We start from the raw sequence: 46603 nt of genomic DNA on the forward strand, positions 1-46603 counted from the left end.
GGATTACGGGGCGTTTGTCGCGGGGTAGGGCTTCGATCATCTCCCGAGGCAGGTTGAGGGTGTCCGCGATGACCTGGGGTGGCGTGTTCGCCATCCACTGGGTCAGGGAGATGTCCTCGAACCGGGGCTTGCGGAACATCTCCAGGAAGACCAGCGGCTCATCGCCGAGGTTCTCGATGTAGTGGCCGTAGGCGAACGGCACGTACCCGACGTCACCGGAGCGCATGTCGAAGGTGCCCGCCACACCACTGCTGGCGAACACGCCCATCCGGCCGTGCCCGGAGAGGTAGTACTGCCACTCGTCGTCGGTGGGATGCCAGTGCAGCTCCCGCATCCCACCCGGGTCGACCTCCACCAGCGCGGCGCAGATGGTGGTGGCCGCGGCGAACTGGGACACGTCGGCGATGCGCACCTGGCCGCCCGGGAACCGCTGCGGCTGCTGCGCGAGCAGACGATGGCTCAGCGTGCGGGGCACGTCCCCGGTCGGGCTCACCACCCGGTCCCGGTCCAGCGGCGGCGGCACCTCCCCGGCGAAGATGTACTTCTCCCGCTCCGGGATCGAGTCGAGCTGCTCGGGCCGCCAGCCGAAGTTCTTCGCCAGCACGTCCTTCGGGGTGTGCGCGAAGAAGTCGCTGATCAGGAACGTGCCGTTCTCGGTGAACGCCCCGTCGTCGAAGACCAGCAGGAACTCGACCCCCTCGTCGAGGGCCTGGATGTGGTGCGGCACCCCCTGAGGGAAGAACCACAGGTCGCCGGCGCGTACGTCGTCGAGGAAGTTGCGACCCTCCTGGTCGACCGCGCTGATCCGCGCGCTGCCGCGCGACACGTACGCCCACTCGGACTGCTTGTGCCAGTGCAACTCCCGGTACGCGCCCGGTTCCAACGCCATGTCCACGCCGCACAGCTCGGTGGCGACCGGCAGCTCCCGCACGGTGACCTCGCGGGTCCAGCCGCCCCGCTGGATCCGGGTGTGCGCGTCGGAGAAGGAGAACCGCAGATTGGGCAGCGTGCCCGCGTCCGTGCTCGGCGGCGTCAACAGATCCGGGTTCTGCCGGTCCCGGACCACGTCACGCGGCCCGGGATCCTGCCACCCGGCCTGTCCCCTCTGCGGCTGTGGCGTCGACCTGTCCCCGCCCGTCATCGCTCGCTCCCCCTCCGTCGGACCTGCCCGAGGCCGCCGGGCTGCGCCGCTGCGGGCCTCCGGTGGCCGGCGACGGTTACCCGGCCCGCTGGCCCCGTCGGGCCAGCGCTGACCTGACCGGGCCAGCAGGAATCAAGCCGGGACGGCGGTGACTTGGCCGGGTCGGCAGGGATCGGGGCTGGGATCAGGCCGGGACGGCCGGGATCAGGCGAGGAAGATGAGGGCGAGCCAACCGCCCACGATGAGCGCCAGCGTCAGGGCCAGCACCCAGGTCGGCACGGTGTACTCGCCGCGGCGGTTGCGGTCGATCTCGGCGCGGATCTTGTCCCGCCGGCGTTCGACCCAGTTCTGCCGCTCGGTGCCGCGCTCGGGGCGGTCGGAAGGTCCAGAAGTCGTCATGGCGCGCCCAGCCTACCGGGCCGGCCGGCCCCGACGGCGGACACCACCGTCGGGGCCGGCACACCGGTCACATGCTGGCGATCAACCGCTCCACCCGCTCGTCGTACGCCCGGAACGGGTCCTTGCAGAGCACGGTGCGCTGCGCCTGGTCGTTGAGCTTCAGGTGCACCCAGTCGACGGTGAAGTCCCGCCGCTTCTCCTGGGCGTGCCGGATGAACTCGCCGCGCAGCCGGGCCCGGGTGGTCTGCGGCGGGGTCTCCTTGGCCTCGAAGATCTCCGGGTCGGTGGCGACCCGGTCGACCTCGCCGCGGCGCTCCAGCAGCCCGTAGAGGCCACGCCCGCGGCGCACGTCGTGGTACGCCAGGTCCATCTGCGCCACCCGGGGGTGGGACAGCGGCAGGTCGTGCTTGCGCTGGTAGCGCTCGATCAGCCGCAGCTTGCTGACCCAGTCGATCTCCCGCGAGACCGGCTCCAGGTCACCGGTCTCGACCGCGTGCAGCACCCGGCCCCACAGCTCGACGACCCGCTTGGCCGCCTGGTCGCCACCGCGGCGCTCCACGAACTCGGTGGCCTTGGCCAGGTACTCCTGCTGGATGTCCAGCGCGCTGACCTCCTTGCCGGAGGCCAGCCGCACCTTGCGCCGGCCGGTGATGTCGTGCGACACCTCCCGGATGGCCCGGATCGGGTTCTCCAGCGACAGGTCGCGCATCACCACCCCGGCCTCGATCATCCGCAGCACGATGTCGGCCGTACCGACCTTGAGCAGCGTGGTGACCTCGTTCATGTTGGAGTCGCCGACGATGACGTGCAGCCGTCGGTAGCGCTCGGCGTCGGCGTGCGGCTCGTCCCGGGTGTTGATGATCGGACGGCTGCGGGTGGTCGCCGAGGAGACGCCCTCCCAGATGTGCTCGGCCCGCTGCGACAGGCAGTAGACCGCTCCGCGTGGGGTCTGCAGGACCTTGCCGGCCCCGCAGATCAACTGCCGGGTGACCAGGAAGGGGATGAGCACGTCGGCGAGTCGGCCGAACTCGCCGTGCCGGGAGACCAGGTAGTTCTCGTGGCAGCCGTAGGAGTTGCCGGCCGAGTCGGTGTTGTTCTTGAACAGGTAGATCTCACCCGCGATGCCCTCGTCGTGCAGCCGCTTCTCCGCGTCGACGAGCAGGCCCTCCAGGATCCGCTCGCCGGCCCGGTCGTGGGCGACCAGGTCGGTCACCGAGTCGCACTCCGGTGTGGCGTACTCCGGGTGCGACCCGACGTCCAGGTAGAGCCGGGCCCCGTTACGCAGGAACACGTTGCTCGACCGACCCCAGGACACGACGCGACGGAACAGATACCGCGCGACCTCGTCCGGGGACAGCCGCCGCTGCCCGCGATAGGTGCAGGTGACGCCGTACTCGGTCTCGAGGCCGAAGATTCGCCGCTCCATGGTGTGACATTAGCCGCCCGGAGGGCCCGTTCGTCACTGTCGGACCACAGGACGTGCCCGAGGGGCGGTCACATACCGGCTGAGTGCGACATTCCGTCCGGCCGCAGACGGGCCGGCCGAGCCGGTGACCGGGTACGACAGGCAGGCCCAGCGGGATGCCGGCTCGCGTAGAGTGCTGAACCCGTGAGAGTCCTCGTCACCGGCGGAGCGGGTTTTGTCGGGTCGGAGTATGTGCGCATGCTGCTGGGCGCGCCGGGGGGCGACGCGGCGCCGTCCGTGAGCGAGCCGGACGTGGTGACCGTGCTGGACAGCTTGGCCTATTCGGGCAACCTCGCCAACCTCGCCCCGGTGCGCGACGACGCCCGGCTCCGCTTCGTGCACGGTGACATCCGCGACCCCGCTGTGGTCGACGAGGTCGTCCCCGGGCACGACGTGATCGTGCACATCGCCGCCGAGTCCCACGTCGACCGCTCGATCGCCAGCGCCGCACCGTTCGTCACCACCAACGTGCTCGGCACCCAGACGCTGCTCGACGCCGCGCTGCGGCACGGCACCGGCCGATTCGTGCACGTCTCCACCGACGAGGTCTACGGCTCGATCGAGTCCGGGTCCTGGACGGAGACCTGCCCGGTGGCGCCCAACTCGCCCTACTCGGCCTCGAAGGCGGGCTCCGACCTGCTGGCGCTGGCCTACCACCGCACCCACGGCATGGATGTCGTGGTCACCCGCTGCTCCAACAACTACGGGCCCTACCAGTTCCCCGAGAAGCTCATCCCGCTGTTCGTCACCAACCTGCTCGACGGCGACACCGTCCCGCTCTACGGCGACGGCGGCAACGTCCGCGACTGGCTGCACGTGCACGACCACTGCCGAGGCATCGCCCTCGTACAGCAGCAGGGCCGCGCCGGCGAGGTCTACCACATCGGCGGCGGCACCGAACTGACCAACAAGCAGCTCACCGCCCGGCTGCTGGAGGCCTGCGACGCCGGCTGGGACCGGGTCGTGCCGGTCGCCGACCGCAAGGGCCACGACCGCCGCTACTCGCTCGACACCACCAAAATCTCCACCGAGCTGGGGTACGCCCCAAGCATCGACCTGGAACGGGGACTGGCCGCGACGGTGCAGTGGTACCGGGACAACCGGGCCTGGTGGGAGCCTCTGCGGCAGACGCGAGCCAGCTGAGCCGTCCGTGCACGCCGACGGCGTGGACGCGGCGGCAGCCACGCCCCCGGCGCTGTCGGCCGCGACGGATCTACTCGGCCCCCTGCGTGCCCGACTTGTCCTCGAGATCGGCCGACCCGGCGGACGACGTGGGCTTGTGCGCCTCCTCGGTCGGCGACGTCGGCGTCTCGGCACGATCCCCGGCCGGCGGCACCTCGGCGCCCCCGTCCAGCAGCGACGTCAACGCCGCGCCGGTGATCCGGCGGAAGGTCCGCCCGACGCGCCGGCGGTCCAGCACCGCAACCTCAAGCTGGTTCGCGGCGATCGTGCGGGCCGCGCCGCCCTCCCCGCCGACGGTGCTCAACGCCTGCACCGCCACCTTGACCGCCTCGCCGAGCGACATGTCCGGTCGGTGGTTGGACTTCAGCACGCCGGTGATCGCCTCGGCCTGCCCGCCCATCGCCATCCGCCCCGGCTCGTCGTTCACCGAACCGTCGTAGGTCAGCCGGTACAGCTCGTCGTCGTCCGCGCTGGCCCCGACCTGCGCCACGCAGATCTCCACCTCGAACGGCTTCGACTGCTCGGTGAAGATCGCGCCCAACGTCTGCGCGAACGCGTTGGCCAGGGCCCGGCCGGTGACGTCCCGCCGGTCGTAGCTGAGCCCGTTCAGATCGGCCATCCGCACGCCGGCCCGCCGCAGGTTCTCGAACTCGTTGTACCGGCCGACGGCCGCGAAGCCGATCCGGTCGTAGATCTCGCTGACCTTGTGCAGGGCGCTGGAGAGGTTCTCCGCGACGAAGAGCACCCCGCCGGCGTAGCTGAGGACCACCGCGCTGCGACCCCGGGCGATGCCCTTGCGGGCCAACTCGGAGCGGTCGCGCATGATCTGTTCGGGCGAGGCGTAGAACTGCATGGCCACGGTGGCGGTTCTCCTTACGGCGCTGTGCTGACGACTGCTGACTGGTGGGGGTGGGCGGGGTCAGCCGCCCGGGTTCTCCATCCGGCCGGAGACCACGCCCTCGGCGATCGCCGCCGTCTCGGCGTCGGTCAGCCGACGGGTGCCCTCGGCGGTCGCGGTCATCACCACGGGGTAGATCCGTCGGGTCAGGTCCGGGCCGCCGGTCGCGGTGTCGTCGTCCGCGGCGTCGTAGAGCGCCTCGACCGCCAGCCGGGTCGCGTCGTCGACGGACAGGCCGGCCCGGAAGCGCTTCTTCAACGCGGACTTGGCGAAGAGCGAGCCGGAGCCGATCGCGTCGTAGCCGGTCTCCTCGTACGGGCCGCCGGTCACGTCGAAGCTGAAGATCCGGCCGGCCCGCGCCGGGTCGGCGCAGGCGAGGTCGAAGCCGGCGAAGAGTGGCACGACCGCCAGCCCCTGCATGGCGGCGCCCAGGTTGCCCCGGATCATCGACGCCAGGCGGTTGGCCTTGCCGTCCAGCGAGAGCATGGCGCCCTCGATCTTCTCGTAGTGCTCCAGCTCCACCTGGAACAGTCGCATCAGCTCGATGCCGATGCCCGCGGTGCCCGCGATGCCGACCAGCGAGTACGCGTCGGCCGGGTGCACCTTCTCGATGTCGCGCTGGGCGATCAGGTTGCCCATGGTGGCCCGTCGGTCGCCGGCCATCACCACACCGCCGTCGGCCGCGATGGCCACGATGGTGGTCGCGTGCGGCGCCAGGTCGGCGGCCATGCCCGGCGGCAGCGGCCGTCGACCGGGCAGCATCTCGGGCGCCACCCGGCTCAGGAACGTGGTGAAGGAGGACGTCCCCGCGTTGGTGAACACATCTGGTAGACGCCCGGATGGATCAAAGCCCGCTGCCACGTGGTTCCTCTCAGGTACGTGATCGCCCTGGCCAGCCTCATGGGACTGTCACGGAACTGGCCAAGACCACCGTTGCAGTTGAAGCAGAGTATCCCGCGCACCCATCCGGTGCGATGATCGTGGTCCAGATGTTCCGGATCGGGGCGCTCACAGATGGCGCACACCCCGCCCTGCTCGGCGAGGAGCTCATCGAACTCCTTCTGCCCCACGCCGTAGCGCCGCCGCAGGTGGTACTCGCGGCTACCGCCGTGCAGACGGAGCTTGCTCTCCTTGCCCTTCTCGTTGTGGCAAGGCTTGCAGTATCGGCCGTAGCCCCCACGGCCGGAGCGGTTCCTCGGAAAGTCGGCGAGAGGCTTGACGACGCCGCAGTCCGGGCATCGGCGGTGCCCCTCCGGCACTACCAGCAGCTGGCGCACATCCCTGCCCTGCTGCTCCTTCAGACGTTTGGCATAGCTGGCCTTCGAGCGGACGTTGAAGCACGGCTTGCAGTAGCTGCCGCGACCTTCCGGCCGCCTGCTGTTGGCACAGAATTGATCGAGCGGCAGCCACTCGCCACAGTCTCGGCAGCGGCGGCGGCCGTCCCGGTCATCCGAGGGACGAGGCATGTCCGAATTGTGCTGCTATGCCCTACTCGCCCCCTTTTTGGACATAGCCCCTCACAAATTCCTCTGCATTCTCCTCAAGGACGGAGTCGATTTCGTCGAGGAGGTCGTCGACGTCCTCGGTGATCTCGGCGTGCCGCTCGGCCACCTCGGGGTTGGCCTCGGTGGTGACGTCCTCGATCTCCTCGCCCTGCCGGGACTTGCCGGACTGCGACTGACCGCCGCTGTCACGAGTGGCCATAGCTGCCTCCTCTAGATCGCCTGGCATGAAATCTACCCCGTGGAAGCGACAGAAAGCCCCCGCGTCAGCCGTGTTCGGGTGGCACCGATCGCCGATCCCCAGCGGGCGCGGCGCCGCTCACCGGCCGGTCAGCGTCTCCAGCAGGTCCTTGGCGCTGGCGCAGCGGTCGAACAACGCCCCCACGTGCGCGCGGGTGCCCCGTTCCGGCTCCATCATCGGCACCCGGACCAGCGACTCCCGGCCCACGTCGAAGATCACCGAATCCCAGCTGGCGGCGACCACCTCGGAGGCGTACTGCGCCAGGCAGCGACCGCGGAAGTAGGCCCGGGTGTCCTCGGGCGGCTCGGTCATCGCGGTGCGCGTCTCCTCGTCGGTGAGCAGCGTCTTCATCGCGCCCCGGGAGACCAACCGGTGGTAGAGGCCCTTCTCCGGCCGGACGTCGGAGTATTGCAGGTCGACGAGCTGGAGCTTGTGCGCGCCCCAGCCCAGCTTCTCGCGCTCCCGGTAACCCTCCAGCAGCCGCAGCTTCGCCACCCAGTCCAGCTCGTCGGCGCAGAGCATCGGATCGCGGCCCAGCCGGTCCAGCACGCTCTCCCAGCGGTCGAGGACGTCGGTGGTCTGCTCGTCCACGTCCGTGCCGTAGCGGTCGTCGACAAAGGACCGGGCGCGCTCCAGGTAGGCCCACTGCAGGTCCAGCGCGGTGAGCCGGCGGCCGTCGCGCAGCCGCATCCGGTGGGTCAGGGACGGGTCGTGGCTGACCGCACGCAGCTCACTGACCGGGTCGGCGATGCCGAGGTCCGAGCCGAGTGCCTTCTCCTCGATCATGCTGAGGATCAGCGCGGTGGTGCCGACCTTGAGGTACGTGGAGATCTCCGAGAGGTTGGCGTCGCCGATGATGACGTGCAGCCGGCGGTACTTGTCGGCGTCGGCGTGCGGCTCGTCCCGGGTGTTGATGATGGGGCGCTTGAGTGTGGTCTCCAGACCCACCTCGACCTCGAAGAAGTCGGCGCGCTGGGAGATCTGGAAACCGCTCTGGCCGCCGTCCTGGCCGATGCCGACGCGGCCGGCGCCGCAGACGATCTGCCGGGTGACGAAGAACGGCGTCAGGTACGCCACGATGTCGGCGAACGGGGTCTGCCGGCGCATCAGGTAGTTCTCGTGCGCGCCGTAGCTGGCGCCCTTGTTGTCGGTGTTGTTCTTGTAGAGGTGGATCGGCTGGCTGCCGGGGATGGTGGCGGCCCGGCGGGACGCCTCGGCCATCACCCGCTCGCCGGCCTTGTCCCAGCGCACCACGTCGCGCGGGTTGGTCACCTCGGGAGTGGAGTATTCCGGGTGGGCGTGGTCGACGTAGAGCCGGGCGCCGTTGGTGAGTATCACGTTGGCCAGGCCGAGATCCTCGTCGGCGAGGGCTTCGGCGGGGTCGTAGGCGGCCCCGGAGTAGGTGAAGCCGCGGGCGTCGCGCAGCGGCGACTCCTCCTCGTAGTCCCACCGGGCCCGCCCGCCCCGGTTGAGCTCGGGGCGTGCTCCGTACGCGTTGACCACCTGGGATGAGGTGACCATCGGGTTGGCTCCGGCCTGGCCGGGCACGGAGATGCCGTACTCGATCTCGGTGCCCATGATCCGTCTTACGCTCATCGACCTACCCGCTTCGCTCGCCCGACCCGGTCCACCGTCATGGTCGAGCGTAGTCCGACAGTTCGGGGACGGGGGCACGCCGCTGCAGCCGTGTCACCGGTGTCGTCGCCGCGCCCGCGTCCACAGGAAACGGCCGGGGCCCGGAACGCGTCGCGTTCCGGGCCCTGGTCGTTGCTACCGGTGGCTCAGAGGTACTGGCCGGTGTTGCTGGCGGTCTCGATGGACCGCCCGGCCTCGGCGCCCTTGCCGCCGGAGACGAGCGTGCGGATGTAGACGATCCGCTCGCCCTTCTTGCCGGAGATGCGGGCCCAGTCGTCGGGGTTGGTGGTGTTGGGCAGGTCCTCGTTCTCCCGGAACTCGTCGACGCAGGCGTCGAGCAGGTGCTGCAGGCGCAGCCCCTTGCGGCCGGAGGTGAGGAACTCCTTGATGGCCATCTTCTTGCTCCGGTCGACGATGTTCTGGATCATCGCGCCGGAGTTGAAGTCCTTGAAGTAGAGGACTTCCTTGTCGCCGTTGGCGTAGGTGACCTCGAGGAAGCGGTTCTCCTCGGTCTCCGAGTACATCCGCAGCACCACGGCGTCGATCATCGCCGCGACGGTGGCCTGGGGGTCTGCGCCGTGCTCGGCCAGGTCGTCCGGGTGCAGGGGCAGCCCGGAGAGGATGTACTTGGAGAAGATGTCCTTCGCCGCTTCGGCGTCCGGCCGCTCGATCTTGATCTTCACGTCGAGCCGTCCGGGGCGCAGGATAGCCGGGTCGATCATGTCTTCCCGGTTGGAGGCGCCGATGACGATGACGTTCTCCAGCCCCTCCACGCCGTCGATCTCGCTGAGCAGCTGCGGAACGATCGTGTTCTCCACGTCGGAGGAGACACCGGAGCCACGGGTCCGGAAGATCGAGTCCATCTCGTCGAAGAACACGATCACCGGGGTGCCCTCGCCGGCCTTCTCCCGGGCTCGCTGGAAGATCAGCCGGATGTGCCGCTCGGTCTCACCGACGTACTTGTTGAGCAGCTCAGGGCCCTTGATGTTGAGGAAGAAGCTGGTGTGCTTCTCCTTGCCCTGCCGCTCGGCGATCTTCTTGGCCAACGAGTTGGCCACCGCCTTGGCGATCAGCGTCTTGCCGCAGCCGGGCGGGCCGTAGAGCAGGATGCCCTTGGGCGGACGGAGCTGGTGCTCACGGAACAGGTCCGCGTGCAGGAAGGGCAGCTCCACCGCGTCGCGGATCTGCTCGATCTGCGACTGGAGGCCACCGATGTCGGTGTAGCCGACGTCGGGCACCTCCTCCAGGACCAGCTCCTCGACCTCGCTCTTCGGGATCCGCTCGTACGCGTACGCCGAGCGGGGCTCGATCATGAGCGAGTCGCCGGCCCGGATCGCCGAGCCGATGAGCGTCTCGGCGAGGTGCACGATGCGCTCCTCGTCGGAGTGGGAGACCACCAGCGCCCGGTCACCCGGCCCGCCGCCCGGCCCCTCCAGGATCTCCTTGAGCATCACCACCTCGCCGACCCGCTCGTAACCGAACGCGTCGACGATGTTGAGCGCGTCGTTGAGCAGGACCTCCTGGCCACGGCGCAGCTCGGCCACGTCGAGCGAGGGCGAGACGGCGACCCGGAGCTTGCGGCCACCGGTGAACACGTCCACCGTGCCGTCGTCGTGTTTGGCCAGGAAGACGCCGTAGCCACTCGGCGGTTGTGCGAGGCGGTCGATCTCCTCCTTGAGCGTCACAATCTGCGTGCGAGCCTCCTTGAGGGTGCTCACCAGCCGGTCGTTGTTCTCGGTCAGCCGCGCCAACTGTGCCTGGGTGGCCGCCAGCCGCTCTTCGAGCTGCCGGACGTGTCGGGGGCTTTCGGTCAACTTGCGCCGCACCAGGGCGAGTTCCTCTTGAAGAAACGCGACCTGCGTGGAGAGATCGTGGGCTTCCTTCTCCCACCGTGCGGCGCGCGAGTCCGCGTCGTCGCTGCGTGCCACGTCCCACCTCCCCGGGGGGCTTGAACGTTCTGCCCTAACACTAGCCGCTATGAGGCCGATTCGGTCCCACGCAACACCCTCGTCACCGAACCTTGATCGCCAAGGGTGGCCTGGCGGGCCGGTACCGGCGTTCGGGTACCGTCGGACCGTACGACGGGAGAACATGGGGGGTGCTCCGGTGGCCGAGGTCGCGACCGACCAGTTGCAGGTCTGGGTGGACCAGGATCTCTGCACGGGCGATGGGCTCTGCGTCCAGTACGCGCCAGAGGTGTTCGAGTTCGACATCGACGGCCTGGCGTACGTCAAGGGCGCCGACGGTGAGCTGCGGATGGCGCCGGGCAGCCGGGTCGACGTGCCCGAGCACCTGCGGCTCGAGGTGATCGACTCCGCGAAGGAGTGCCCGGGCGACTGCATCCACGTCGTGCGCGGCGACGGTGTCGAGGTCGCCGGCCCCGACGCCGAGGACTGAGCCACCCGCCGGGTGCCGGCCGCCGGCGCGGCCCCGGGGGTGACGCTCAGAGCATCGGTCGGCCGACCACCGAGGCGACCAGCCGGGCGAACTCTTCCAACCGGGCGATCTGCCCGGCCCCGCCGTCGTCGAGGGTCTTGCCGAAACGCAGCGCGTCGTGCCGCGGCGCGCCGACGATCTCCTCGCTCGGCGGCGCCTCGTCCAACGAGGTGAGCAGCAGGTACACGTCGATGCTGTCGACCCGGATCTCGCCGCTGTCGGTGCGGTTGAGCCGGCGACGACAGCCGACCTCGGTGACGGTGGAGACCGGCACCACCCGCAGCGACGACGTCATCGACCCCGGTGGGCCCTCCGTGGGCGGCACGTCCTCGCCGTGCCAGAGGATCAGCCTGCTGCCGTCGCAGACCACGACCTCCTGCCACACGCCGTTGACCTCGTTGACGAAGCGTTCCAGGGTGAAGCCGAGCACCGACGCGCCGCGCAGCACCCCGCCGAGCGCCTCCAGGGCCACGTCCGGGTCGCGCAGGTAGGCGCGCGCCGCCGACTCCAGGTCCTGGTAGGGCGACCAGTCCGGAAACACCGCGGGCAGATCGCCGCCGCCGTAGCCCGGTCGGCTCATGCCGCCGCCTCCCCCCGCTCGGCGACGCCGACGCCCGGGCGCGGGCCACGCCGGTCGACCAGCGCACCCACACCGACCAGCGCACCCACACCGACCCGCCCGCGTACACCGGCCCGGGCGCGCACACCCGTACGCGCGCTCACGCCGGCCCGCCCAGCTCGATGGTCACGGCCTGTCCTTCTCCCCCGTCGCGTCGGGCTCCACACCTGCCGCCTGCGCGGCGGCCGCCTGCCGGGCCGCCTGCGCCTCGCGCAGGTCCTGCCGCCGCTGCACGTACGCCTCGGTGCCCTTGCTGGGCTTGCGGCGGCGCGGCGGCGCGGTGACCCCGGGGGCCAGCTTGCGCGCGGAGACCAGGAACGCGGTGTGCGCGATCATCCGGTGGTCCGGTCGGACGGCGAGGCCCTCGGCGTGCCAGTCACGCACCAGCGACTCCCAGGCCCGGGGCTCGGTCCAGCCACCGCGCTCGCGCAGCGCCTCCACCAGCTCGGAGAGCTGGGGGGTGGTGGCCACGTAGCCGATGAAGACGCCGCCGGGCACCAGCGCCCGCTCGACCATGTCGAGGGTCTCCCACGGGGTGAGCATGTCCAGGATGATCCGGTCGAAGCCGGTCTCCTGGCACTGCGCGACGTCGCCGACGTGCAGGTTCCAGGCCGGGTGCGGCCCGTTGAAGAACGCCTCGACGTTGCGGCGGGCGATCTGGGCGAAGTCGTCACGCAGCTCGAACGAGTGCAGCTCGCCGTCGGTGCCGACCGCGCGCAGCAGCGAGCAGCTGAGCGCGCCGGAGCCGGCGCCGGCCTCCAGGACCTTCGCGCCGGGGAAGATGTCCCCCATCGCGACGATCTGGGCCGAGTCCTTCGGGTAGATCACCTGGGCGCCGCGCGGCATGGACAGCACGTAGTCCGACAGCAGCGGCCGCAGCGCCAGGAACGCCGTACCGCCGCCGGAGGTGGTCACCACGCTGCCGTCGGGCAGCCCGATCAGCGCGTCGTGCGCCAGGATGCCGCGGTGGGTGTGGAACTCCTTGCCGGGCTCCAGCGTCACGGTGTGCATCCGCCCCTTCGGGTCGGTCAGCTGCACCCGGTCGCCGGGCCGGAACGGCCCGCGGTGCACGGGTGTCAGCGCCGGGGAGGCGGCGTCGGCCGGGACGGTGGAGGGAGTTGCGGTCACGATGTCATCTTCCGGTTGGGTTCGAGGAGCTGCGCGAGGTCCGCGATGTGCAGAACGCCGACGACATCTTCGCCTGCCGTCACCACGTACTGCGCGCCCGGGTGGCTCTGCACGGCCTCCACCACCTGTTCGCCGTCCAGCCCGACCGGCAGCGCGGGGAGCGTGCCCAGCGAGCGGGCGACGGCGTCCACGGCCAGCCACGGGCGGCGGTCGACGGGCACCGCCTCGGCGGCGGCCGGGTCGACCAGCGCGACCGGCCGGCCGGTGGAGTCCGTGACCAGCAGCGCGGCGGCGGGCTGCCCACCGTCGGCGCGCCGGCGCTGTGCCTCGGACAGCGGTGTGCCGGTGGTCACCGGCCAGACCGGCCGGGCCAGGCGGGACAGGTCGATCAGGGGGAACCGGCGACTGACCCGGGCGGACCGGATCGACTGCCCGGCGCCGCGCCAGAGCGTGACGGCGACCAGCAGCATCAGCGGCAGCGCCAACGGCGCCAGGTAGTCGAACACGGTGAGCAGCACGACCAGGGCGACGGTGCCGACGGCGACCACCCGCCCGGCCCAGCCGGCCACCTCGGTGCCGCGATGCCGGTCGCGGGTCAGCCCCCAGACGGCCGCGCGCAGCGCCCGACCGCCGTCCAGCGGCAGGCCGGGCAGGATGTTGAACAGCGCGACGATGACGTTGCTCACCGCGAGCTGGAAGGCGAGCTGGTGGGCCACGGTCCGCTCGGGCAGGGCGAGCGTGGCGGCCACCGCGATGACGCCGAGCACCGCGGAGACCGCGGGGCCGGCCAGCGACACCAGCAGGTCGACCCGGGGCGACGGGGAGTCCCGGTCCATCTCGGTGTAGCCACCGAGCAGTTCCAGGGTGATCCCGCGCACACCGATGCCGTACCGCCGGGCGGTGAGCGCGTGGCCCAGCTCGTGCAGCAGCACCGAGCCGAGCAACGACACCACGAACCCGAAGCCGATCAGGTAGCCGCTGACCTGCGGCAGGTCCAGCTGCCGGCGGGCGAACTCGGCGTACAGGACGGCGACCAGCGCGGCGAGCAGGAGCATCGAGGCGTTGAGGTGCAACGGCACCCCGAAGACCCGGCCCACGTTCAGGCCGCTGCGCCGGTCGGGTCGCCGCGGCGGTCGGGATGTCTGCTCCATCGGGACGATGCTACGGACCGGCGGCGCCCGGGGCGGGTGGCGGTCGGTGTCACACCGGTGCCCTAACCTTTGGCGACATGACGGCGGAACCGGTCACCACCCACCAGTCCCCCTCCCCGGCGCAGGCGCCGCCGACGGTGCGGGCCTCGCTGTCCCCGTCGCGGGCGGCGGATTTCAAGACCTGCCCGCTGCTCTACCGGTTTCGCAGCATCGACCGGCTGCCCGAGCGCACCACCATCGAGCAGGCCCGGGGCACTCTGGTGCACGCGGTGCTGGAGCGCCTGTTCGACCTTCCGGCCCAGGGCCGCACGCCGGCCGCGGCCGGTGACCTGGTGGCCCCGCAGTGGGACCGGATGGTCACCGAGCAACCGGAGCTCGCCGGGATCTTCGACGGCGCGGAGCCGGCCGGGCCGGTGGAGTTCCTGCGTTCCGCCGCGGGTCTGCTGGAGGGCTACTTCGCGGTGGAGGACCCGACCCGGCTGGAGCCGGCCGAGCGGGAGAGTTTGATCTCGGCGGTGGTCGACGAGGAGCTGCTGATCCGGGGTTACCTCGATCGGCTCGACGTGGCGCCGGACGGCGCGCTGCGGGTGGTCGACTACAAGACCGGCGGCGCCCCGCGGGAGGCGTTCGAGGCGCGGGCGCTGTTCCAGCTGAAGTTCTACGCGCTGGTGCTGTGGCGCACCCGGGGGGTGGTGCCCAAGGTGCTGCGGCTGCTCTACCTGCGCGACGCCGAGGTGCTGGACTACGCGCCGGACGCCGATGAGCTGGTCCGCTTCGAGCGCACGGTGGTGGCGCTGTGGCGGGCGATCGAGCAGGCGACCGCCCGGCAGGATTTCCGGCCCCGGCCGAGCCGTCTCTGCGACTGGTGCAGCCACCAGGCGCTGTGCCCGAGCTTCGGCGGCACCCCGCCGCCCTTCCCGGTCGGGGTGGCCGGGGCCGATCCCCTGCGCGACGCCCGGTCCGGTCCGGTGGCGCCGGGCGCCGACGACTGACCTCCGGATCCCCTCGGGTGAGACGTCCACCCGTTCCCGCGATTCGCGCCGGTCACAGCGCCTTGTGACCGGTCGCGTCAGGGCCCGCCGGCGGCCTCCCCGCCCCGAGCCCCGGAAAACTCGACCGGACCGGTGCCGCGCCGATCGGGACGCGACGGGCGGCCGACCTCTACGGTGGTCCGCGACACATCGGCGGCGGGCGCGCGGACGACCCGCGCGGCAGCACGACGTCGGCGCGGGACAGGGAGGCGAGATGACCGAACGGGCGGCCTCGACGCGACCGGTGCGGATCCTGCTCGCCGACGACCAGCCGCTGCTGCGCACCGGGTTCCGGATGGTGCTGTGCGCCGAGGGCGACCTGGACGTGGTGGCGGAGGCCGGCGACGGCCTGGAGGCGGTGGAGCTGTCCCGCCGGCTGCTGCCCGACGTCGTGCTGATGGACATCCGGATGCCCCGGATGGACGGGGTGGCCGCGACCCGCGCGATCGTCGACGCCCGGCTGCCGGTGCGGGTGCTGGTGCTGACCACGTTCGATCTGGACGAGTACGTGGTGGGCGCGCTGCGCGCCGGCGCCAGCGGGTTCCTGGCCAAGGACGTGCCGGCCGAGGAGCTGATCGCGGCGATCCGCACGGTGGCCGGCGGGGACGCGGTGGTGGCGCCACGGATCCTGCGGCGGCTGCTGGACCGCTTCGCCGATCTGCTGCCCGACCCGGCGGCGACGCCGTCGTCCGTGCTCAGCACGCTCACCGACCGGGAGCGCGAGGTCCTGGTGCAGGTGGCCCGTGGGCTGTCCAACGCCGAGATCGCGGCGGTGCTGTCGGTCAGCGAGACCACCATCAAGACCCACGTCGGGCACGTGCTGACCAAGCTGCGGCTGCGCGACCGGGTGCAGGCGGTGGTGCTGGCGTACGAGTCGGGGCTGGTCCGTCCCCGGGCGTAGCCCGTCCCGACCGCTACCTCCCTCGACGTACGCACAGATCCCTCCGTGGGGGGACGGCCCGGTTGCCGCGCTCACCTACCGTGACCGGGGATGGCTTCGCGCGGTTGACTCTCTCGTCGGGTCAGGGGCAACCCTGAGCCGGCATGGGGGTGCACCCGCAGCGTGAAATCCGCGCCGGATCCCCCCGTGGGCGGACGGGATGGGCGTGTGCAGCGCCGATGATTGACGTGCCGGACCAGCGGGGGCGGCGCGTATTGGCAGAGACGGAAGAGGTAGATGACGTGACCGCGACGGTAGGCCAGCAGGCGCAGGCCGCGGCCCGGGCGAACGACGTGTGGAAGGTGTACGGCAGCGGCGAGGCGCAGGTCATCGCGCTACGCGGGGTGAGCGCGGAGTTCGAACGCGGGCACTTCACCGCGATCATGGGCCCGTCGGGTTCCGGCAAGTCGACGTTGATGCACTGCCTGGCCGGTCTGGACTCGGTGACCCGGGGGACGGTGGCGATCGGTGAGACGACGGTCACCGGGCTGGGCGACTCGGGGCTGACGAAGCTGCGCCGGGACAAGGTGGGCTTCATCTTCCAGCAGTTCAACCTGCTGCCGACGCTGACGGCGAAGGAGAACATCCTGCTGCCGCTGTCGATCGCCGGGCGCAAGCCGGACCCGGCCTGGTACGACACGGTGATCGACACGGTCGGCCTGCGGGACCGGCTGGACCACCGGCCGGCGCAGCTCTCCGGCGGGCAGCAGCAGCGGGTGGCGTGCGCGCGGGCGTTGGTGTCCCGCCCCGAGGTGATCTTCGCGGACGAGCCGACCGGCAACCTGGACTCCCGCTCCGGCGCGGAGGTGCTCAACTTCCTGCGCAACTCGGTACGCGAGCACAACCAGACCATCGTGATGGTCACCCACGACCCGACGGCCGCCGCGTACGCCGACCGGGTGGTCTTCCTCGCCGACGGGCAGATCGTCTCGGAGCTGATCGAGCCGACCGCCGACACGGTGCTGGACACCATGAAGAAGCTGGACACTTCGGCCGAGGTGGGCAACTGATGTTCCGCGCGACGCTGAAGAGTCTGCTGGCCCGCAAGGTCCGGCTGATCCTGTCCGGGCTGGCGGTGGTGCTCGGAGTGATGTTCGTCTCCGGCGCCTTCGTGCTCACCGACACCCTGGGCCGCTCCTTCGACTCGGTCTTCGCCGACGGCTTCTCCGAGATCGACGTGAACGTTGCGGCGAAGCCGAAGGTGGAGGTCAGCGAGGTCCAGGGCGAGCAGACCGCCAACCCGGTGCCCGCCACGGTGGTGGACCGGGTGAAGCAGGTGCCGGGGGTGGCTTCGGCGACCGGCATCGTCAACGCCGACGGCGCCCGCGTGATCGGCAGCAACGGCAAGGTGGTCACCTCGTTCGGTCCGCCGCAGTTGGGCGAGAACTGGACCGGGGAGAGCGAGCTGCTGCAGCTGCGCGAGGGCCGCGGGCCGCAGGCCGAGGACGAGATCGTCATCAACAAGTCGCTCGCCACGGCGGCGAAGCTGCAGGTCGGCCAGAAGGTCGGGGTGCTCACCGCGTTCGAGTCGAAGAAGCGCGACTTCACGCTCGTCGGCATCCTCGGTTACAGCGGCGACCGGGACTCGATCGGTGGGGTCAACGAGGTCTTCTTCACCACCCCGGTGGCGCAGCGGTTGATGCTCGGCGCGCCGGACGCGTTCAGCAGCATCACCGTACGGGCCGCCGACGGGGTCTCCGACGAGACGCTGCGCGACGACGTGGCCCGCACCCTGGGCGCGCAGTACGAGGTGAAGACCGGTGAGCAGGTGGCCGCGGACGCCGCTGCCAGCCTCAAGGAGGGTCTCTCCTTCTTCAACAAGATCCTGCTCGGCTTCGCCGCGGTGGCGCTGCTGGTGGGCACCTTCCTGATCCTGAACACCTTCTCGATCATCGTCGCCCAGCGCACCCGGGAGTTGGCGCTGATGCGGGCCATCGGGGCCAGCGGCCGGCAGATCATCGGCTCGGTGGTGCTGGAGGCCATCGCGGTGGGGCTGATCGCCTCGGTGCTCGGCCTGGCGGCCGGCATCGGCGTGGGCGCGCTGCTGGCGTTCCTGTTCGGCAAGCTGGCCGGTGGGCTCACCCTGGCCGGGATCGGCGTGCCGGCGGCCGCGGTGATCGGCTCGTTCGCCGTCGGTCTGGTGATCACCGTGGTGGCGGCGCTGCTGCCGGCGCTGCGGGCGTCCCGGATCCCGCCGATCGCCGCCATGCAGGATGTGGCCACCCCGGACCGGCCGTTGACCAAGATCACGGTCGCCGGGTCGGTGGTCACCGGCATCGGCGCGGTGCTGCTCTTCCTGGGGCTCAGCGGCAACGCCGGCGGTCAGACGCTGCCCACCATCCTCGGTGGGGTGCTGTTCGCCTTCATCGGCGTGGCGCTGCTGACCCCGCTGATCAGCCGGCCGGTGGTGAGCCTGCTCGGCGCGATCTTCTCCTGGTCGGTGCCGGGCAAGCTGGGCCGGCTGAACTCGGGGCGCAACCCGCGCCGCACGGCGATCACCGCCGCGGCGCTGATGGTCGGCATCGCGTTGGTCACCGGCGTCACGGTGATCCTCGACTCGGCCAAGGGCAGCATCAGCGCCCTCGCCGACGACACCATCAAGGCCGAGCTGGTGATCTCCGGGGTGCAGGGCGGTCCGCGACCGCCGAGTTTCGACCCGGGGGTGCTGGACCGGGCCAAGACCCTGCCCGGCGTGCAGATGGTCGACGGCGAGTACGGCGACATGGCGAAGCTCAACGGCGAGAGCACCTGGGTCGCGGCGAGCAGCGACGTCGCGTCGCTGCGGCAGATCTTCGGCGCCAAGCCGACCGCCGGTGACATCGACCGGCTCAGCCCGACCCAGATGCTGGTCAGCTCGGACACCGCCGACTCCCGCGGGCTGTCGGTCGGCTCGACGGTGAACGTGCAGCTGACCCGTGGCGAGGCGCGGACGTACACGGTCAGCGGCATCTACGAGTCCTCCCAGCTGACCAACCCGGTGGTGCTGCCGGTGACGGCGGCGAAGGACTTCGCCATCCCGCAGCCCATCCAGGGCTTCATCCAGCTGGCTCCCGGCACTCGGGTCGCGGACGTGCAGCCGCAGGTGGAGACGCTGCTCGCCGACAGCCCCGAGGTGTCGGTGGCCGACCGGGCGGAGTTCATCAAGCAGCAGACCAGTCAGCTCGACGGGCTGCTCACGATGATCCAGATTCTGCTGGCGCTGGCCATCGTGATCGCCGTGCTGGGCATCATCAACACCCTGGCGCTGTCGGTGCTGGAGCGGACCCGCGAGCTGGGTCTGCTGCGGGCGATCGGCCTGCGCCGCGGGCAGACCATGGGCATGATCACCGTGGAGGCGGTGGTGATCTCCGTGTTCGGCGCGCTGCTCGGTGTGGTGGTCGGTAGCGGCCTCGGCGCGGCGGTGGTCGAGGCGCTCAAGGACGAGGGGATCACCGACCTGATCCTGCCGTGGGGGCAGATGGGTGTCTTCCTCGGTCTCGCCGCGATCATCGGGGTGGTGGCCGCGGTGCTCCCGGCGGTCCGGGCGGCCCGGATCAACGTCCTGGGCGCGATCGCCCACGACTGACCGGTCACCACGAGACCCCGGCGCCGTGCGTGGCGCCGGGGTCTCGTGCTGTGCGACCTGGCCGAATGTCCTCGGACGCGGACGTCGAGCTGCCAGGATGACCGTGCGGGCCGGAAGGGGTGACATGACCGACCAGGATTCCTACCAGCGGGCACTGGACAACGCCGAGCGGCTGCTCGGCCAGCCACTCGCGCTGCCGCTGGGCGACGGCGAGCCGCCGGTGGGGCAGGATTTCCGCCGCCTCGCCACCGTGCAGACCTTCGGCGAGGCGTGGCCCCGCGAGGGGTTGGACCTGCGCAGCCGCTGCCTGGTCTCGGTGGCGATCGCCGCAGCCCTCGGCACCCACGAGCCGCTGCGCGGCCAGCTGCGCATCGCCCTGCACTCGGGGGTGACCAGGGAGGAGATCGTCGAGTTGTTCATCCACCTGGCCGCGTACGCGGGGGCCGCCCGGGCGTTCGACGGCTATCAGGTGGTCGCGGCGGTCTTCGCCGAGCGCCCCTGACCCGCGCCGACCCCGGTCAGCCGGTCGCGCCGGCCCGGTTGACCACCAGCGCGGTCAGCAGATCCAGGTCCACGCCGGTCAGGCTCTCCACCTGGTGTACGCCGGGCATGTCCGGCAGGGGCGCCTCCGCGGGTACGGCCAGCACCGCCGCACCGGCGGCGAACGCGCTGGCCACCCCGGTCGCCGAGTCCTCGATCGCCACGCAGTGGCCGATCGGCACGTCCAGCAGCCGGGCGGCGGTCAGGTACGGCTCGGGGTGCGGCTTGGTCGCGACCACCTCGTCGCCGCACACCACCGCGTCGAAGTTGTCCCGCCCGAGGGTGTCCAGGGCGATCTCGACCAGTGGCCGCACGCTGGAGGTGACCAGCGCGGTGGGGATGCCCGCCGCCCGGACGGCGCGCAGCAGGGCGAACGCTCCGGGACGCCAGGACAGCCCGGTGCGGAACAGGTCCAGGATCCGGGCGTTGATCCACGCCGCGCTGGCCTCCGGGTCCCGTTCGGGCTGACCCAGGTCGTCGTGCACGATCCGCATCGACTCGGCCATGCTGGTGCCGACGATCGTCCGGCGGGCGGCGACGGAGAGTTCGCCGCCGTACTCGCGCGCGAGCTCCTGGAGGGCGACGTCCCACAGCTTCTCGCTGTCGACCAGCGTGCCGTCCATGTCGAAGAGCACGGCGGCGGGGTGATGGCTGCTCAGCGGATCCTCCAGGGTCGGTGCGGTACCGCACCGATTCTCCACCGCCTCCCGTCGACGGGTGCCCGATGGTCGACGCCGGGAGACGTAGGGCACGTCCCGGCAGCCGCGCCGGACGAGCGTCAGGAGACCCGGTGGTGGCGGCGACGACGGCATTTGAGCGCTGCCGGCGCCGGGCGTTGCCGGGTCACGACAGGCCTGTGCCCCTAGGTCAGGTCGCAGGCCTGCAGGGAGCGCTCGTAGCCACGGAAGAACGACTCGGTGCGCTGCTCGGAGGTGCCGTGCGAACCCTCGGCGAACCACGGCTGGTCCGGGTCGTCGCCGACCGCCGCCACGCCCTCGCGGAACTCCTCCAGGTCGCCCTCGGCCAGGCTCAGGTCGCCGGAGCGCACCGAGTCGCCCAGGTACGCCCCGGCCATGCAGTCGGCCTGCAACTCCTGCTGGATGGTGAAGCTGTAGTTGATGCCGAGCCGCACCTGGATGCCGTGGGCGTACTCGTGACCGAGCAGGTAGAACACGAACGCGTCACCGACCTGGCGGAACGCCGCCACCGACCAGGCGATGTCGTACGCGATGAAGTCCCCCTGTGAGCAGTAGACCGCGTTGTTGCGCGGCAACGCCTGGCCGCCGCACGACACCTCGCCGGCCCGCTGGTACGGGGTGATCCGCCGGATCGGCTGGAAGCGCTGCCCGGACGCCTTGAACTGGGCCGCCCAGTACCGCTCGGCGACCGCCTGGGCGTCGGCGACGTCCTGCTCGAACTCGGCGACGCTGGTGGTGCTGTCCGCCCGGGTGGTGCTCGGCCCCGGCGAGGCGGCCGACCCGCTCGGCGCCGGGCGCTCACCCTCCGGCTCGGCCAGCCCCCCGCCGGCGCACGCCGCCGACACCAGCGCGGCGATCAGCAGGCCCACCAGCGGACCCCGGGCATCGCGTCCTGATCGTGCCCCCACTGTGCCTCCCCTGGCGTGCGTGCTGAGCTTCGCAGTACCCCGACGATACGGTCGCCATGCCCACCGCCACATTTCACGTGCGCGGCCGCCCGGTGGTTCACGGCTCCCGCCGGTTCACGGCGTCGCCGCCGAACCGCCACAATGGGCCGGGCGGGTGTCACCGTCCGGTGAGGAGGGTCGTCGTGCACGTGCTGGGTAGCCGCCGGCGCAGCCAGCCCGCCCCGCCGCACATCGTGTGGCGCTCGCTGCGCGACCCGTACGAGGCCGGCAGCCGGCCCTGGCTGGAGCTGCGCGACGACGAGGTGGCGCCCCGGGTGGTGGCGGGCTACGCGCCGGTGCTGCTGATCTGGTCGTCGCTGTGGCCGCACCGGCCCCTCGACCGGGTCCGCTTCGACCTGGCTCGCGAGCCGTCCGGCCCGGACTGCGCGCTGCGCTGGACACTCACCACCGACGGCGAACTGCCGAGCGAGAGCACCCTCGGGTACCTGCGACACCGGCTCAACTACCTGATCAACAACCGGCTGCGGCTCTCCTACGGGCAGTGACCCGGTCACCCGGTGCTGTCGCGGCCCCGCTGCCACACGTCGCCCTGCTCGGCGTGCCTCTCCGCCTCGTACCGCTGCTGGACGGCCCGGGCGTCCCGCCCGGCGGCGTCGTCGTCGCCGGAGCGCAACCGCGCCCGGTCACGCCACGCCACCAGTCCGAACGCCCCACCCCCCAGCGCGGCGAAGACCCCGACCACCACCCAGACCGCCGTCATCCCGCCACCCTAACCATCCACCACCACCCGCCGCGCGCACTGATCATGAGGTTGTCGCCGGGCGGCGCGGCGTGTCGGAACGACAACCTCATGATCGACGCGCGGGGGATCCGCGCGGTGCCGGCGGGTCGTAGCGTGTCCGGGTGGGGTGGGTGGCTTCGACGTCTCCGGTGAAGCGACGCCGGGACGGCGTCGGGACAGGAGGGACCATCGTGAAGTACATGATTCTGCTCTACGGCTCGCAGAAGGACTACGACGTGCTGACCGGCCGGACGACCGACCGGCCGGCCATGTCGGCCGAGCAGATCGCGGCCATGCACAAGCACATGGAGACGTTCCACCAGGCGCTCGCCGAGTCCGGGGAGCTGGTCGACGCCCGAGGGCTCAGCGAGCCGGTGCACGCCCGCCGTGTGCAGGTGCGCGACGGCGCGCCGGTGGTCACCGACGGCCCGTACCCGGAGACGCAGGAGGTCCTCGCGGGCTACACGATCGTGGAGTGCGCCAGCTTCGACCGGGCCACCGAGATCGCCGCCGGCCTGGTCGACCCCGACGCCCCCGGCGGGTACGTGGACGTGCGGCCGGTGCTGGACGGCGTCGAGGACCTGGCCGGCTGACCGGTGCCGGAGACCGCTCCTGCCGTCGAGGACCTGCTGCGTGCGCTGGCGCCGCAGGTCCTCGGCGCGCTGGTGCGTCGCTACGGGCACTTCGACACCGCCGAGGACGCCGTCCAGGAGGCGCTGATCGCCGCGGCGAACGCTTGGCCGCGCGACGGCGTGCCGGACAGCCCCCGGGGCTGGCTGATCACCGTCGCGTCCCGCCGGCTGACCGATCTGCTGCGCAGCGAGCAGGCCCGGATGCGACGCGAGGACACCGTGGCGCGGTGGGTGCTGCCCGAGCAGTGGCAGGCGCCCGACGCCGACCGGCCGCCGGCGGCGGACGCCGACGACACGCTCATTCTGCTGTTCCTCTGCTGCCATCCGGCGCTGTCGCCGGCCTCGCAGATCGCGCTCACACTGCGCGCGGTGGGCGGGTTGAGCACCGCCGAGGTGGCCCGGGCGTTCCTGGTGCCGGAGCCGACGATGACCCGGCGGATCAGCCGGGGCAAACAGCGGATCCGGGACAGCGGGCTGCGGTTCGCGCCGCCCACCGGCCCGGAGCGCGCCGACCAGCTCGCCGCCGTGCTGCACGTGCTGTACCTGATCTTCACCGAGGGGTACGCGCGCACCGCCGGGCCGGGGCTGCTGCGCGGCGACCTGACCGCCGAGGCCATCCGGCTGACCCGACTGGTGCACCGCCTGCTGCCGGACGATCCCGAGGTCACCGGGCTGCTCGCGCTGATGCTGCTCACCGACGCGCGCGCCCCGGCCCGGATCGGCGCGTACGGCGAGCTGGTGCCGATGGCCGAGCAGGACCGGGGCCGGTGGCGGGCCGACCAGATCGCCGAGGGGGTCGAGCTGATCACCGCGGCGCTGCCGCGCGGGGTCGTCGGGCCGTACCAGTTGCAGGCGGCCATCGCGGCCGTGCACGACGAGGCGCCCAGCGCGGCGGCCACCGACTGGGCGCAGATCACCGCCCTGTACGAGGTGCTGCTGGGCATCTCCGACAACCCGGTGGTGGCGCTCAACCACGCGGTGGCCGTGGCGATGAGCCGGGGCGCGCCGGCCGGGCTGGCGCTGCTCGCCGAGCTGGCCGACGACGCCCGGCTCGCCGACGATCCCCGCCTACCGGCCGCCCGCGCCCACCTGTGGGAGCTGATCGGTGCACGGGTCGCGGCGCGCGAGGCGTACCGGATGGCGGCGGCACGGTCGACGAACCTCGCCCAGCAGCGCTACCTGAACGCCCGCGCGGACCGGCTGGCGGACGACGCGCCGGCGGCCGACTGACGCCGGCGGCGGCGCGTCAGGGGCTGGCGGCCAGGAAGACGAAGGCGGCCATCAACACCAGGTGTACGCCGCCCTGCAGCACATTGGCCCGGCCCGGCACCACGGTCAGCACCGCGGTCACCGCGGTGAGCGCGAGCAGCGCGAGCTGGGTGCCGCCGAGACCCAGCAGCAGCGGGCCTTCCAACCAGATCGAGGCGATCGCTATGGCCGGGATGGTCAGGCCGATGCTGGCCATCGCCGAGCCGAGGGCGAGATTGAGGCTGATCTGCACCCGGTCGCGGCGGGCGGCGCGGGCCGCGGCCAGGGTCTCCGGCAGCAGCACCAGCAGCGCGATGATCACACCCACGAACGCGTGGGGAAGGTTCGCCGCCGCCACCCCGGCTTCGATGGTCGGCGAGACGGTCTTGGCGTCGCCGACCACCGCCACCAGCGCCACCAACAGCAGCCCCAGGCTGACCAGCGCGGCGCGGGTCGTCGGCGGCTTCGCGTGCTCCTCGGCGTCGATCACCCGGCCCTGGCTGTCGACCGGCAGGAAGTAGTCGCGGTGCCGGCCGGTCTGCACCAGCACGAACAGCCCGTAGAGCGCCAGCGACGCCACGGCGGCGAAGGCGAGCTGGGCCGGACTGAACTCCGGGCCCGGGCGGGCCGTGGTGAAGGTCGGAATGACCAGGCTCAGCGTGGCCAGGGTGATCACGGTGGCCAACGCCCCGCCGGTGCCCTCCGGGTTGAACACCGCCACCCGCCGGCGCAGCGCCCCGAGCAGCAGGGACAGGCCCAGTATCCCGTTACAGGTGATCATGACGGCGGCGAAGACGGTGTCCCGCGCGAGCGACTGGGTCTTCTCCGGTCCGCTGATCATCAACGTGACGATCAGGGCGACCTCGATCACGGTGACCGCGACGGCGAGCACCAGCGAGCCGTACGGCTCACCCACGCGGTGGGCGACCACCTCGGCGTGGTGCACGGCCGCGAGCACCGCGCCACCCAGCAGCGCCGCCACCACCACGACGACGGGCGCGGGTAGCTCCCGCCCCCACGTCACGAACAGCATCAGCACGGCGAGCACCGGTACGGCGACGGTCCAGTCGGTCAGGCGGGAACGAAGCAGGGCGGCCATGCGATAAAGACTGCCAGGTCGGGTGATCATGTGCCCACCATCGACGCAGCGGTTTCGAGCGACGGATGTCTCCCTTGACGAAAAGTGCGCACCTTCCTACTCGCGCAAACACGTAACTCATGGGTTACGCTTTGGGCGTGGACGAGGTGGCCACCGCGATCGCGGACCCGGTACGGCGGCGCATCCTGACCATGCTGCGCGACGAGCCGCTGGCCGCGGGCGAGATCGCCCAGCGCTTCGCGATCAGCCGGCCCGCGATCAGCCGCCATCTGCGGGTGTTGCGCGAGAGCGGGCTGGTCCGCGACGACCTGGTCGGCCGCAGGCGGATCTACCGCCTCGACCCCGGCCCGCTCGCCGAACTGGTCGACTGGCTCGCCCAGCTGGTCACCGCCGACCGGTGGGAGCGGCACCTCGACGCGTTGGAGACCGAGGTCTATCGAACCCGCAGGGAACGCCGCAGCGGCGGCCCGGCGGAGCACCGAAGGGAGCACACGGCATGACCCGTACACCCGCCGGACGACTGTTTCGCACCGACACCGGCCACGATCTCGTTCTCACCCGCACGTTCCGCGCCCCGGCGGCGGACGTGTGGGCCAGCCTGACCGAACCGGAGCGCACCGCCCGCTGGTTCGGCCCCTGGGAGGGCGACGCCGCGCCCGGGCGGACCATCCGGGTGCAGATGGCGTACGAGGAGCAGCAGCCCTGGTGCGACGTCCACATCGACGCCTGTGAACCGCAGCGTCGACTGGCCGTGTCGATGATCGACAGCTACGGAAGCTGGCTCCTGGAGATGGAGCTGTCCGAGGCGGACGGCAGGACCGAGCTGCGGTTCGTCCAGCACCTCACCAGCGTGGAGGGCATCGCCGAGGTGGGCGCCGGCTGGGAGTACTACCTGGACATGCTGGTCGCGTCCCGGGACGGCTCACCCCGGCCCGAGTTCGACGAGTACCACCCCGCGATGCAGCCCTACTACCAGGCGCTCACCCGATCGGCCCCCGACTCCGCCCGGCACGCCTGAGGCCGCGCTCCGGGCTCGCGGAGGACGGCGACATCTGGGTCAGGGAAAGCGTCCGTCAGAGCGGACGTTCACGGGAAAGGAGGGCACACCCACTCCCCGCCACTTCTAAGGTATAGCGCACCGGGGGGCTTGCGGCAAGACCCCGGTCATGCCGCAGAATCGCCGACCGAGGCCAGGACCTGCGGAAATCGTAGTCACGGTTTCCCCGCCACCTCAGATCGGAGCCGATGAGTGAACCCCCTGACCACCAGCGTGTTCGACCTTCCCGACCATCTCTCTCCCAAGGCCGACCCGGCGCTGGTCGACCGCGACGAGCGGCACTTCGCGGCCCTCGCGGAGAGCCTTGCGGAGTTGCACGCCGAGCTGTCCGAGCGTCTCGACAGCGCTCGCAAGGCGCCCGGGGGCAAGGGCCGTCAGGCGGTGGACCGGGACATGGAGGTCCGCCGGCTGACCGCTCGCCTGCGCGCACTGAGCCGCTTCGGTCTGGACCTGTGCATCGGACGCATGGTCGGCACGGACAACCCCGAGCCCGTGTACGTCGGACGGCGTGGCCTCACGGACAGCGCCGGTCGTCGGCTGTTGCTCGACTGGCGCTCCCCCGCGGCTGAGCCGTTCTTCGGCGCGACCCACGGCAACCCGATGGGTCTGGCCAGCCGCCGCAGGTATCGCTGGACCCGTGGCCGGATCAGCGACTACTGGGACGAGGTGTTCACGCCGGACGGGTTGGAGGGGCACGCGGCGCTCGACGACCAGTCCGCCTTCATCGCCAGCCTGGGCGGCAGCCGGTCGACCCGGATGCGGGACGTGCTCGGCACCATCCAGGCCGACCAGGACGCCATCATCCGCGCGGGGTCCCGCGGCGCTCTCGTCGTCGACGGCGGTCCCGGTACGGGAAAGACCGTCGTCGCCCTGCACCGCACCGCCTACCTCCTCTACTCCGACCCGCGCCTCGGTCACCGTCGGGGCGGCGTGCTGTTCGTCGGTCCGCACCAGCCCTACCTGGCCTACGTCGGCGACGTCCTGCCCAGCCTCGGCGAGGAGGACGTGCAGACCTGCACGCTGCGGGATCTCGTGCCCGAGGGCGCCGCGGCGACCGTCGAGACCGACCCGGAGGTGGCCCGCCTGAAGTCGTCCGCGGATCTGGTGCAGGCGATCGAGGCGGCCGTCAGGTTCTACGAGGAGCCGCCGACCACACCCATGACGGTCACGGCCGGCGACGCCGAAGTGCGGCTGAGCGCCGACGACTGGGCCGAGGCGTTCCGGGCGCCGGGGCCCGGCACCCCGCACAACGAGGCCCGGGACGAGATCTGGGAGGAGTTGCTCACGATCCTGCTGGAGAAGTACGACGGCGACGAGCCGGACGACCTGGTCCGCAGGTCGCTGCTGCAGAACCGGGAACTGCTCACGACCGTCAACCGCGCGTGGCCTCTGCTCGAACCGACGGACCTCGTCGGTGACCTGTGGTCGGTGCCGGCCTACCTGCGCAGGTGCGCGCCCTGGCTCAGTCCGGACGAGGTCCGGAAGCTTCAGCGCGGCGACGCCCAGGCCTGGACGGTGTCCGACCTGCCCTACCTGGACGCGGCACGGCAGCGGCTCGGCGATCCGGAGGCGTCCGGGCGCAAACGCCAGCACGATGCCGCCGTCGCCGTCGAACGCGAGCGCAGGGCCACGGTCATCGACGAGCTGATCGAGGCCCAGGTCTACGACGACGGTGAAGGCGTCCTGTCGAGCCTGCGCCAACTGGATCTCCAGGACGCCCTGGTCGACGAGACCGCGCTGCCCAGCACCGACCCGGACCAGCTCGCCGGCCCGTTCGCGCACATCGTCGTGGACGAGGCTCAGGAACTGACCGACGCGGAGTGGCAGATGTTGCTGCTCCGCTGCCCGTCCCGGAGCTTCACCATCGTCGGGGACCGCGCCCAGGCCAGGCACGGATTCACCGAGTCGTGGCAGGAACGGCTTGAGCGGATCGGGCTCGACCGGATCGACGTGGCCTCCCTGAGCATCAACTACCGGACGCCGAAGGAGGTCATGGCGGAAGCTGAGCCGGTCATCCGGGCCGTGCTCCCCGACGCCAACGTGCCGACGTCCATCCGCGGCAGCGACGTCCCTGTCGTACACGGATCTGCTTCTGACCTGGGGTCGATCCTCGACACCTGGCTCGCCGCGCACTCCGACGGCATCGCCTGCGTCATCGGTGACCCCACGTTCCCGACGACGTCCCGCGTCCGGTCGCTGACCCCGGAGCTGTCGAAGGGCCTCGAATTCGACCTGGTCGTCCTCGTCGACCCCGAGTCGTTCGGCGCCGGCATCGAGGGAGCGGTCGACCGCTATGTCGCGATGACCCGGGCGACCCAGCAACTGGTCATCCTCACGAGCTCCTGACGGGTTCTCACCGCCGGAGCGTCTCCTCGTGCAGCGCCGCGAACTCGGCGGTCAACGCCGGCAGCGGGAAGTGCGCGTTCAGGCCGCTGGGGTTGGGCAGCACCCAGACCCGGGCTGGGCCCAGCCGATCCGGCTGCGGGCCCAGCCCGGCCCGGGGCCGGACAAAGGCGATCCGGTACGCGGTCACCCCGAGGACGGCCACCCACCGCGGCCGGTGCCGCTCGGTCTTCACCGCCAACGCCGCCACCCCGGCCACCAGCTCGGTCGACGTCAGCTCGGCGGCGCGGGCGGTGGCCCGGTTGCTCAGGCTGGTGATCCCCAGTCCCTGCCGCAGCAGCTCGTCGCGTTCCCACGGGCGCAGCTCCCGGTCCGTGAAGCCGGAGCGGTGCAGGGCCGGCCAGAAGCGGCTGCCCCGCCGGGCGAAGTGCTCTCCCACGGCGGCGGAGTAGAGGCCCGGGTTGAAGCCGCAGAACAGCACCCGAAGACCGGGACCGATCACATCCACCAGTCCGCGGCCGGCCGCCGCCGCCACCTCCTGCGGGGTCGGCCGCCGGAGGTGCCCCGGCTCGCCCGTGTCCATCCCACCGATCCTGCCGTACGGTCCGCCGACCGGACACGACTTCCGGGGCGACGGGGGGGCGGCCCGGGCGTGCGCCGTCGATCACGGCTTGACACCCTTAACGGATGCAGTCCATCGACCACCTCGCCACCAGCCGCTACGCCCGGATGCGCTGGAACACCCCACTGTCCGAGGAGCACGCGTCCCTGCTGCTCCAACGGCTCGACGTCCGCCCCGGCTCGCGCGTGCTCGACCTCGGCTGCGGCTGGGGCGAGCTGTTGCTCAGGGCGGTCGCCGCGGGCGGCGTCGGCGGCCCGGTCGCGACGAGGGGCGTCGGCGTCGACACCGACGACGCCGCGCTGGCCCGGGGGCGGAGGCTGGCCGCCGGCCGGTCGCTGAACCGGCACGTCGCGTTCGTGATGGGCGAGGCGGCGGCCTGGCATGAGCCGGCCGACCGGGTCCTGTGCGTCGGCTCCGCGCACGCCTTCGGCGGCACCGGCGCAGCCCTCGACGCGCTCGCCACCGTGGTCCGGCCCGGTGGACGTCTGCTGTTCGGCGAGGGGTTCTGGGAGCGTCCCCCGAGCGGGGAGGCCGAGCAGATCTTCGGGGCGGAGGTCACCGATCTGGCGGGCCTCGTCGAGGCCGCGCGTGGGCGCGGCTGGCGGGTCCTGCACCTGAGCACCGCCGACCAGCGGGAGTGGGACGACTTCGAGTCCACCTGGCTCGCCGGTCGGCAGGAGTGGCTGCTGACCTACCCGGAGGATCCCCGCGCGGCGGAGGTCCGCGCGGAACTCGACGACCGGCTGCGCCAGTACGTCACGGTCTATCGGGGAATGCTCGGCCTCGCCTATCTCGTCCTCGGTCGGTGACAGTCCGTTCTTGACCTCGGTCGCTACGGTACGGGTGGTGAGCGGTCGACCTCGCGATCCCCACGTACGCCCCGCCCTGCACTGGCGAATCCTCATCGTGTTCGCCGGCACCGTGCTGGTGTGGCTGTTCGTCTACCACGACGCCCTGCTCGGCCGTGACTACGACCGCCCGACCCATGTCGCCCGAGCCGTCCTCACGACGCTGCTCGTCGTACCCCTGGTGGTGGCCGCCCGCCGGCTGCTGGACCGGCGGCCCTGGACCGGCCTCGGGTTGCCCTCCCTGCGCACCGGCTGGCGGCACCTGCTGCTCGGCATGGCCTGCTGGCTTGTGCCCGCCGCCCTGGGGTTCGCGCTCTGCCTCGGTTTCGGCTGGGTCGAGATCAGCGTGCGCACCTCCGCCGCGGACGCCCTGCGGGTGGCGGCCCTTCTGGTCGCGCTCGTCTTCCTCTACGAGGCGCTGCCGGAGGAGCTCGTCTTCCGCGGCTACCTGTACCGCAACCTCGCCACCCGGTTGCCGGCCTGGCAGGCCGTCACCGGGCAGGCCCTGCTGTTCACCCTGTTCGGGTTCCTCGTCGGCGCCGCCACCTCCCCCGACCGGCTCCTCCTCTTCCTCGTCTTCGCCCTCCTCCTCGGCGCCTTCCGCCTCGCCACCGGTGACATCTGGGCGGGCATCGGCTTCCACCTGGCCTTCCAGACCGTCGCCCAGCTGTTCGGCGAGATCGGAGGCGTCTTCGACGTCACCGGAGCGACCGTCCTGAGTCTCGTCGCCCTCGGTGGCCTGCCGTTCTCGCTCGGCTGGATCGCCATGCGACGGCTCCACCGGGACCGCCTGCGGTGGCAGGCCGTCGAGCCGGACCACGCTTCCTAGACGGCCGGATTGCCCGGCGGGGTGCGCTGCAGGCGCATGACGTAGGAGATGACGGCGATGGCGAGCGTCTTCAGCACCGAGATGCCGACGACCGTCCAGTACTCGCTGGTGAACGCGCCATCCCAGCCGGACACCGCCTCGTAGAGGACCGGCAGCACGGCGATCAGCACGTCGGTGATGAGCCCCTGCACGACGGTACGCACGGCCCGGTTGCGGGCGTCGGCCTTCGCGGGCAGGGGTGTGGTGGGGGTGATGGTCATGGGGTGCCTCCTCGGACTTTCCGGAGCCGATGCCCGATGCCGCCGTCGTTGGCGTGTCCAGCGTTCCTCGGCGGAGGAAAGGACCGCCACCGCGCAGACGGGACAGGTCGGGCGTGCACGCCAAAAGGAACAAACCTGGCAGGCCTTGGGCCTCCGGTCCGCGGCGGCGCTGGTCAGGAGTCCGCCGGCACCCCGGCTTCGAGTTGGCCGATCATCGGGGCCAGGAGGTCGTTGAGTTCCCGAGCCAGCACCGTGACGGCTCTGCGCGCCGCTGGCGCCACGGACTCATCCGGCCCGTCCGGGGCCGGCGGCAGATCACCGAGCGGAATCGGCGCGTCCACCTGCAGCACCGCGCGCAGGTGCGGGCTGCGTGTCCGATCCTGCTCCGACGGCGTCGTGTACTGGCCGAACAACTGCGGCCAGTCCCGCCAGCCAGGGTCACGCTGCCACTGCTTCGTCCAGGTCAGCTCCGCCGGCCACCGCGAGACGACAGTCACCGCGCAGAGCATGCTCCCGTCCCACGGGCTTCGCGAGCAGGTCGCCGAGATGATTCGCCGGTGCCAGCGGACGAAGCCCGGGGACAGCTCGGCGGCCAACCGCCACGCCGTGGCCGCGAACGCCACCGGCGCGATGTCACCCCAGGTGTCGGCGAACTCGTCGATCCGACCCAGCACCTCAGCCTCGTAGCGGCCGCGCCCATCGATGCCGTGCTCCCGGTCGAACTGCTCGTCGAGCCAGAAGGCGCGCGGTTCAGGCATCCCCATCACCACCCAACGTCGTGGCATCCATCAGGTCATCCGCACCCGAGCCGCCGAGCACACCATGACACAGGAGGGCGGTCGGCGTGGGAGGGGCAGCAGAGCCGGGGGCCTGCCGGGGTCGCGCCTAGACGCCCGCACCCGATGCGACGGCTTCCGTGTACGACATCATCAGCGGAGCGCAATCGAGGTTCAGCGCGTGCAGGACCGCATGATGCTGCTCCTCGGCCCTGAGCTCGGAACGACCGAGCGCGACGCCCAGCTCCGCCTCGTCGACCGGCGCGACGCCGAGCGCCACGAACGCAGCCGGATCGGCCCCGTAAGCGCCCGAGGGTGGGGTCGCGTCCGGCGGATACGGGCGGCCGAGCATGTCGAACAGGATCTCGTTGTCGTCGTCGTCCCAGGTCTCGACGAGATAAGCCTGATCAGACAGGTACTCGTGGTAGCGGCTGCCGTCGCGGAACAGCATGGCCACCAGGACATCGGAGTCGAACACGTCGAACGAGGTGGCCACGCTGCCCTGGGCCAGGCTCAGCAGCTGCGCCAGCTTCTCGGTCTCGGCGTGGATGCCGTCCACCTGTGACGGCACGACCGCCCACCGAGACTCCGCGACCGGGATGATCACGGCCGTCTGCTGCGCCGCGGCCACCGCGGCACGGACATCGGCGAGACTGCCCGTGGCGAGAACGGTCTGATAGCTGCTGCCCACGAGCGGAGATCGTACCGGCAGCGGCTAGCCGACGAAGATGCAGAAGGGATGGCCGGCCAGGTCGGCGTACACGCGCAGTGGCTCGTCCGGGTCGTCGATGCGGTCGTACAACAGCCGGCCACCGAGACGCAGGACGCGTTCGTGCTGGACCTGCAACTCCGCAACCGACTCCACGGTCAGGTCCAGATGCAGCTGCTGGGGCACGTCATGCTTCGGCCACGTCGCTTCCGGCAGGTGCTCCACCTGCTGAAACGCCAACTGGGGTGCGCCCTCGGAGCTCCTCAGCACCAGCCAGTCACGACCGCGCTCGTCCGCCTGCCCCGCCGCCGGCGGCTCGTCGCCGGGTCGGTAGACCAGGCCCAGCAGGCGTCGATAGAACTCCGCCAGGGCCCGCGCGTCGGTGCAGTCGAGCACCACCGAACACAGCCTGGGCACGCTCTCCGGGTCGACCACGCGTGATCACCTCCACCAGCCATTCTGGTCGTACGACAACGCCACCGCATCCGGAGCGAACGCCGACGACGCTGGGGCCGACCCGCCAGCCGCGCAGCCTGACCCGTCGACGTTTCGTGGTCACGGCACTAGCCGGCACGTCCTGGCCGATGCAGCCAGGGCGCGACCCTGGGCACCGCCGCGACAAGGGCGACCGCGAGCACCGTGATGAACGCCTGCCCGATCCGGCCGAGCGTGATCCCGGACGCGGTGTCCAGCACATAGTTGGCATACCCGTTCGCCACCGCGTCGCTGACGAGCACGACACAGCCGAGCCACAGCCCTTCAAGCCGGCGCAGCGCCAGCAGCAGCGCCGCGAGCGGGTCGAACACGGTCAGCGAGGTGAAGTACCACATCAGCCAGCGGGGCATGGACGGGCTTGGACCACCCGGCCGGACCCCGAGCAGGTCGCCCAGGTGAACAATCCCGCCGTACGCGAAGACACAGACGGCGGCGATCACGACAACTCGCACCCACCTGGGCACGCCGGCCCAGCGCCGGAGCGATGTCGGTGTCGCGGCCACGGACCCCCCTCGCTCGGGCAGTGGCCCGCTCGCGCCGCATCGATGCCAACGCGGCGTCCTCAGGACGTTTGTCTCGCCGACTCCGGATGGCCGCCTGATCTCACCATGACACTGGCAACGTTTGTGGTCACGGCACCAGGCACTTGTCATGCGGGTCTTGACAACCATCATGCTCCACCGTGGACGATTCAGCGTGCGCATTCTCGTGGTGGGTGGCAGTGGCCTGATCGGTTCGCATGTCGTGGATGTGCTGCGCGAGCGGGGCCATGCCGCGACCACGGTGGCACGCACGGCCCGCCCGGGCGTCGATCACGCGGTCGATGTCGGGTCCGCGTCGACCGATGACCTACGGCCGCTGCTCGCCGGTCACGACGGCGTCGTGTACGCCACCCGCACGGACGAGCAGCGACCACTGCCCAAGCCGATCTACCCGGTGTTCCGCCGGGACAACGTCGAGCCGGTGGTGCGCCTGTTCACAGCCGCCCGCCAGGAGGGTCTGACCCGAGGCGTCATCATGGGCTCGTACTACACCTACTTTGATCGGCTGCACCCGCAGTTGCGGCTGACGGCCCGCCACACGTACATCCGGTGCCGGGTGGAGCAGGCCCGGGAGGGACGGGCGGCCGCCGGCCCGGATCTGCCGGTTGCCGTGCTGGAGTTGCCGTTCGTCTTCGGCCGGGCCGGCGACCGGCTGCCGAACTGGGCCGGTCCGCTGGACCGTTGGGCACGGTCACGTACTCCCCTGGCCGTCCCCGCGGGCGGCACTGCGGCGGCCTCGGCGCGCAGCGTGGCCGAGGTCGCGGCGAACGCTCTGGAGCAGGCCCGTGGTGCGGACATCCCGATCGCCGACGAGAACCTCACCTGGAACGACATGATCGCGCGCATCGCCGAGGCAGTCGGCCGACGTCGCCGCGTCGCCCGCCTGCCCGCCGGCGCGGTAAGGGCCTCCCTGCGACTCGGCGGCGCGCTGCAGGCCCTCAGCCGTAAGGAGTCGGGCGTCAACCCGACCCACCTGGCCGACCTTCTGCTCGCCGACCTGTTCATCGAGCCGACGACCGGACGATCGCTGGAACCGGCGCTCCGCGAAACCTTCGCCGACGCACCGACGACGTAGGACGACCGGGCCCCCTGGGGCGGGGCTCGTTCGGTGGCCTTCAGCTGAGTTGTTCTGCCAGTCCGACGATGATGCCCTCGGGGCCGCGGACGTAGCAGAGGCGATAGGCGTTCTCGTACTGCGCCACCTCGCCGACAAGTTCGGCGCCGTGGGCGCGCACGCGGGCGAGGACGTCCTCGATGTCGTCGACGGCGAACATGATGCGACGAATGCCCAGCGTGTTCGCCGGTGCGTCCTTCGGCTCGGCGCTGATCGCCTTCGGCGTGTGGAACTTCGCCAGCTCGACGCGACCGTGGCCGTCCGGGGTCCGCAGCATCGCGACGTCCTGTCGGACGTCGTCGATCCCGATCACACGCTCCACCCAACGCCCCTCGATCGGCCCCTTGCCCTCCAACTCCAGGCCGAGCTCGACGAAGAACGAGACAGTGGCGTCGAGGTCGTCGACAACGATGAGGACGTTGTCCATTCGCTGGATCGGCATGCTGGGTCTCCCTGGTGTGTTACGGCCAGGGTGGCCGCATCCACCTTTGAGACGGAGCCGCCGGACCGTTCTCGACATCCTCTGCAACGTCGTCTTCGGAAACCTCGTGACGGCGGCGGCAGTTGCCCATCACGAGCCAGTTCCCGCCCCGGCTGATAGCGTCGTCCGTCGTGGACCGCGGCGATGACTTGCAACTCGCGTTCGACACGTCGGATCTGGCGGCCGACCTCGCGCTCGCGTACTTCGAGTCTGGCGTTCCCACAACGCTGAAGGCCGACGGCACGCCGGTCACGGAAGCCGACCGGGCAGTCGAGCGGCTGTTTCGCGACACGTTGTCCGCGGCGAGACCGGACGATGCGCTCCTCGGCGAGGAACTTGGCCGACTCGGTGACTCCGAACGGCTCTGGATCATCGACCCGGTCGACGGCACGTCGTTCTTCAGCCGGCGTGACCCGAACTGGCGGGTTCACATCGCGCTGCAGGTCGCCGGGAGCACCGAGATCGCCGTCGTCACCGCTCCCGCGCTGGGACGCTGTTGGTGGGCGACCCGGGGTGGCGGTTCCTTCGAGTCGTCCTGGCCACGCGAGGATGCCGCAACGAAGCGACTTGAGGTCAGCACCACGTCGATGCTGGCTGATGCTCGGCTCGATGCCCTGGACGACGCGTCCAGAGCCCGTCTCCCACCGGGCGCGGCCCGCCCACCGGCGAGCCCCCTCCCGCTCGTCGAGCTTGTCCGTGGCGAAACCGACGCCTTCCTGGTGGAGCGGTACCACATCTGGGATCACGCGCCCTGGATCCTTCTCGTCGAGGAAGCGGGCGGCCGTTTCACCGATCGAACCGGAGGACGTGCGGGCGACCAGGGCGGTGGTCTGTACTCCAACGCCAACCTGCACAGCCAGTTGCTCGCCGCGCTTCAGTACCCGGCGCGCCCCTGATCTCCGTAACGAAGACCGGTGGACGAGCAGCCCGCCTTTGCTGCCGGCTGCGCACCCGATGATCTTCGGTACGACCTCCACGCCGACGGTCATCGGCCCCTTGTGTCCTGGATACTCCCGGCATGGGCACGCCCTACACTCCTGCCGCTACGTTCCGCCGAACGCAAGCTGAACGTGTGGACCAGCTGCTGTCATGGAAGCGGTCGGACCAGGCGTTCTTCGCCGCCGGCGCCTGCCATGTGCTCGCCTGGGTCGCCGCCGAACGGTACGCCTCGGCCGGTTTCGGCATCGTCGGCATGCGTCAGTTCGGTCATCCCCACGTCAGTCACGTGATCATCAGCAACGGCCGCTGGGCCTTCGACCACGATGGCTGGACCCCCTTGCCCGAGCTACTGCGCGCCACTGCCGAGTACGAACCAGACCCGAGCTGGGACCTACTGCCGATCACATCAGCACTTCGACACTTCTGCGCCGCTCACAAGCACCGAACGCCGGAGCAGTACGCGCACGACCCGCTGCCACGCGCCCGGCGATACCTGCACCAACGACCCCGCCCAGCGGACGTGGTCTAGGACCTGAACGCCCGCCTTGTCGAAGCCACGCCTTTCCACCAGCGTTCGCCGAGGTCGCCTACCCTGGCCCGGTGCTTGCTGCTGAAGCCCCGAAGATCACTGACTGGATGCAGGCCTGGGGAAGCCTGGCCGGTCTCGTGATGTCAACAGCTGCCGTGATCTTCACCGGTCTGCTCTTCCGTCACGAGATCCGCGTGCGCCGAGAGGAGCAACGCGACAAGGAGGCAAGCCAGGCACGACTTGTTTTCGGGCAGGTCTCTGGAGTCTCCACTGACGGTGCGGAGGATCCTGGCCGAGAGCCCAGGCGCCACGAAACTCCCGCCACACTGCAATGGCTGGTGACCAATCGCAGTTCGTCACCAATCATGGATGTCGTTTTCCGCGTGCGTGCCGAGCGGAGCCTGGTCGACTGGGTAGATGCACGTCACGAAGAACTGGTGACGGACAGCCTGAGTGGCGAACTGCAAGTGAATCCGGACCTGTTCTACGTGAAGCGCGGCCAATTTGATCCGCGAACGATTCATTGGGAGTTCGAATTCACCGATGCGGCCGGCCTGCGCTGGGTGCGGGAGCGAGGGTCCCTGCCACGCCGGATCGTGCGGCCCGTGGGCCGCGTTTCTGCGGGTCAGTTGACCAGGGCAGCCCTTTCGTTGCGCTCCACCGACGTGGATGGACGGCGTCTGCGTTGGCTCACCTGGCTCGTCGCCCACTACTTCCGCCGCTTCGGCTTCGGCCCTCTCGACCTACCCCGGTCACGGCGACCAGGGAATCAACCTGGCGACCAGCGGGGACCGCAGACGCTGCCCCGCGATGCGGCGTGAGGAACAGGAACGGCAGGCCATCTGCGACCTCGCATGCCGTCTGACAGACGCCATCGAAGCCGCTGATGCCGGTGACTTTGATGGCCACGAGTTCGGCGGTAGCGAAGCCGTCCTCTACGCCTACGGTCCCGACGCCACCCGACTCTTCGCGGCGATGGAGCCGCAGCTACGAGCCTTCACCGCAAAGCCGGCCCACGCCACCCTCCGCTTCGGCGAGCCAGACGACCCGACCGCCGTCGAGCAGCGCATCGATCTATGACCGTCCGATGACCCTTCTCAGGACAGAGTTCTAGACCAACCGTCGAGCATGTCCTGGGACGGATCTGTCAAGCATCTGGTGGGACTGGACACGCCGGCGGCCGGCTGTCGTAGGCAGCACCCGGCCGGGCGACGGCGGATCGCCATGACGCGGCACCGCGGACCGTTGACGGCTTACCGCCGACCCGGGAAGTGTCTGTGTGCGCCGATACCATCCAGCGCTGACCCGCGAGGATGGAGCTTTCGATGTCCGGCACTCCCTTGACTGACGCCCGCAACCCCGCTGACGTGGTGACCGACATGGTTCATCAGGTCCTTGAGATGGCCCAGACATGGACGCATTGGGACGGGCAGCCGCGGTCGGTGGACGACCGGGTCTACAGCCCGCACAAGGCAATCCGGCGTGTCACCGACCATCTCATCGACCACCTGGCCGAGATCGAAGCGCGAATCGCCGGCGTACCGACGATCCCGGATCACTGGCACGCTTCCGCGATCACCACACCCGCCGACCTGGCGCCGTTCACTCCCGAGGATCTTGACGAGGCGCGCAGCCGGCTGACCCGGCTCGCGCACATTCTTGAGGTCAGGCTTCGACGGCTCTCGGACGCCGAGCTCGACCAGCGGCAAGCCGGTGCCTGGTCGGTTCGGCAGATCGCCTTCCATCTGGAGGAGTCCCTCTACTACGCCAAAGCCATCGGCAGCTTGAGCTGAAGGTGCGTCACAACGTCCCGCTGGTTGAACGAGGCGCCCTTCAGCACCCCGGCGGCGGCTGTCCAATCTCCGGACCTGCGTGACACATCGGTATCAGGACGTGCGTGACACTCTGCCAAGTGCTGGTCGTAGGTTGAGCCCGCCGGCGGCGCATGGCAGGCTCGTGCCCCATGATCGATGATTTCGCGAAAGAGTACCTGCATCACGACCTGCGAAATATTCGTGAGGTAATGCTCTGGAAGCTCGACGGGCTCTCCGAGTACGACATCCGCCGCCCCCTGACCTCGACTGGAACCAACCTTCTCGGCTTGATCAAGCACCAGACGCTGTCCGAGTCCAGGTACTTCGGCGAGGTCTTCGACCGGCCGTTCCCCGAATCGCTTCCCCGGTGGGACGACCTCGGGGCGCGCGGCGACGACATGTGGGCGACCGAGCACGAGACGCGCGAGGAGATCATCGACCGCTACCGCCGCGTATGGGAGCATTCAGACGCGACGATCACCGCCCTCGCCATCGGCTCCCCGGGCTACGTGCCCTGGTGGCCACGGCCCCACGTGAAGCTGTTCAACGTCATGGTCCACATACTCACCGAGACCAGCCGGCACGCCGGACATGCCGACATTCTGCGCGAACAGCTCGACGGCTCGACCGGGACAACAGCCGAGTATGCGAACCCGCAGCGTGACGCGGCCTTCTGGGACGCCCAGTGCGCGAAGATCGAGCGGGCCGCCAAAGCGCACTCAAAGCTCGTCACGTAGGTGTCACTTGCCGTTGTCACTTGCCATTGTATTGATCAACGCCGAGGCGTAGTCGATCAAAGCGGACTGTTTGCCTCGTGAGCTGCTCTTACGCCTGGTGTTGATGGTCAGTGATTGGCATTGCGGGTTTCCCTCAGACGGCCTGGAAGCGGCATGATCTTGGTCCTGCCGTGCCGCACCTGAGACGTGCCCCGGGCGGCACCGGGCGCACACGGTTTAGGAAGGCGATTGAGGCAGGCTGGCCGAGCGACCGTCAGGCATCGCCTGCGTGAGCGGCAACTCGTAGGAGACTTCCGCGACCAGGGCACCGTCGATGTCCTCGACACGGGAGCCTTCGGGGATGGGCGTCCACCCGAGCTTCCGGTAGAAGCCCTGGGCGCCATGGTTGTCGGCGAGTACCCACAGCAGGGCCCGATCGCATCCCCAGGAGCGCAGCACAGCGAGGCCTTGCTCCATCAGGCGCCGCCCGACGCCCTGCCCCTGCGCCTGCGGGCGCACATGGATGGCGAAGACCTCGCCCCGCTGGCCAGCCTTCTGCAGGAAAGCAAATCCTTGAGGAGTGCCGTCGACGTCGGCCACCAGCAGTTTGTTCGGCTCGGGTGCCTGCGGCAGGTACTCATGCCACCAGGCCGTCAACGATTCTGGTGTCATGGCGTCCAACACCTCGTCGGGTAGCAACCCCCGGTAGGTAGCTTGCCGCGTCGCCAAGTGGACGCGAGCGATCCCAACGATGTCCTGCTGATCACCGAATCGAATACGCATGAACGGTCACGGTACCGGTGCGCGCAAGCAGCGCAGAACCTACAACCCTGGCACCTGACCTCCCCGCTCAACGTGGACCCCCGCACGGGTGGACAAGGTGGAGCGCCTTACCAGCCGATGTGAGTAGTGCGCTCGCTGTCATCGGCTGTGTGCGGCGGGTTCGCAGGGGGCTCGATCGACGGCAGTTGAGTGCACCAGGCCGGGGCTGGCGACCCGCCGTCGGAGTTGCTACTCGAGCTTGAGCTGATGCTCCTCCAAGGCCGCCTCGATAACCGCTAGCGCCTTGGGTCCCATGCCATGGAGCCTCGCGAGTTCTGCTTTGGGCACCCCGGCCAGCTGACTCAACTTGGTGTAGCCGGCGCCGTTCAAGGCCCGTGTGGCCGGTGCGCCGATCTTCGGAAGAGTGTCGAGGGAAGTCGTCATGGCAGAACTTTAGAGCGAGCGGGCATACCGCTGTGGGCCGTCTCGATCGCGCGCTCTTCTCGGCCATGCTGGTCAGTACGTAGGCAGCACAAGCCTGGTCGCCGGCGGCCTCCGCAAAACGCAGTGCCTGAAAAAATACCGCTGCGCCAAAGAGTGCCGTGACGTGTCGTAGGCCATCCATCCGATCGGCTCACAAAGCACTGCGGTCGCGCTGAACGGCTCCCGCTCAATTGCTGACGACTTCGCCGCATGAATCTTCGGAATGACGCGACACCTACGCCTCAGTTCTCCTGGACGCCGGGGAGAGCATCAAGGCCCTGTCGACCTACCTCGGCCACGCCGGCCCAGGGTTCAGCCTGCGGACCTACACGCATCTCCTGCCGACCAGCGAGGACCGCACGCGCCGAGCCATCGACACCGCCTTCGGTGCGGACCAGGCCGCCAATGACGGCCCGGAACCCGTTGACGGCCTGGAGACGGCATGATCGTGGTTCAGCCTCAGGTGCGGGTCAGGGCGCCTGCGCCCGTCACTTGGCGTTGAAGTAGCTGGCCTCCGGGTGGTGGACCACGATGGCGTCGGTGGCCTGCTCGGGCATGAGCTGGAACTCCTCGGACAACTCCACGCCGATCCGCTCCGACCCGAGCAGCTGCACAATCTTCGCCCGGTCCTCCAGGTCCGGGCAGGCCGGGTAGCCGAACGCGTACCGGCAGCCCCGGTAGTCGTTGCGTAGCAGGCCGGCCAGGTCCGCCGGGTCGTCGTCGGCGATGGTACGGCCGTCGGGCAGGGTCAGCTCGGCGCGGACGCGCCGGTGCCAGTACTCGGCGAGGGCCTCGGTGAGCTGCACGGAGAGGCCGTGCACCTCCAGGTAGTCGCGGTACTCGTTGCGGGCGAACAGCTTCGCCGCGTACTCGCTGACCGGCTGGCCGACGGTGACCAGTTGCAACGCGACCACATCGAGCTGGTCGCCCTTGGGCCGGAAGAAGTCGGCCAGGCAGAGCCGCCGTTCCTGCCGCTGCCGGGGGAAGGAGAACCGGGCCCGCTCGGCGTGCCCGTTCTCGTCCAGCACCACCAGGTCGTTGCCCTCGGAGTACGCCGGGAAGTAGCCGTACACCACGGCCGCCTCCAGCACCTGGTCGGCGATCAGGCGGTCCAGCCAGTAGCGCAGGCGCGGGCGGCCCTCGGTCTCCACCAGCTCCTCATAGGACGGACCACTGCCGCCCCGGGCGCCGCGCAGCCCCCACTGCCCGAGGAAGGTGGCCCGCTCGTCGAGCAGCGCCGCGTAGTCGGCCATCGGCACGCCCTTGACCACCCGGGTGCCCAGGAACGGCGGGGTGGGCACCGCCACGTCCGCGGCCACGTCGGAGCGGACCGACGAGTCGTGCAGCTCCGGCAGCGACTCGGTGACCACGGTGCGCTGCCGTTCCCGGCGTGCCCGTCGGGCTGCCAGCGCCGCCTCCCGCTCCGGGTCGATCACCGGCGCGCCGCCGCGCTTGGCGGTCATCACCCGGTCCATCAGGGACAGCCCCTCGAACGCGTCGCGCGCGTAGTGCACCTGCCCGGGGAACGTCGACCGCAGGTCGTCCTCGACGTACGCCCGGGTGAGCGCCGCCCCGCCCAGCAGGACCGGCCAGCGCTCCGCGACCCCGCGGGTGGCCATCTCGGCGAGGTTCTCCTTCATGATCACGGTGCTCTTGACGAGCAGCCCGGACATGCCGATCGCGTCGGCCCGGTGCTGCTCGGCGGCGTCGAGGATGGCGCTGATCGGCTGCTTGATGCCGATGTTCACCACCTCGTAGCCGTTGTTGGACAGGATGATGTCGACCAGGTTCTTGCCGATGTCGTGCACGTCCCCGCGCACGGTGGCCAGCACGATGCGGCCCTTGCCGCCGTCCTCCGTGGTCTCCATGTGCGGCTCCAGGTAGGCCACCGCGGTCTTCATCACCTCGGCGGACTGGAGCACGAACGGCAACTGCATCTGCCCCGAGCCGAACAGCTCGCCGACGACCTTCATCCCGTCCAGCAGGATGTCGTTGATGATCGACAGCGGGGACCGGCCGCCGGCCATCGCGACGTCCAGGTCGGCCTCCAGGCCGTTGCGCTCACCGTCGATGATCCGCCGCTTGAGCCGCTCGTCCAGCGGCAGGGCGGCCAACTCCTGCGCCCGGCTCGCCCGCGCGCTGGTCACGTCGACCCCCTCGAAGAGCTCGAGGAAGCGCTGCACCGGGTCGTACCCCTCGCGGCGCCGGTCGTAGACCAGGTCCAGCGCGACCTCGCGCTGCTCCTCGGGGATCTTCGACATCGGCAGGATCTTGCTGGCGTGCACGATCGCCGACGTCAGGCCGGCCTGCACGCACTCGTGGAGGAAGACCGAGTTGAGCACCTGCCGGGCCGCCGGGTTGAGGCCGAAGGAGATGTTCGAGATGCCGAGGGTGAAGTTGACGCCCGGGTAGCGGCGGGCGATCTCGCGGATCGCCTCGATGGTCTCGATGCCGTCGCGGCGGGTCTCCTCCTGCCCGGTGGCGATCGGGAAGGTCAGCGCGTCGATGAGGATGTCGGAGCGGTCCATCCCCCAGCGGCCGGTCAGGTCGTCGATCAGCCGCGCCGCGACCCGGACCTTCCAGTCCCGGGTACGTGCCTGCCCCTCCTCGTCGATGAGCAGCGCCACCACTGCCGCGCCGTGCTCCCGCACGACCGGCATCACCCGCGCGTACCGGGAGTCGGGGCCGTCGCCGTCCTCGAAGTTCACCGAGTTGACCACGCACCGGCCGCCGAGCATCTCCAGCCCGGCCTCCACGACGGCTGGCTCGGTGGAGTCCAGCATGATCGGCAGCGTCGAGGCGGTGGCGAACCGGCCGGCCAGCTCCCGCATGTCCTGGGTGCCGTCGCGGCCGACGTAGTCGACGCACAGGTCGAGCAGGTGCGACCCGTCGCGCGCCTGGCTGCGGGCGATCTCCACGCAGGCCCGCCAGTCCCCGGCCAGCATCGCCTCCCGGAACGCCTTCGAGCCGTTGGCGTTGGTCCGCTCCCCCACCATCAGCACCGACGCGTCCTGGGCGAACGGCACCGGGTGGTACACCGAGGAGACGCCCGCCTCGTGCCGGGGCTCGCGCGCCGGGGCGGTGACGCCGTGCAGCCGGTCGGACAGTATCCGGATGTGCTCCGGGGTGGTGCCGCAACAGCCGCCGACCAGACCTACACCGTACTCGGTGATGAACCGCTCCAGTGCGTCGGCCAGCTCCACGGGAGTGAGCGGGAAGTACGCCCCGTCGGCGGTGAGCACCGGCAGGCCGGCGTTCGGCATCACCGACAGCGGGATGCGGGAGTGCTGCGACAGGTACCGCAGGTGCTCGCTCATCTCCGCCGGGCCGGTGGAGCAGTTCAGCCCGATCAGGTCGACCCCGAGCGGCTCGATCGCGGCGAGCGCCGCGCCGATCTCGCTGCCCACCAGCATCGTTCCGGTGGTCTCCACGGCGACGTGGCAGATGATCGGCACCGACTCGCCCAGCTCGGCCATCGCCCGCTTCGACCCGACCACCGCGGCCTTGACCTGGAGCAGGTCCTGGCAGGTCTCGATGATCAGCGCGTCCGCGCCGCCGACGATCAGCCCGGCGGCATTCTCCTGGTACGCGTCGCGCAGGGTGGCGTAGTCGGCGTGCCCGAGGGTGGGCAGCTTGGTGCCCGGCCCGATCGAGCCGAGCACGAACCGGGGCCGCTCCGCGGTGCTGGCCGCGTCGGCGGCCTCCCGGGCGATCCGGGCACCCGCCTCGGACAGCTCCCGGATGCGGTGCGGGATGTCGTACTCGCCGAGGTTGGCCAGGTTGGCGCCGAACGTGTTGGTCTCCACGCAGTCCGCGCCGGCGGCCAGGTAGGCGTCGTGCACCCCCCGAACCACGTCCGGTCGGGTGACGTTGAGGATCTCGTTGCACCCCTCAAGGCCGTCGAAGTCGTCGAGCGTGAGGTCCGCGGCCTGCAACATCGTGCCCATCGCCCCGTCGGCGATGAGGATCCGATCGGCCAGCACATCCATCAACGAAGTCCGCACCCGTTCAGGTTAGTGCGGCCGCCATCGAACCTGACCGCCGTCCGCGCCCGATCCCATATTGTGTCAGCGGGATCACCCTGTCCGGTTCGTCGTCGAATGCCCGGTCGTCGGCCGGGCCGACCGGCGCGGCCGACGGGCCGCGCCCCGGCCCGGCACGTAGGCTGACGGACGTGAAGGACAACAGGGACGCCACCGTGCCCCACGGCCCGACGACCGGGCGCGGTCCCGGTGTCGGCCGCGACGACCAGGGTGAGGTGACGGCGTGACCGAGTTCGACGGACTGCCGGTGCTGCGGTCCCCGGTGGCCATCGCGGCGTTCGAAGGCTGGAACGACGCCGCCGACGCGTCCACCGCCGCGGTCGAGCACCTGGAGCAGGTCTGGAACGCCCGGCAGGTCACCGAGCTGGATCCGGAGGACTTCTACGACTTCCAGGTCAGCCGGCCGACCATCACGATGGCCGACGGGGAGACCCGCCGGGTGGAGTGGCCGACGACCCGGTTCATGGTGGCCAGCCCGGAGGGCACCGAGCGGGACGTGGTGCTGATCCGGGGCATCGAGCCCAGCATGCGCTGGCGGACGTTCTGCGAGCAGGTGCTGGAGATCTGCCACAGCCTCGAGGTGGAGCGGGTAGTGCTCCTCGGCGCGTTGCTCGCCGACGTGCCGTACACCCGGCCGCTGCCGATCAGCGGCAGCGCCTCCGACGCGCAGGCCGCCGAGCGCTACCAGCTCACCCCCACCCGGTACGACGGGCCGACCGGCATCGTCGGCGTGCTGCACGACGCGTGCACCCGCGCCGAGGTGGACGCCGTCTCGTTCTGGGTGCACGTGCCGCACTACGCCAACAACCCGCCCTGCCCCAAGGCCACCCTCGCCCTGCTGCACCGGGTCGAGGAGGTCGTCGACCTGCCGGTGCCGATGGCCGACCTGGCCGAGGAGTCCGCCGAGTGGGAGCAGCGCGTGCGCAGCGCCGCCGAGCAGGACGCCGAGTTGGGCGAGTACGTCCGCGAGCTGGAGGAACGGGTCGGCGACGAGGGCATCACCCCGCTGACCGGTGACGAGATCGCCCAGGAGTTCGAGAAGTACCTGCGCCGTCGGGGCGGTTCCGCCGGCCCCACCGCCGGTTCCTGGTAACGCCTCTCCCCCGTTTCGTGCGGGCCCCGGACCTTCTGGTTCGGAGCCCGTTTCCGCGTGTCCGGGGTGGCGCCGTCACACCCGCTAGGGCATCCTAGGAACCTAGCTGTGATCAAGGAGGCGGGTATGCAGATCAACCCCGGGGCCGCCGAGTTCCCGCACCGGCAGATCGCCGCGCAACTCAAGGCCCAGGTCCGCCGCGGCGACTGGGCGCCCGGCGAGCGGCTGCCGTCCATCCCGGCCATCGCCGAGATGTTCGGCGTCGCCAAACAGACCGTGCAACGCGCCGTCGACCAGCTGCGGGTCGAGGGCATCCTGATCACCAAACCCGGCTCCGGTACGTACGTCCGCGGCACCCGCCGCCGACTCAACCGGCTCTCCCGAGGCCGCTACGGCGGCTTCCGCGGCTACCACACCGACCTGGCCGCCCGGTACCGGCAGCAGCTCGTCTCGGTCGGCCGCTCCCCCGCCCCGGCCGAGGTCGCCGACGCGTTCGGGGTGCCCGACGGCACCGACCTGCTCTGCCGCCGGCACCTGGTCCGCACCGACGACTCCCCCGTCGAGGTGGGCGCCTCCTGGTTCCTGCCCACCGACACCGCCGGCACCTCCCTGGAGCGCGCCGAGGCGTTCGGCCGGCCGCTCTACCAGGAGGCCGAGGAAGCCACCGGGCGACGGTACGTCTCGGCCACCGACACGATCAGCGCCCGCCAGCCCAGCCGGGAGGAGGCCGAGACCCTCCAGATCCGGCCCGACACCCCGGTGCTGCACCTGCTGCACGTCGCGTACGACGCGAAGCGCAAGCCGATCGAGGTCGCCCAGGCCACCTGGCCCGGACCGATGACAACCCTCACCGAGGAGTACAAGATCCCCGGCCCCACCCCGGACCCGACCCCCGACCCCGGCCTGGTC

General features: G+C 70.8%; 51 protein-coding genes. 24 read left to right on the forward strand and 27 right to left on the reverse strand.

Going from position 1 to position 46603, the window contains the following annotated elements:
* The 3 genes from EAD98_RS07250 to pafA all read right to left on the reverse strand — a co-directional run.
* The coding region (locus tag EAD98_RS07250; protein ID WP_121653321.1) for an oxalate decarboxylase family bicupin at window positions 1-1141 on the reverse strand (1141 nt) is incomplete at its 3' end.
* Between the two features lie 204 nt (window positions 1142-1345).
* Window positions 1346-1540: a hypothetical protein gene (locus EAD98_RS07255; RefSeq protein ID WP_121653281.1), complete on the reverse strand. Its 195-nt coding sequence runs from the start codon at window positions 1538-1540 to the stop codon at window positions 1346-1348.
* A gap of 67 nt (window positions 1541-1607) precedes the next feature.
* Entirely contained in the window at window positions 1608-2966 is a 1359-nt protein-coding gene (gene pafA, locus EAD98_RS07260) for a Pup--protein ligase (RefSeq protein WP_089021075.1), read from the reverse strand.
* 183 nt (window positions 2967-3149) lie between these two features.
* Here pafA and rfbB point away from each other — a divergent pair, with 183 nt between their 5' ends.
* Window positions 3150-4148 carry a dTDP-glucose 4,6-dehydratase gene (gene rfbB / locus EAD98_RS07265; RefSeq protein WP_121653282.1) on the forward strand — a complete coding sequence of 333 codons (999 nt, stop codon included), beginning with the start codon at window positions 3150-3152 and terminating at the stop codon, window positions 4146-4148.
* A gap of 70 nt (window positions 4149-4218) precedes the next feature.
* On the opposite strand, the gene prcA is transcribed toward rfbB, so the two are convergent.
* From prcA to arc, 6 genes are all read right to left on the reverse strand, one after another.
* Entirely contained in the window at window positions 4219-5046 is an 828-nt protein-coding gene (gene prcA / locus EAD98_RS07270) for a proteasome subunit alpha (protein WP_121653283.1), read from the reverse strand.
* Between the two features lie 60 nt (window positions 5047-5106).
* Complete coding sequence (gene prcB / locus EAD98_RS07275) at window positions 5107-5946, reverse strand: proteasome subunit beta (RefSeq protein ID WP_199723326.1); 840 nt, start codon at window positions 5944-5946, stop codon at window positions 5107-5109.
* On the reverse strand, window positions 5865-6551 hold the full coding sequence (locus EAD98_RS07280; RefSeq protein ID WP_121653285.1) for an endonuclease VII domain-containing protein: 687 nt from the start codon (window positions 6549-6551) through the stop codon (window positions 5865-5867). Before EAD98_RS07280 ends, prcB begins: the two co-directional genes overlap by 82 nt.
* 22 nt (window positions 6552-6573) lie before the next feature.
* Complete coding sequence (locus EAD98_RS07285) at window positions 6574-6789, reverse strand: ubiquitin-like protein Pup (protein WP_088993750.1); 216 nt, start codon at window positions 6787-6789, stop codon at window positions 6574-6576.
* Between the two features lie 117 nt (window positions 6790-6906).
* A complete protein-coding gene (gene dop, locus EAD98_RS07290) occupies window positions 6907-8424 on the reverse strand; it encodes a depupylase/deamidase Dop (protein WP_121653286.1) in 1518 nt (505 codons plus the stop codon).
* Window positions 8425-8609: 185 nt separating this feature from the next.
* On the reverse strand, window positions 8610-10391 hold the full coding sequence (gene arc / locus EAD98_RS07295; protein ID WP_121653287.1) for a proteasome ATPase: 1782 nt from the start codon (window positions 10389-10391) through the stop codon (window positions 8610-8612).
* A 178-nt stretch (window positions 10392-10569) separates the two neighbouring features.
* Between arc and EAD98_RS07300 the strand changes: the two genes are divergently transcribed.
* On the forward strand, window positions 10570-10860 hold the full coding sequence (locus EAD98_RS07300) for a ferredoxin (protein WP_074309704.1): 291 nt from the start codon (window positions 10570-10572) through the stop codon (window positions 10858-10860).
* A gap of 46 nt (window positions 10861-10906) precedes the next feature.
* On the opposite strand, the gene EAD98_RS07305 is transcribed toward EAD98_RS07300, so the two are convergent.
* From EAD98_RS07305 to EAD98_RS07315, 4 genes are read right to left on the reverse strand one after another with little or no spacing between them, the layout of a single operon-like run.
* Window positions 10907-11479 (reverse strand): hypothetical protein, encoded by a 573-nt coding sequence (locus EAD98_RS07305; RefSeq protein ID WP_121653288.1) that lies wholly within the window; start codon window positions 11477-11479, stop codon window positions 10907-10909.
* Window positions 11476-11622: a hypothetical protein gene (locus EAD98_RS30880; RefSeq protein ID WP_158609775.1), complete on the reverse strand. Its 147-nt coding sequence runs from the start codon at window positions 11620-11622 to the stop codon at window positions 11476-11478. The genes EAD98_RS07305 and EAD98_RS30880 overlap by 4 nt, the downstream gene beginning before the upstream one ends.
* A gap of 22 nt (window positions 11623-11644) precedes the next feature.
* Window positions 11645-12598: a tRNA (adenine-N1)-methyltransferase gene (locus tag EAD98_RS07310; RefSeq protein ID WP_121653322.1), complete on the reverse strand. Its 954-nt coding sequence runs from the start codon at window positions 12596-12598 to the stop codon at window positions 11645-11647.
* A 44-nt stretch (window positions 12599-12642) separates the two neighbouring features.
* Window positions 12643-13797 (reverse strand): site-2 protease family protein, encoded by a 1155-nt coding sequence (locus tag EAD98_RS07315; RefSeq protein ID WP_121653289.1) that lies wholly within the window; start codon window positions 13795-13797, stop codon window positions 12643-12645.
* Between the two features lie 77 nt (window positions 13798-13874).
* Between EAD98_RS07315 and EAD98_RS07320 the strand changes: the two genes are divergently transcribed.
* From EAD98_RS07320 to EAD98_RS07340, 5 genes are all read left to right on the forward strand, one after another.
* Window positions 13875-14789 carry a RecB family exonuclease gene (locus tag EAD98_RS07320; RefSeq protein ID WP_121653290.1) on the forward strand — a complete coding sequence of 305 codons (915 nt, stop codon included), beginning with the start codon at window positions 13875-13877 and terminating at the stop codon, window positions 14787-14789.
* Window positions 14790-15042: 253 nt separating this feature from the next.
* Window positions 15043-15729 (forward strand): response regulator transcription factor, encoded by a 687-nt coding sequence (locus EAD98_RS07325; protein ID WP_121653291.1) that lies wholly within the window; start codon window positions 15043-15045, stop codon window positions 15727-15729.
* 281 nt (window positions 15730-16010) lie between these two features.
* Window positions 16011-16778, forward strand: a complete 768-nt coding sequence (locus EAD98_RS07330; protein ID WP_121653292.1) for an ABC transporter ATP-binding protein — start codon at window positions 16011-16013, stop codon at window positions 16776-16778.
* Complete coding sequence (locus EAD98_RS07335) at window positions 16778-19333, forward strand: ABC transporter permease (protein ID WP_121653293.1); 2556 nt, start codon at window positions 16778-16780, stop codon at window positions 19331-19333. Before EAD98_RS07330 ends, EAD98_RS07335 begins: the two co-directional genes overlap by 1 nt.
* A gap of 124 nt (window positions 19334-19457) precedes the next feature.
* Window positions 19458-19835 (forward strand): carboxymuconolactone decarboxylase family protein, encoded by a 378-nt coding sequence (locus EAD98_RS07340; RefSeq protein ID WP_121653294.1) that lies wholly within the window; start codon window positions 19458-19460, stop codon window positions 19833-19835.
* 16 nt (window positions 19836-19851) lie between these two features.
* Here the strand turns inward: EAD98_RS07340 and EAD98_RS07345 are convergent, their stop codons facing one another.
* Window positions 19852-20508: an HAD family phosphatase gene (locus tag EAD98_RS07345; RefSeq protein WP_121653323.1), complete on the reverse strand. Its 657-nt coding sequence runs from the start codon at window positions 20506-20508 to the stop codon at window positions 19852-19854.
* A 227-nt stretch (window positions 20509-20735) separates the two neighbouring features.
* A complete protein-coding gene (locus EAD98_RS07350; RefSeq protein WP_121653295.1) occupies window positions 20736-21479 on the reverse strand; it encodes a neutral zinc metallopeptidase in 744 nt (247 codons plus the stop codon).
* A gap of 182 nt (window positions 21480-21661) precedes the next feature.
* On the opposite strand from EAD98_RS07350, the gene EAD98_RS07355 reads away from it, so the two are divergent.
* Complete coding sequence (locus EAD98_RS07355; protein ID WP_121653296.1) at window positions 21662-22024, forward strand: hypothetical protein; 363 nt, start codon at window positions 21662-21664, stop codon at window positions 22022-22024.
* Between the two features lie 5 nt (window positions 22025-22029).
* On the opposite strand, the gene EAD98_RS07360 is transcribed toward EAD98_RS07355, so the two are convergent.
* Complete coding sequence (locus EAD98_RS07360; protein WP_121653297.1) at window positions 22030-22239, reverse strand: hypothetical protein; 210 nt, start codon at window positions 22237-22239, stop codon at window positions 22030-22032.
* Between the two features lie 221 nt (window positions 22240-22460).
* Between EAD98_RS07360 and EAD98_RS07365 the strand changes: the two genes are divergently transcribed.
* Both EAD98_RS07365 and EAD98_RS07370 read left to right on the forward strand, forming a co-directional pair.
* The gene (locus EAD98_RS07365) at window positions 22461-22853 is read left to right on the forward strand and encodes a YciI family protein (RefSeq protein WP_233583746.1); all 393 of its coding nucleotides are present in this window, start codon (window positions 22461-22463) and stop codon (window positions 22851-22853) included.
* Between the two features lie 3 nt (window positions 22854-22856).
* Window positions 22857-24122 (forward strand): RNA polymerase sigma factor, encoded by a 1266-nt coding sequence (locus EAD98_RS07370; RefSeq protein ID WP_121653299.1) that lies wholly within the window; start codon window positions 22857-22859, stop codon window positions 24120-24122.
* Window positions 24123-24138: 16 nt separating this feature from the next.
* Here EAD98_RS07370 and EAD98_RS07375 read toward each other — a convergent pair whose 3' ends face one another.
* Entirely contained in the window at window positions 24139-25239 is a 1101-nt protein-coding gene (locus EAD98_RS07375; protein ID WP_121653300.1) for a calcium:proton antiporter, read from the reverse strand.
* Window positions 25240-25376: 137 nt separating this feature from the next.
* Between EAD98_RS07375 and EAD98_RS07380 the strand changes: the two genes are divergently transcribed.
* From EAD98_RS07380 to helR, 3 genes are all read left to right on the forward strand, one after another.
* The gene (locus tag EAD98_RS07380) at window positions 25377-25739 is read left to right on the forward strand and encodes a metalloregulator ArsR/SmtB family transcription factor (RefSeq protein WP_233583743.1); all 363 of its coding nucleotides are present in this window, start codon (window positions 25377-25379) and stop codon (window positions 25737-25739) included.
* Complete coding sequence (locus EAD98_RS07385) at window positions 25736-26257, forward strand: SRPBCC family protein (protein ID WP_121653302.1); 522 nt, start codon at window positions 25736-25738, stop codon at window positions 26255-26257. The genes EAD98_RS07380 and EAD98_RS07385 overlap by 4 nt, the downstream gene beginning before the upstream one ends.
* Window positions 26258-26497: 240 nt before the next feature.
* Entirely contained in the window at window positions 26498-28642 is a 2145-nt protein-coding gene (gene helR, locus EAD98_RS07390) for an RNA polymerase recycling motor ATPase HelR (RefSeq protein WP_199723329.1), read from the forward strand.
* Window positions 28643-28649: 7 nt separating this feature from the next.
* Here the strand turns inward: helR and mug are convergent, their stop codons facing one another.
* Complete coding sequence (gene mug, locus EAD98_RS07395) at window positions 28650-29222, reverse strand: G/U mismatch-specific DNA glycosylase (protein WP_121653304.1); 573 nt, start codon at window positions 29220-29222, stop codon at window positions 28650-28652.
* A 104-nt stretch (window positions 29223-29326) separates the two neighbouring features.
* On the opposite strand from mug, the gene EAD98_RS07400 reads away from it, so the two are divergent.
* Together EAD98_RS07400 and EAD98_RS07405 are read left to right on the forward strand one after the other, a co-directional pair.
* A complete protein-coding gene (locus tag EAD98_RS07400) occupies window positions 29327-30070 on the forward strand; it encodes a cyclopropane-fatty-acyl-phospholipid synthase family protein (RefSeq protein WP_121653305.1) in 744 nt (247 codons plus the stop codon).
* A gap of 37 nt (window positions 30071-30107) precedes the next feature.
* Window positions 30108-30938 carry a CPBP family intramembrane glutamic endopeptidase gene (locus EAD98_RS07405; RefSeq protein ID WP_147457348.1) on the forward strand — a complete coding sequence of 277 codons (831 nt, stop codon included), beginning with the start codon at window positions 30108-30110 and terminating at the stop codon, window positions 30936-30938.
* On the opposite strand, the gene EAD98_RS07410 is transcribed toward EAD98_RS07405, so the two are convergent.
* The 5 genes from EAD98_RS07410 to EAD98_RS07430 form a co-directional block, all read right to left on the reverse strand.
* On the reverse strand, window positions 30935-31198 hold the full coding sequence (locus EAD98_RS07410; protein WP_121653307.1) for a hypothetical protein: 264 nt from the start codon (window positions 31196-31198) through the stop codon (window positions 30935-30937). The two genes, EAD98_RS07405 and EAD98_RS07410, sit on opposite strands and share 4 nt — an antisense overlap.
* Window positions 31199-31371: 173 nt before the next feature.
* The gene (locus EAD98_RS07415; protein ID WP_233583744.1) at window positions 31372-31956 is read right to left on the reverse strand and encodes a hypothetical protein; all 585 of its coding nucleotides are present in this window, start codon (window positions 31954-31956) and stop codon (window positions 31372-31374) included.
* A 127-nt stretch (window positions 31957-32083) separates the two neighbouring features.
* Complete coding sequence (locus EAD98_RS07420) at window positions 32084-32665, reverse strand: hypothetical protein (RefSeq protein WP_121653308.1); 582 nt, start codon at window positions 32663-32665, stop codon at window positions 32084-32086.
* A 24-nt stretch (window positions 32666-32689) separates the two neighbouring features.
* Window positions 32690-33118 carry a VOC family protein gene (locus EAD98_RS07425; RefSeq protein WP_121653309.1) on the reverse strand — a complete coding sequence of 143 codons (429 nt, stop codon included), beginning with the start codon at window positions 33116-33118 and terminating at the stop codon, window positions 32690-32692.
* Window positions 33119-33246: 128 nt separating this feature from the next.
* Window positions 33247-33630, reverse strand: a complete 384-nt coding sequence (locus EAD98_RS07430; protein ID WP_233583745.1) for a hypothetical protein — start codon at window positions 33628-33630, stop codon at window positions 33247-33249.
* Window positions 33631-33874: 244 nt separating this feature from the next.
* Between EAD98_RS07430 and EAD98_RS07435 the strand changes: the two genes are divergently transcribed.
* Window positions 33875-34795 (forward strand): NAD(P)-dependent oxidoreductase, encoded by a 921-nt coding sequence (locus EAD98_RS07435; RefSeq protein WP_121653311.1) that lies wholly within the window; start codon window positions 33875-33877, stop codon window positions 34793-34795.
* Between the two features lie 40 nt (window positions 34796-34835).
* Here the strand turns inward: EAD98_RS07435 and EAD98_RS07440 are convergent, their stop codons facing one another.
* Entirely contained in the window at window positions 34836-35276 is a 441-nt protein-coding gene (locus tag EAD98_RS07440; RefSeq protein ID WP_121653312.1) for a VOC family protein, read from the reverse strand.
* Window positions 35277-35446: 170 nt separating this feature from the next.
* Between EAD98_RS07440 and EAD98_RS07445 the strand changes: the two genes are divergently transcribed.
* The 6 genes from EAD98_RS07445 to EAD98_RS07465 all read left to right on the forward strand — a co-directional run bounded on the left by EAD98_RS07445 (window position 35447) and on the right by EAD98_RS07465 (window position 39334).
* Window positions 35447-36211, forward strand: coding sequence for an inositol monophosphatase family protein (locus tag EAD98_RS07445; RefSeq protein WP_158609776.1), 765 nt, complete (start codon window positions 35447-35449; stop codon window positions 36209-36211).
* A gap of 176 nt (window positions 36212-36387) precedes the next feature.
* Window positions 36388-36783 (forward strand): hypothetical protein, encoded by a 396-nt coding sequence (locus EAD98_RS07450; protein WP_121653314.1) that lies wholly within the window; start codon window positions 36388-36390, stop codon window positions 36781-36783.
* 71 nt (window positions 36784-36854) lie between these two features.
* A complete protein-coding gene (locus EAD98_RS30660) occupies window positions 36855-37604 on the forward strand; it encodes a hypothetical protein (protein WP_147457350.1) in 750 nt (249 codons plus the stop codon).
* Window positions 37594-37863, forward strand: coding sequence for a hypothetical protein (locus EAD98_RS07455; RefSeq protein ID WP_121653315.1), 270 nt, complete (start codon window positions 37594-37596; stop codon window positions 37861-37863). Before EAD98_RS30660 ends, EAD98_RS07455 begins: the two co-directional genes overlap by 11 nt.
* Window positions 37864-38108: 245 nt before the next feature.
* Window positions 38109-38576 carry a hypothetical protein gene (locus EAD98_RS07460; RefSeq protein WP_121653325.1) on the forward strand — a complete coding sequence of 156 codons (468 nt, stop codon included), beginning with the start codon at window positions 38109-38111 and terminating at the stop codon, window positions 38574-38576.
* Between the two features lie 170 nt (window positions 38577-38746).
* A complete protein-coding gene (locus tag EAD98_RS07465) occupies window positions 38747-39334 on the forward strand; it encodes a DinB family protein (protein WP_121653316.1) in 588 nt (195 codons plus the stop codon).
* Window positions 39335-39550: 216 nt separating this feature from the next.
* Here EAD98_RS07465 and EAD98_RS07470 read toward each other — a convergent pair whose 3' ends face one another.
* The 3 genes from EAD98_RS07470 to metH all read right to left on the reverse strand — a co-directional run bounded on the left by EAD98_RS07470 (window position 39551) and on the right by metH (window position 44562).
* The gene (locus EAD98_RS07470; RefSeq protein ID WP_121653317.1) at window positions 39551-40096 is read right to left on the reverse strand and encodes a GNAT family N-acetyltransferase; all 546 of its coding nucleotides are present in this window, start codon (window positions 40094-40096) and stop codon (window positions 39551-39553) included.
* 228 nt (window positions 40097-40324) lie between these two features.
* A complete protein-coding gene (locus EAD98_RS07475) occupies window positions 40325-40519 on the reverse strand; it encodes a DNA-binding protein (RefSeq protein WP_121653318.1) in 195 nt (64 codons plus the stop codon).
* Window positions 40520-41046: 527 nt separating this feature from the next.
* Window positions 41047-44562, reverse strand: a complete 3516-nt coding sequence (gene metH / locus EAD98_RS07485; RefSeq protein ID WP_199723327.1) for a methionine synthase — start codon at window positions 44560-44562, stop codon at window positions 41047-41049.
* 262 nt (window positions 44563-44824) lie between these two features.
* Here metH and EAD98_RS07490 point away from each other — a divergent pair, with 262 nt between their 5' ends.
* Window positions 44825-45694 (forward strand): PAC2 family protein, encoded by an 870-nt coding sequence (locus tag EAD98_RS07490; RefSeq protein WP_121653320.1) that lies wholly within the window; start codon window positions 44825-44827, stop codon window positions 45692-45694.
* 126 nt (window positions 45695-45820) lie between these two features.
* On the forward strand, window positions 45821-46603 hold a 783-nt coding region (locus EAD98_RS07495; RefSeq protein ID WP_147457351.1), incomplete at its 3' end, for a GntR family transcriptional regulator.

This window comes from Micromonospora sp. CV4 (assembly GCF_003667455.1).
Taxonomy (GTDB): Bacteria; Actinomycetota; Actinomycetes; order Mycobacteriales; family Micromonosporaceae; genus Micromonospora.

What these genes read in the sequence shown, in the direction of transcription:
- EAD98_RS07255 (WP_121653281.1), bottom strand. Translation starts at nt 1,540, where the DNA reads ATGACGACTTCTGGACCTTCCGACCGCCCCGAGCGCGGCACCGAGCGG.
- pafA (WP_089021075.1), bottom strand. Translation starts at nt 2,966, where the DNA reads ATGGAGCGGCGAATCTTCGGCCTCGAGACCGAGTACGGCGTCACCTGC.
- EAD98_RS07280 (WP_121653285.1), bottom strand. Translation starts at nt 6,551, where the DNA reads ATGCCTCGTCCCTCGGATGACCGGGACGGCCGCCGCCGCTGCCGAGAC.
- EAD98_RS07285 (WP_088993750.1), bottom strand. Translation starts at nt 6,789, where the DNA reads ATGGCCACTCGTGACAGCGGCGGTCAGTCGCAGTCCGGCAAGTCCCGG.
- dop (WP_121653286.1), bottom strand. Translation starts at nt 8,424, where the DNA reads ATGAGCGTAAGACGGATCATGGGCACCGAGATCGAGTACGGCATCTCC.
- EAD98_RS07305 (WP_121653288.1), bottom strand. Translation starts at nt 11,479, where the DNA reads ATGAGCCGACCGGGCTACGGCGGCGGCGATCTGCCCGCGGTGTTTCCG.
- EAD98_RS07315 (WP_121653289.1), bottom strand. Translation starts at nt 13,797, where the DNA reads ATGGAGCAGACATCCCGACCGCCGCGGCGACCCGACCGGCGCAGCGGC.
- EAD98_RS07320 (WP_121653290.1), top strand. Translation starts at nt 13,875, where the DNA reads ATGACGGCGGAACCGGTCACCACCCACCAGTCCCCCTCCCCGGCGCAG.
- EAD98_RS07325 (WP_121653291.1), top strand. Translation starts at nt 15,043, where the DNA reads ATGACCGAACGGGCGGCCTCGACGCGACCGGTGCGGATCCTGCTCGCC.
- EAD98_RS07335 (WP_121653293.1), top strand. Translation starts at nt 16,778, where the DNA reads ATGTTCCGCGCGACGCTGAAGAGTCTGCTGGCCCGCAAGGTCCGGCTG.
- EAD98_RS07340 (WP_121653294.1), top strand. Translation starts at nt 19,458, where the DNA reads ATGACCGACCAGGATTCCTACCAGCGGGCACTGGACAACGCCGAGCGG.
- EAD98_RS07360 (WP_121653297.1), bottom strand. Translation starts at nt 22,239, where the DNA reads ATGACGGCGGTCTGGGTGGTGGTCGGGGTCTTCGCCGCGCTGGGGGGT.
- EAD98_RS07365 (WP_233583746.1), top strand. Translation starts at nt 22,461, where the DNA reads ATGATTCTGCTCTACGGCTCGCAGAAGGACTACGACGTGCTGACCGGC.
- EAD98_RS07375 (WP_121653300.1), bottom strand. Translation starts at nt 25,239, where the DNA reads ATGGCCGCCCTGCTTCGTTCCCGCCTGACCGACTGGACCGTCGCCGTA.
- EAD98_RS07385 (WP_121653302.1), top strand. Translation starts at nt 25,736, where the DNA reads ATGACCCGTACACCCGCCGGACGACTGTTTCGCACCGACACCGGCCAC.
- mug (WP_121653304.1), bottom strand. Translation starts at nt 29,222, where the DNA reads ATGGACACGGGCGAGCCGGGGCACCTCCGGCGGCCGACCCCGCAGGAG.
- EAD98_RS07400 (WP_121653305.1), top strand. Translation starts at nt 29,327, where the DNA reads ATGCAGTCCATCGACCACCTCGCCACCAGCCGCTACGCCCGGATGCGC.
- EAD98_RS07410 (WP_121653307.1), bottom strand. Translation starts at nt 31,198, where the DNA reads ATGACCATCACCCCCACCACACCCCTGCCCGCGAAGGCCGACGCCCGC.
- EAD98_RS07415 (WP_233583744.1), bottom strand. Translation starts at nt 31,956, where the DNA reads ATGCCTGAACCGCGCGCCTTCTGGCTCGACGAGCAGTTCGACCGGGAG.
- EAD98_RS07440 (WP_121653312.1), bottom strand. Translation starts at nt 35,276, where the DNA reads ATGCCGATCCAGCGAATGGACAACGTCCTCATCGTTGTCGACGACCTC.
- EAD98_RS07455 (WP_121653315.1), top strand. Translation starts at nt 37,594, where the DNA reads ATGCGGCGTGAGGAACAGGAACGGCAGGCCATCTGCGACCTCGCATGC.
- EAD98_RS07460 (WP_121653325.1), top strand. Translation starts at nt 38,109, where the DNA reads ATGTCCGGCACTCCCTTGACTGACGCCCGCAACCCCGCTGACGTGGTG.
- EAD98_RS07465 (WP_121653316.1), top strand. Translation starts at nt 38,747, where the DNA reads ATGATCGATGATTTCGCGAAAGAGTACCTGCATCACGACCTGCGAAAT.
- EAD98_RS07470 (WP_121653317.1), bottom strand. Translation starts at nt 40,096, where the DNA reads ATGCGTATTCGATTCGGTGATCAGCAGGACATCGTTGGGATCGCTCGC.
- EAD98_RS07475 (WP_121653318.1), bottom strand. Translation starts at nt 40,519, where the DNA reads ATGACGACTTCCCTCGACACTCTTCCGAAGATCGGCGCACCGGCCACA.